Origin of the sequence: Haladaptatus sp. AB643 (assembly GCF_024136975.1) — an archaeon.
Classification (GTDB): domain Archaea; phylum Halobacteriota; class Halobacteria; order Halobacteriales; family Haladaptataceae; genus Haladaptatus.
In genome coordinates, this window is record NZ_JAMYJW010000014.1 from 56,832 (window position 1) to 113,183 (window position 56,352).

Annotated in this window: 56 protein-coding genes (2 of these 56 running past the window's edge); 29 read left to right on the forward strand and 27 right to left on the reverse strand. The window is 60.2% G+C overall.

Going from position 1 to position 56,352, the window contains the following annotated elements:
• The 4 genes in view from NKF25_RS21305 to NKF25_RS21320 are tightly spaced (at most 52 nt apart) and all read right to left on the reverse strand, a layout consistent with a single transcriptional unit that may run on beyond the window.
• Positions 1 to 410, reverse strand: partial view of a DUF4149 domain-containing protein gene (locus NKF25_RS21305; protein WP_253228650.1) — the 5' portion only. 19 nt of this gene lie to the left of the window's left edge; only the first 410 of its 429 coding nucleotides appear in the window; the start codon lies at positions 408 to 410; its stop codon lies beyond the left edge, outside the window.
• A 44-nt stretch (positions 411 to 454) separates the two neighbouring features.
• Positions 455 to 931: a YbaK/EbsC family protein gene (locus NKF25_RS21310; protein WP_253228651.1), complete on the reverse strand. Its 477-nt coding sequence runs from the start codon at positions 929 to 931 to the stop codon at positions 455 to 457.
• A gap of 52 nt (positions 932 to 983) precedes the next feature.
• Positions 984 to 3,437 (reverse strand): methyl-accepting chemotaxis protein, encoded by a 2,454-nt coding sequence (locus NKF25_RS21315; protein ID WP_253228652.1) that lies wholly within the window; start codon positions 3,435 to 3,437, stop codon positions 984 to 986.
• The gene (locus tag NKF25_RS21320) at positions 3,434 to 4,666 is read right to left on the reverse strand and encodes an ABC transporter substrate-binding protein (RefSeq protein WP_253228653.1); all 1,233 of its coding nucleotides are present in this window, start codon (positions 4,664 to 4,666) and stop codon (positions 3,434 to 3,436) included. The genes NKF25_RS21315 and NKF25_RS21320 overlap by 4 nt, the downstream gene beginning before the upstream one ends.
• A 184-nt stretch (positions 4,667 to 4,850) precedes the next feature.
• Here NKF25_RS21320 and NKF25_RS21325 point away from each other — a divergent pair, with 184 nt between their 5' ends.
• Positions 4,851 to 5,225, forward strand: a complete 375-nt coding sequence (locus tag NKF25_RS21325) for a secondary thiamine-phosphate synthase enzyme YjbQ (protein WP_253228654.1) — start codon at positions 4,851 to 4,853, stop codon at positions 5,223 to 5,225.
• Here the strand turns inward: NKF25_RS21325 and NKF25_RS21330 are convergent.
• From NKF25_RS21330 to NKF25_RS21345, 4 genes are all read right to left on the reverse strand, one after another.
• Positions 5,218 to 5,508, reverse strand: coding sequence for a hypothetical protein (locus NKF25_RS21330; RefSeq protein WP_253228655.1), 291 nt, complete (start codon positions 5,506 to 5,508; stop codon positions 5,218 to 5,220). The two genes, NKF25_RS21325 and NKF25_RS21330, sit on opposite strands and share 8 nt — an antisense overlap.
• A 118-nt stretch (positions 5,509 to 5,626) precedes the next feature.
• Positions 5,627 to 7,165, reverse strand: a complete 1,539-nt coding sequence (locus tag NKF25_RS21335) for a solute carrier family 23 protein (RefSeq protein WP_253228656.1) — start codon at positions 7,163 to 7,165, stop codon at positions 5,627 to 5,629.
• Positions 7,166 to 7,241: 76 nt separating this feature from the next.
• Positions 7,242 to 8,231, reverse strand: coding sequence for a carbohydrate kinase (locus NKF25_RS21340; protein WP_253228657.1), 990 nt, complete (start codon positions 8,229 to 8,231; stop codon positions 7,242 to 7,244).
• Positions 8,232 to 8,631: 400 nt separating this feature from the next.
• Positions 8,632 to 9,333: a hypothetical protein gene (locus tag NKF25_RS21345; protein WP_253228658.1), complete on the reverse strand. Its 702-nt coding sequence runs from the start codon at positions 9,331 to 9,333 to the stop codon at positions 8,632 to 8,634.
• 335 nt (positions 9,334 to 9,668) lie between these two features.
• Between NKF25_RS21345 and NKF25_RS21350 the strand changes: the two genes are divergently transcribed.
• On the forward strand, positions 9,669 to 10,994 hold the full coding sequence (locus NKF25_RS21350; RefSeq protein ID WP_253228659.1) for an APC family permease: 1,326 nt from the start codon (positions 9,669 to 9,671) through the stop codon (positions 10,992 to 10,994).
• Positions 10,995 to 11,012: 18 nt separating this feature from the next.
• On the opposite strand, the gene NKF25_RS21355 is transcribed toward NKF25_RS21350, so the two are convergent.
• From NKF25_RS21355 to NKF25_RS21365, 3 genes are all read right to left on the reverse strand, one after another.
• A complete protein-coding gene (locus NKF25_RS21355) occupies positions 11,013 to 12,227 on the reverse strand; it encodes an orc1/cdc6 family replication initiation protein (RefSeq protein ID WP_253228660.1) in 1,215 nt (404 codons plus the stop codon).
• Positions 12,228 to 13,939: 1,712 nt separating this feature from the next.
• Entirely contained in the window at positions 13,940 to 15,370 is a 1,431-nt protein-coding gene (locus NKF25_RS21360) for an aldehyde dehydrogenase family protein (protein WP_253228661.1), read from the reverse strand.
• Positions 15,371 to 16,010: 640 nt separating this feature from the next.
• Positions 16,011 to 16,733 (reverse strand): hypothetical protein, encoded by a 723-nt coding sequence (locus NKF25_RS21365; RefSeq protein ID WP_253228662.1) that lies wholly within the window; start codon positions 16,731 to 16,733, stop codon positions 16,011 to 16,013.
• A gap of 116 nt (positions 16,734 to 16,849) precedes the next feature.
• Here NKF25_RS21365 and NKF25_RS21370 point away from each other — a divergent pair, with 116 nt between their 5' ends.
• Both NKF25_RS21370 and NKF25_RS21375 read left to right on the forward strand, forming a co-directional pair.
• A complete protein-coding gene (locus NKF25_RS21370; RefSeq protein WP_253228663.1) occupies positions 16,850 to 17,938 on the forward strand; it encodes an NADH:flavin oxidoreductase/NADH oxidase in 1,089 nt (362 codons plus the stop codon).
• A 111-nt stretch (positions 17,939 to 18,049) separates the two neighbouring features.
• Positions 18,050 to 18,646 carry a hypothetical protein gene (locus tag NKF25_RS21375; protein ID WP_253228664.1) on the forward strand — a complete coding sequence of 199 codons (597 nt, stop codon included), beginning with the start codon at positions 18,050 to 18,052 and terminating at the stop codon, positions 18,644 to 18,646.
• Here NKF25_RS21375 and NKF25_RS21380 read toward each other — a convergent pair.
• The 6 genes from NKF25_RS21380 to NKF25_RS21405 form a co-directional block, all read right to left on the reverse strand.
• The gene (locus NKF25_RS21380) at positions 18,643 to 19,152 is read right to left on the reverse strand and encodes a hypothetical protein (protein ID WP_253228665.1); all 510 of its coding nucleotides are present in this window, start codon (positions 19,150 to 19,152) and stop codon (positions 18,643 to 18,645) included. The genes NKF25_RS21375 and NKF25_RS21380 overlap by 4 nt on opposite strands.
• A gap of 225 nt (positions 19,153 to 19,377) precedes the next feature.
• Positions 19,378 to 20,085 (reverse strand): helix-turn-helix domain-containing protein, encoded by a 708-nt coding sequence (locus tag NKF25_RS21385; protein ID WP_253228666.1) that lies wholly within the window; start codon positions 20,083 to 20,085, stop codon positions 19,378 to 19,380.
• Positions 20,082 to 20,405 carry a hypothetical protein gene (locus NKF25_RS21390; protein ID WP_253228667.1) on the reverse strand — a complete coding sequence of 108 codons (324 nt, stop codon included), beginning with the start codon at positions 20,403 to 20,405 and terminating at the stop codon, positions 20,082 to 20,084. The genes NKF25_RS21385 and NKF25_RS21390 overlap by 4 nt, the downstream gene beginning before the upstream one ends.
• A 60-nt stretch (positions 20,406 to 20,465) precedes the next feature.
• Positions 20,466 to 21,137, reverse strand: coding sequence for a bacterio-opsin activator domain-containing protein (locus tag NKF25_RS21395; RefSeq protein WP_253228668.1), 672 nt, complete (start codon positions 21,135 to 21,137; stop codon positions 20,466 to 20,468).
• Between the two features lie 211 nt (positions 21,138 to 21,348).
• Complete coding sequence (locus NKF25_RS21400; RefSeq protein ID WP_253228669.1) at positions 21,349 to 22,575, reverse strand: cytochrome P450; 1,227 nt, start codon at positions 22,573 to 22,575, stop codon at positions 21,349 to 21,351.
• 159 nt (positions 22,576 to 22,734) lie between these two features.
• A complete protein-coding gene (locus NKF25_RS21405) occupies positions 22,735 to 23,925 on the reverse strand; it encodes a cytochrome P450 (RefSeq protein ID WP_253228670.1) in 1,191 nt (396 codons plus the stop codon).
• A 227-nt stretch (positions 23,926 to 24,152) separates the two neighbouring features.
• On the opposite strand from NKF25_RS21405, the gene NKF25_RS21410 reads away from it, so the two are divergent.
• Positions 24,153 to 24,596, forward strand: a complete 444-nt coding sequence (locus tag NKF25_RS21410; RefSeq protein WP_253228671.1) for a zinc ribbon domain-containing protein — start codon at positions 24,153 to 24,155, stop codon at positions 24,594 to 24,596.
• 10 nt (positions 24,597 to 24,606) lie between these two features.
• Here NKF25_RS21410 and NKF25_RS21415 read toward each other — a convergent pair whose 3' ends face one another.
• The 3 genes from NKF25_RS21415 to NKF25_RS21425 form a co-directional block, all read right to left on the reverse strand.
• Positions 24,607 to 25,215 carry a TetR/AcrR family transcriptional regulator gene (locus NKF25_RS21415; protein WP_253228672.1) on the reverse strand — a complete coding sequence of 203 codons (609 nt, stop codon included), beginning with the start codon at positions 25,213 to 25,215 and terminating at the stop codon, positions 24,607 to 24,609.
• A 740-nt stretch (positions 25,216 to 25,955) separates the two neighbouring features.
• Entirely contained in the window at positions 25,956 to 26,378 is a 423-nt protein-coding gene (locus NKF25_RS21420; protein ID WP_082837656.1) for a hypothetical protein, read from the reverse strand.
• Complete coding sequence (locus tag NKF25_RS21425; RefSeq protein WP_253228673.1) at positions 26,371 to 26,754, reverse strand: winged helix-turn-helix domain-containing protein; 384 nt, start codon at positions 26,752 to 26,754, stop codon at positions 26,371 to 26,373. The genes NKF25_RS21420 and NKF25_RS21425 overlap by 8 nt, the downstream gene beginning before the upstream one ends.
• A gap of 468 nt (positions 26,755 to 27,222) precedes the next feature.
• On the opposite strand from NKF25_RS21425, the gene NKF25_RS21430 reads away from it, so the two are divergent.
• The 6 genes from NKF25_RS21430 (at position 27,223) to NKF25_RS21455 (ending at position 33,861) form a co-directional block, all read left to right on the forward strand.
• Complete coding sequence (locus NKF25_RS21430) at positions 27,223 to 29,424, forward strand: glycosyltransferase family 39 protein (protein WP_253228674.1); 2,202 nt, start codon at positions 27,223 to 27,225, stop codon at positions 29,422 to 29,424.
• Positions 29,424 to 30,470, forward strand: a complete 1,047-nt coding sequence (locus NKF25_RS21435) for a lysylphosphatidylglycerol synthase transmembrane domain-containing protein (protein WP_253228675.1) — start codon at positions 29,424 to 29,426, stop codon at positions 30,468 to 30,470. The genes NKF25_RS21430 and NKF25_RS21435 overlap by 1 nt, the downstream gene beginning before the upstream one ends.
• A gap of 32 nt (positions 30,471 to 30,502) precedes the next feature.
• The gene (locus tag NKF25_RS21440) at positions 30,503 to 31,297 is read left to right on the forward strand and encodes a dolichyl-phosphate beta-glucosyltransferase (RefSeq protein ID WP_342766347.1); all 795 of its coding nucleotides are present in this window, start codon (positions 30,503 to 30,505) and stop codon (positions 31,295 to 31,297) included.
• A gap of 153 nt (positions 31,298 to 31,450) precedes the next feature.
• On the forward strand, positions 31,451 to 32,263 hold the full coding sequence (locus NKF25_RS21445; protein ID WP_253228676.1) for a basic amino acid ABC transporter substrate-binding protein: 813 nt from the start codon (positions 31,451 to 31,453) through the stop codon (positions 32,261 to 32,263).
• A gap of 216 nt (positions 32,264 to 32,479) precedes the next feature.
• The gene (locus NKF25_RS21450; RefSeq protein ID WP_253228677.1) at positions 32,480 to 33,130 is read left to right on the forward strand and encodes an amino acid ABC transporter permease; all 651 of its coding nucleotides are present in this window, start codon (positions 32,480 to 32,482) and stop codon (positions 33,128 to 33,130) included.
• Positions 33,127 to 33,861, forward strand: a complete 735-nt coding sequence (locus NKF25_RS21455) for an amino acid ABC transporter ATP-binding protein (RefSeq protein WP_253228678.1) — start codon at positions 33,127 to 33,129, stop codon at positions 33,859 to 33,861. Before NKF25_RS21450 ends, NKF25_RS21455 begins: the two co-directional genes overlap by 4 nt.
• 189 nt (positions 33,862 to 34,050) lie before the next feature.
• On the opposite strand, the gene NKF25_RS21460 is transcribed toward NKF25_RS21455, so the two are convergent.
• The gene (locus NKF25_RS21460; protein WP_253228679.1) at positions 34,051 to 35,478 is read right to left on the reverse strand and encodes a gluconate:H+ symporter; all 1,428 of its coding nucleotides are present in this window, start codon (positions 35,476 to 35,478) and stop codon (positions 34,051 to 34,053) included.
• A 138-nt stretch (positions 35,479 to 35,616) separates the two neighbouring features.
• On the opposite strand from NKF25_RS21460, the gene NKF25_RS21465 reads away from it, so the two are divergent.
• Positions 35,617 to 36,063 carry a universal stress protein gene (locus NKF25_RS21465; RefSeq protein ID WP_253228680.1) on the forward strand — a complete coding sequence of 149 codons (447 nt, stop codon included), beginning with the start codon at positions 35,617 to 35,619 and terminating at the stop codon, positions 36,061 to 36,063.
• Positions 36,064 to 36,181: 118 nt separating this feature from the next.
• Complete coding sequence (locus NKF25_RS21470; protein ID WP_253228681.1) at positions 36,182 to 36,970, forward strand: SDR family oxidoreductase; 789 nt, start codon at positions 36,182 to 36,184, stop codon at positions 36,968 to 36,970.
• Between the two features lie 25 nt (positions 36,971 to 36,995).
• On the opposite strand, the gene NKF25_RS21475 is transcribed toward NKF25_RS21470, so the two are convergent.
• Positions 36,996 to 38,201 (reverse strand): cytochrome P450, encoded by a 1,206-nt coding sequence (locus tag NKF25_RS21475; RefSeq protein WP_253228682.1) that lies wholly within the window; start codon positions 38,199 to 38,201, stop codon positions 36,996 to 36,998.
• A gap of 176 nt (positions 38,202 to 38,377) precedes the next feature.
• Here NKF25_RS21475 and NKF25_RS21480 point away from each other — a divergent pair, with 176 nt between their 5' ends.
• A complete protein-coding gene (locus tag NKF25_RS21480) occupies positions 38,378 to 39,553 on the forward strand; it encodes a GNAT family N-acetyltransferase (RefSeq protein ID WP_253228683.1) in 1,176 nt (391 codons plus the stop codon).
• Between the two features lie 49 nt (positions 39,554 to 39,602).
• A complete protein-coding gene (locus NKF25_RS21485; RefSeq protein ID WP_253228684.1) occupies positions 39,603 to 40,325 on the forward strand; it encodes a hypothetical protein in 723 nt (240 codons plus the stop codon).
• Between the two features lie 149 nt (positions 40,326 to 40,474).
• Here NKF25_RS21485 and NKF25_RS21490 read toward each other — a convergent pair whose 3' ends face one another.
• Both NKF25_RS21490 and NKF25_RS21495 read right to left on the reverse strand, forming a co-directional pair.
• Positions 40,475 to 40,852: an OB-fold domain-containing protein gene (locus NKF25_RS21490; RefSeq protein WP_253228685.1), complete on the reverse strand. Its 378-nt coding sequence runs from the start codon at positions 40,850 to 40,852 to the stop codon at positions 40,475 to 40,477.
• Positions 40,849 to 42,000 carry a thiolase family protein gene (locus tag NKF25_RS21495; protein ID WP_253228686.1) on the reverse strand — a complete coding sequence of 384 codons (1,152 nt, stop codon included), beginning with the start codon at positions 41,998 to 42,000 and terminating at the stop codon, positions 40,849 to 40,851. The genes NKF25_RS21490 and NKF25_RS21495 overlap by 4 nt, the downstream gene beginning before the upstream one ends.
• Positions 42,001 to 42,082: 82 nt before the next feature.
• On the opposite strand from NKF25_RS21495, the gene NKF25_RS21500 reads away from it, so the two are divergent.
• Together NKF25_RS21500 and NKF25_RS21505 are read left to right on the forward strand one after the other, a co-directional pair.
• Complete coding sequence (locus NKF25_RS21500) at positions 42,083 to 42,511, forward strand: hypothetical protein (protein WP_253228687.1); 429 nt, start codon at positions 42,083 to 42,085, stop codon at positions 42,509 to 42,511.
• A 58-nt stretch (positions 42,512 to 42,569) separates the two neighbouring features.
• Positions 42,570 to 42,875, forward strand: a complete 306-nt coding sequence (locus tag NKF25_RS21505) for a stress response translation initiation inhibitor YciH (RefSeq protein WP_253228688.1) — start codon at positions 42,570 to 42,572, stop codon at positions 42,873 to 42,875.
• A gap of 10 nt (positions 42,876 to 42,885) precedes the next feature.
• On the opposite strand, the gene NKF25_RS21510 is transcribed toward NKF25_RS21505, so the two are convergent.
• On the reverse strand, positions 42,886 to 44,514 hold the full coding sequence (locus tag NKF25_RS21510) for an AMP-binding protein (RefSeq protein ID WP_253228689.1): 1,629 nt from the start codon (positions 44,512 to 44,514) through the stop codon (positions 42,886 to 42,888).
• A gap of 209 nt (positions 44,515 to 44,723) precedes the next feature.
• Between NKF25_RS21510 and NKF25_RS21515 the strand changes: the two genes are divergently transcribed.
• The 3 genes from NKF25_RS21515 (at position 44,724) to NKF25_RS21525 (ending at position 46,209) form a co-directional block, all read left to right on the forward strand.
• Positions 44,724 to 44,891: a hypothetical protein gene (locus NKF25_RS21515; protein ID WP_190303655.1), complete on the forward strand. Its 168-nt coding sequence runs from the start codon at positions 44,724 to 44,726 to the stop codon at positions 44,889 to 44,891.
• Positions 44,892 to 45,006: 115 nt separating this feature from the next.
• On the forward strand, positions 45,007 to 45,567 hold the full coding sequence (locus tag NKF25_RS21520; protein ID WP_253228690.1) for a metal-dependent hydrolase: 561 nt from the start codon (positions 45,007 to 45,009) through the stop codon (positions 45,565 to 45,567).
• 48 nt (positions 45,568 to 45,615) lie between these two features.
• Positions 45,616 to 46,209, forward strand: a complete 594-nt coding sequence (locus NKF25_RS21525; RefSeq protein ID WP_253228691.1) for a DJ-1/PfpI family protein — start codon at positions 45,616 to 45,618, stop codon at positions 46,207 to 46,209.
• Between the two features lie 89 nt (positions 46,210 to 46,298).
• Here the strand turns inward: NKF25_RS21525 and NKF25_RS21530 are convergent, their stop codons facing one another.
• Complete coding sequence (locus NKF25_RS21530) at positions 46,299 to 46,796, reverse strand: twin-arginine translocation signal domain-containing protein (protein ID WP_253228692.1); 498 nt, start codon at positions 46,794 to 46,796, stop codon at positions 46,299 to 46,301.
• A gap of 302 nt (positions 46,797 to 47,098) precedes the next feature.
• Positions 47,099 to 47,431 (reverse strand): hypothetical protein, encoded by a 333-nt coding sequence (locus tag NKF25_RS21535; RefSeq protein ID WP_253228693.1) that lies wholly within the window; start codon positions 47,429 to 47,431, stop codon positions 47,099 to 47,101.
• Positions 47,432 to 47,779: 348 nt separating this feature from the next.
• On the opposite strand from NKF25_RS21535, the gene NKF25_RS21540 reads away from it, so the two are divergent.
• The 9 genes from NKF25_RS21540 to NKF25_RS21575 all read left to right on the forward strand — a co-directional run.
• Positions 47,780 to 48,700 carry a 2Fe-2S iron-sulfur cluster-binding protein gene (locus NKF25_RS21540; RefSeq protein ID WP_253228694.1) on the forward strand — a complete coding sequence of 307 codons (921 nt, stop codon included), beginning with the start codon at positions 47,780 to 47,782 and terminating at the stop codon, positions 48,698 to 48,700.
• Positions 48,693 to 51,017: a formate dehydrogenase subunit alpha gene (gene fdhF, locus NKF25_RS21545; RefSeq protein WP_253228695.1), complete on the forward strand. Its 2,325-nt coding sequence runs from the start codon at positions 48,693 to 48,695 to the stop codon at positions 51,015 to 51,017. The genes NKF25_RS21540 and fdhF overlap by 8 nt, the downstream gene beginning before the upstream one ends.
• 152 nt (positions 51,018 to 51,169) lie before the next feature.
• On the forward strand, positions 51,170 to 51,439 hold the full coding sequence (locus tag NKF25_RS21550) for a hypothetical protein (protein WP_253228696.1): 270 nt from the start codon (positions 51,170 to 51,172) through the stop codon (positions 51,437 to 51,439).
• The gene (locus tag NKF25_RS21555; RefSeq protein ID WP_253228697.1) at positions 51,423 to 53,138 is read left to right on the forward strand and encodes a molybdopterin-dependent oxidoreductase; all 1,716 of its coding nucleotides are present in this window, start codon (positions 51,423 to 51,425) and stop codon (positions 53,136 to 53,138) included. The genes NKF25_RS21550 and NKF25_RS21555 overlap by 17 nt, the downstream gene beginning before the upstream one ends.
• 221 nt (positions 53,139 to 53,359) lie before the next feature.
• A complete protein-coding gene (locus NKF25_RS21560; protein WP_066138540.1) occupies positions 53,360 to 53,611 on the forward strand; it encodes a hypothetical protein in 252 nt (83 codons plus the stop codon).
• Between the two features lie 147 nt (positions 53,612 to 53,758).
• Positions 53,759 to 53,884 (forward strand): hypothetical protein, encoded by a 126-nt coding sequence (locus tag NKF25_RS24305; protein ID WP_256487780.1) that lies wholly within the window; start codon positions 53,759 to 53,761, stop codon positions 53,882 to 53,884.
• 3 nt (positions 53,885 to 53,887) lie between these two features.
• Complete coding sequence (locus NKF25_RS21565) at positions 53,888 to 54,895, forward strand: putative sulfate exporter family transporter (protein ID WP_253228698.1); 1,008 nt, start codon at positions 53,888 to 53,890, stop codon at positions 54,893 to 54,895.
• 49 nt (positions 54,896 to 54,944) lie between these two features.
• Positions 54,945 to 55,679 (forward strand): helix-turn-helix domain-containing protein, encoded by a 735-nt coding sequence (locus NKF25_RS21570; protein WP_253228699.1) that lies wholly within the window; start codon positions 54,945 to 54,947, stop codon positions 55,677 to 55,679.
• A gap of 55 nt (positions 55,680 to 55,734) precedes the next feature.
• Positions 55,735 to 56,352: the 5' portion of a sulfurtransferase gene (locus tag NKF25_RS21575; RefSeq protein ID WP_253228700.1), read on the forward strand. It continues 258 nt past the right edge of the window; only the first 618 of its 876 coding nucleotides appear in the window; the start codon lies at positions 55,735 to 55,737; its stop codon lies beyond the right edge, outside the window.

Consider the following 56,352-nt stretch of genomic DNA (forward strand, 5'->3'; position numbering starts at 1 on the left):
ATTGCGACGATGCCGCCCGCCACGGCGAGCATCGTGACGCCGTTCAGGACGATGGACTGCTTGTGGTACTGTGCGAAGGCGTCGTCGCCCGCCGCTTCCATTTTCGGGATGAGCACCCAGCGGGCGTAGCCGTTCAGAACGACACCGACGATGGCGAGGACGGCGGCGACGAGGCCGTCGAACGCGCCCGTCGCGTTCCCGATGACGGCCGCGCCAAACGCGACGAATCCCAGTCCAAGCCCGAAGGCGTAGTATTTCGGGAAGATGGCGTTGACGACCTTCCCGGCGTCGTCGTCGAGCACGTCGAACGTCGTCGGCGCGCCGATGAACGAGAAAAAGACCGTCCCTCCGAGCCAGACCCCGAGGGTGACGTCCACGACCAACACCACCACCGTTTCGAGAAGTGTCATGGCAGAAAGTAAGAGTTCAAGGGAATTTGTACTTTCGCCCGACCCTACTCGCTCACGTCGGCGACCGTCGCCTCAGCATACGTTTTCAGTTCCTCGGGCGTGATCGGAAAGACGGCTTTCGGCGTCCCCGCAGCGGCCCAAACGGTTTCGAAGTCGGTCAGGGTCTCGTCCAGATAGACGGGGACACCGGCGTCGTGGCAGAACGGCGGAACGCCGCCGATGGACCAGCCAACCGCCTCCCGTATCGCGTCGGCGTCGGCCATCCCGACCGCCGACGCGGGGACGTCGAGCAACGCGGCCAACTTCTCCTCGCTCACGCGGTTCGCACCGCTGGTCACGGCGACGATGAGGTCGCCATCGGCACGAAAGACGAGGCTGCTGGCGATCTGTGCGACGTCACAACCGATCGCGTCGGCGGCGTCTTCCGCGGTTTTCGTCCCCTCGGGAAACTCGTGGACGTCCACGTCGAACCCGTAGCGCTCCTCGGCGCGCGTTTCGAACTCCTTCGCTCGCTGGTGCATGCGCGGTAGGTCTTTTCGACGGGATAAATCGGTGATGGTGGCGGAAACGTTCTCAGTTCGTCGAGTCGCCGCCGTAACTCACGGTGAAGTCATCGACCGTCGCGGCGAGTGCTTCGGCCTGTTCGGCGAGCGCTTCGGCGCTCCTCGCCACTTCGCTGACGGAGGCGGTCTGTTCCTCGGCGGCGGCCGCCACGTCCTCGGCTTCGGCGGCGGTCTCGTCGCTGATTCGCGTCACGTCGTCGACGGCGGCGACGACCTCCTCCGTCGTCGTCGCCTGCTCGTCCGTAACGTGGTTTATCTCGGCGATGCCGCCGGTCGTCTCCTCCACCTTGGAGACGATGGACTGCAACGACTCCTGTGCCTCGCGAACGGTATCGGACCCGTCGACCACCGCCTCACGGGTTTCCTGTACGTTTTCGACGGTCACGTTCGCCTGCTCGCTCACCGTGTTGATTCGCCGTTCGATATCGACGACCGCCTCCTTCGTCTCGTTCGCCAATTCCTTGACCTCGTTTGCGACGACTTCGAACCCTTCCGTATCGCCGTCGGCGTTCGCCGCTTCTATGTTGGCGTTCAGCGCGAGCATGTTCGTCTGGTCGGCGATGGAACGGATGAGGTCCACGATGTCGCTGATACGGTCGATTTCGACCGCCAGTTCTTCCATCCCATCGACCACTTCGTTCGTTCCGGATTCGATAACGGACATCTTTCCGATGGCGTCGGATGCCGCCTCGCGACCGTCCTGCCCGAGCGCCTCGGTCCGCCGGGCCGACTGTGCCACCTGTTCGGCGGACGCGGCGACCTCCTCGATTGTCGCCGACAGTTCGGCCATCTCCCCGGACGTCCGTTCGAGGCGGTCGGACTGTTCGACTGCCCCGTCCGACATCATCTGCGTCGATTCCGTCACCTGCTCGCTCGCCCGCTCGATTTCGTTGGTGCTCGCGGTCACCTCCTGACTCGCGGCCGCGACGTCCTCGGCGAACTCGTTGACGCTACGAATCGTCGCTTCGAGTTCGTCGATCATCTCGTTGAATCCCTCCGCGATGTCGGTCATCGACTGGGTGGGACTCTCGGTCGACATCCGCCGGGTGAGGTCGCCGTCGGCGGCCGCTTCCATCACGTCGCTGAACTCGACGGCTTTCCGGTCGAGCGCCGCGTTGAGCCGTTCCGCATCCGCCTGTGCGGCTTCCGCCTCGGTCTGCGCTTTTTCGGCATCCGCTTGGGCCGCCTCGGCGTCCGCTTTCGCCTCCTCCGCTTCGGCGCGGGAGCGTTCGAGGTCGGTGACCATCGTCCGCAAGTCGTCGCGCATCCGTTCGAGCGTCTCGCCGAACGCGCCGGGAACCGATTCGTCCAACACCGGCGCGTCGAACTCCTGTCGTGCGAGCGCGTCGGCTTGATCCGCGACCGTGTTCAGATAGCCGTGCATCGACTCGAACGATCCGTACAACTGCCCCATCTCGTCCTCCCGGTTCGTCTCTGGCGGGTCGGCGTCGAGTTCGCCCGCCGCGATTTTGTCGGCCGTTTCGGAGACGGATTCGAGGGATTTCGCCGTCCCGCGACCGATAGTGAGACCGACCGCCAACAGCGAGAGGATCGCCATCAACACCAGAATCCCGATATTCTTCGTGACGTGGGTCTGGAGTGCGAACGCGGTTCTCTTGGGTACGTGATACAGCAACACCCAATCCGTGCCGATAACCGGCGTGTAGGCCATCACCGACGATGATCCGTTGGTGGACACATGTTGAATGTCGCTGTGACCGGCCAACCCGTTCTCGATGGCCGAATCGAACACGCCCGGGGACGAGTTCATCAGCCCGACGTTTCGGTTGTCGAGGAGGACCGTCCCCTGCCCGTTGACGATGGTCACGTCACCGGTCGTCGTGGGCGACGAGAGAAGGTGAGAGCGTTCCGACAGGGACACCGTGAGGATAACCAGACGGGACGAATCCGTAGTCGGTGTCACGAACGAGGTCACCGGTTCGCCGTTCGCCTCGTACGGCGACGTGATGCGGACCGTGTCCCGCGTCGGAAACATGAGCGACTGGTTCGCCCACACCGCGTCCGAGACGCCGACTCGCGTCCCGACCAACTGCTCGTCGGTGCTCGCCAGTACGGTGCCGTTCCGATCGAAGTAATGGATCGCTTGGACATCGGACGGCATGTCCACCAACTGCTTTTCGATGAACGTCTGTCGGTCGGTGTTCGACGTCTCCTTGCCGATCACCGAGGCGAGGAAACGGTCGGTCGAGCGTTTCTTCGAAACCCACGCGTCGAGCGAGTCGGCTTCGATTTGCGCGGCGTTTCGTATATCCTTGTCCGTTTGGCCCGCCACGAGGCTTTTCGTATCGAAGTGGATGTAGGCCCCGCTGGCGGCGATGAGGACGAGGATGGCGAACAACACCGCACCGAACCGCGCCGCGTAGCTTCGACGGATTCTGAACGGCACGACCCGTCGTAGGCGCGCCGAAACCCGTTTTCGGCGCGAGGGGTCGGAGTCGGTCATTCCGTCGACTCCTCCTCGAAAACCCACGCACGCAGTAGTTCCAGTTCATCGAGTTCGAAATCGGTCACGCGTTCGATCACGTACGAGTCCAGCGGTTCGAGGTCGTCGTTCAGATCGACCGGTCCCGACGCGCCCCGATAGTTCACCGCTCGGCCCGCGGAGATGATCGTCTTCGCCCGCTCGAACTCGCCGACGGTGACGGTCTGCCCGACCCCGCCGGAAACGGAAACGAGGGAGTCGCTAATGGCGGTCGCATCCGCCTCTCCCGCTTGTTCTATCGCGAGGCCGAGAAGGAACGCGGCGTCGTAGGCGTGTTGCGTGTAGGGTGCGAGCGGTGTGATATCGTCGAGTTTTTGTGACAGTTCGATGGAACTCGACGTCCGCTCGGTTGCGACCGACGCGCTGTACATGTTGTTCATGTACAGCGGAACGTTCTCCGGGATGAGTCCCTCGCTGAGGACGGACTCGCCGTAATACGGGTAGCTGATTAGCTGTTCGAGCATCGCCGTATTACCGGGTTCGCTGACGAACGCGACGGCGTCGGCCTCGGACTGGACGACCGTCTCGACCCGCTTCGAGTAGTCGTCCTTTCCGGGTGTGAACGGAACGGTCGCGACCGTCTCGCCGGAGATGCGCTCGTCGATGGCCGTCGCAAGCCCCGTCCCGAAATCGTTGTCGGCGTGCGCGATGGCGACGGTATCGGCGGCCACGTAGTGGTCGTCGTCGAGTATCTTCGCCATCACGCGCGCCTGTTGGACGTCGTTGGCGGCGGTCCGAGCGAAGTACTTCGTTCCGTCCCGTACGGCCGCAGTCGCGAGGTCCGGATACGTGCTCGACGGACTGATGGCGATAATCCGCTCCCGGGTGAGGTCGTCGGCGAGGGACATCGAGATATCCGTGGTGACGGGGCCGACGAATCCGACGACGTCGTCGTCCACGAACGAGTCGAACGCCGTCTTTGCGGCCGACTGGTCGAGTTCGCTGTCACCGACCGTGAGATCGAGTTTCCGGTCGAGCGGCCCGCCAGCATCGTTGATATCCGCGACCGCCGCCTCGATGGCGCGACGGTGGTGTTTCGCCACCGTACCGAAAGCGCCCGAGGCCGAAAGCGGAAGGAGTGCACCGACGCGGATCGGTTGCTGGTTCAGTTCCCCACCGAGACAACCAGCGAGACCGCTGATTGCGGGAAGGGAACCTCCCGCGAGACGAATATATTGTCTTCTAGACACATCATCCAACATATATTGCCACGAATAACAAACCAGCCAAAGTACCTTTCGATCAAGATATGTTTTGTTTGTGACCAGTGAACACACCGACAGCGTTCGAAGCGCCCGTTCGACGGCCGCAGCGCCCCCTCTTTTTTACCGTCGTTCAGCGAAGCGTTTTATGATCGAACGTCGAAACCGAGCCATGGAATTCGAGGTTACCACTTCGAAGCACGTGGACATCATCGACATCACGGATCGAGTGGCCGAACACGCCGAGAACACCGAAACGACGTGTACCGTCTTCGTCCCCCATACGACCGCTGGCGTGGTCGTCAACGAAAACGAGCGCCGACTCCGCTCGGACTTCAAAACCCTCCTGTCACGCCTCGTCCCTCGGGGTGACGACTATAGTCACGACCAGTTGGACGGGAACGCCGACGCCCATCTCCGCTCGATGTTGCTCGGAGAACACGTCACCGTGCCCGTCGAAGACGGCGAGTTGCTGCTCGGGACGTGGCAGTCCATCCTCTTTGTGGATTGCGACGGACCGCGGACGCGTCGTATCGTCGTCAGATGAGCCGATCACCACAGTTGCGACACGAGACCGTTTTCTTGCCTGTCGCGGTTCGTTCGACTCGCAGCGACCCGTTCGAATTACAGGACGGACAGACGCTCTTTCCGGTTTCGACGGCTTGGTGTTGAGCCATCCACTTGACGTTCTGTTCGACGATACGCAGGCGGTCCTTCGTCGCTTCGAGTTCTTCACGGAGCGTTTCGACTTCCGACTTCGGGGTTGATTCTGCGGTGGACGATCCGCGTGGGGACGATTCCGTCGTGGACTCCGATTCGTTCGTCGTCATGGGTTTCACCCGTGATGGGTGCTACCCCTACTCACGATTCGTCAGAATAAAAGGTTGTGGGCCGGATCGATCGTTTCCGTCGTTCAATCGGTCGCGTCGAGCGTGTTGATTCGACGGTTCAGTCGGCCCGTGTCGAGTCGGAACCTGATTTCGATTCGAACCGCTCCAACGCGCTCTTGAAGTCGCCCTCGTCCTCCGTGATGGACTCCCACGCTTCGAGGCCGCGTTCCTCGCGGGTTCCCTCGACCGTGTTGTCGAGCACGAACGCGACGAGACCGCCGACGGCCATCCCCGTTCCGAGGACAACGTATAGCGTGTTCGAGACGATGTCGGTCCCGAGAGCGGGGCCGAGCACTGACACGCCCTGCATTCCCTGCTGGAATGCCGCAGCGTCGATGTTCCCGATGTACGCCGGGATGGCGAGCCCCGAGAACGTAGCGAGACCGACGATGAAGAGATTACGCGAGGAATCGAGATCGACGTACTTCAGGTTCGAGAGCCCGACGGCCGAAATCTGGCCGAACATGGCGATGAACAGGCCGCCGACGATGGGGCTCGGAATCGTCGCCACGAGTTGGCCGAAGTAGCCGACGAACCCGACGATGAGCATGACGACGGCACCGATCTGGACGACGTAGCGCGAGGCGACGCCAGTCAGGCCGATCGCGCCGATGTTCTCGGAGTAGGAGGTCGAACCGTTGCCGGTACCCATGAGTCCGGCGAAGACGCTGGCGAGACCTTCCATTCCGATACCGTGGTCGATGCGCTTCTTGCTCGGCGCGCCGACGCCCGACAGGCGGGCCACGGCGTGATAGTCGCCGAAGCTCTCGATCATGGAGGCGACGACACCCGCGAACATGCCGACGATGTACGGAAGCGTGAAGCGCGGCATCCCCCACTGGAGGGGCATAACCGGCTGGAAGAGGTTGGCGTGAACGACGCTCATGTAGTCCACGTAGCCGGGATTCGACGGCGTGTAGACGCCCGTGTACGAGAGCACGAACGCGATTGCCCACGCCGTGATGACGCCGAGGAGGACGGGAAACAGGCGGAACGCGCGATGGTTGTCGAGATACTGCGAGAAGAGGACGATGAGGCCGAGCGTGAGACCGACGAGCAACCAGTTCTGGTTGGAAGCGGTGATCTGTGGAACGCTGAACAGCGACAGACCGATGAGCGCGATGGTCGGCGCGATGACGACCGGCGAGAGGTGCTTTTTCAGTCGACCCATCAAGCCGAGATAGCCGACCAACACCTCGACCGCACTGGCCGCGATGACTGCGCCCTGCAGTTCGAGCAGGGTTACGCGCCACCCCGCGCCGATGACGCCGATGATGGCGAGCGCGGGTGCGAGCATCGAGAACGTCGCTCCCTGCACGATGGGGTAGCGATTGCCGAACGTCGTCTGGGCCAACGTCGCGATTCCGGAGACGACGAAGAACGTCCCGATGAACTGGGCCGTCTGTGCTGGCGGCATCTTCATCGCGCCAGCCAGCGCCAGCGGCACCGCGATGTTCGCCCCGATCATCGTCAGATAGTGCTGGAATCCCAGCAGGACCGATTCCCCCAGCGGCGGTTTCTCTTCGATACCATACTCCACGAACGACGCCTCTTCGAGCGCCGAATCCCCGGTCGTCTCGCCTGTGCTGTCACTCATAGCTCGTTGAACGTACTCTACTCTCCGATTTTCCGAAGGATGCTTAAAAGTGACGTTACGAATCCCGCCGTTTTGATTACGATTCTCGTAATTCGGCGACTGCGGCGCGATCGGGCAGCGCCGTCATCGCGCCGGGTTCGGTGGTCGTCAGGGCGGCCACGGCGTTGGCGAATTCGAGGACCGCGTCGAGCGAACCGCCCGATTCGTCGTCGGCCAGCGCCGCGAGCGCCCCGGCGGTAAAGGCGTCCCCAGCGCCGGTCGTGTCGACGACTGACACGTCGTAGCCCCCGTGAGTCGCGGACCCCGCCTCCCACGGTGCATCGTCGCTCGCGTGCGCGTGGGCACCGTCCCCACCGAGCGTGAGGAGGCACGTGTGTGGCCCCGCCTCGCAGACGCTCGCCGCGAGCGAGGCCGCATCCTCGCCGTCGAATCCAGCCATTTCGAGGTCCTCAGGCGTCGCCTTCACGACGTCCACGAGGGACAGCATTTCGTCCACGGCCTCAGCAAATTCGACCCCTTCGTCCGCGCCGCCGCCCTCGGACCAGAGTTCCGGACGCGCGTTCGGGTCGAAGATCACCGAACAGTCCGCCTCGTTGGCGCGTTCGGCGAGGTCGAACGTCGCGGTTCGCGCCGGATCGCTCGCCAGCATCACGCCGCCGACGTACACCCAATCGACCTCGGCGAGCGCCTCGTCCGACACCCCACCGGGTTGCAGTCGCGTGTCAGCCGTCTCGTCGCGGTAGAAGGTGAACGCCCGGTCGTTCGTCTCGTCGTGGGTAACGAACGCCAGCGTCGTCTTCGCGTCCGCGTCGCGCTCCACGAACCGATCCGGAAGGTCCACATCGAGCACCTTCGAGAGGTAGTCGCCGAACGGGTCGCAGGCGATTCGCGTCCAGAACCACGGCGTCTCGTTCAGTCGGGAGAGTGCCACCGCGACGTTCGCGGGCGCACCACCCGGACGGCGCTCGAACGTCGGTACCTCCGAGAGCGGGCCGGGTCGTTCGGGGAGGAAATCGATAAGCGTCTCGCCGGAGACGAGAATCCGTGGCGTCGATGAGTTCGACATGGTTTTTCGTGGACGGGCTAGTAGGAAAGGATTTACTTCCGACGTCGGACACTACATGAAAGAATACCAGAACGTCACGTCCGTCGAAACGGCGATTTCGGTCCTTCCGATGGAAAGCAACTGTTCGGTGCGACACAGCGCCTACAGCAGTTCGTCCAGATACGTCTTGCTCGTCCCCATGTAGCCGTAGTCGAGGGTGAACATTTCGACCGAGAGCGTGCCGTCCATCATTAACTACACGTAGTCGAAATCGAGGTCACTTGCGATGTCGAACGCCTCCTCGTACTCCATGCCGGTTTGGGTAACGTACCCGGTCTTCGCGTTCATGCACATCGTTCGAGGGGATGTCCGATAGTTCTGGTTGCCAGTACGACGAGTCGAAAAAAATCGAGGGACGTCGTTAGTTTCCGTCGCCGTCGTGGTCGGTGTTGCTCCCACCGTTGTGACCGTCTCCCATGTGACCTCCATCGTTCCCGCTATGGTCACCGTTTCCACCCATGTGGTCTCCGTTGTGACCGCTTCCGCCACTGTGGTCGCCATCGTGACCGTTTCCACCCATGTGGTCCCCGTTGTGACCGCTATGGTCGCCGCTTCCACCCGAACCACCTTTGCCGCTCGTCCGTACCTTCCCGACCATCGTCGTCGGGTGGACGGTGCAGTAGTACTTCTCTATCTCGCTCGTGGCGACGAACCGGAGAGTCTGCGTCGCGCCCTTCTTCTGAACGATTTTCGTCTTGCTGATGGCGTTTTTCGGCGGTTTTGTGCTGCCGCTACCCATGTTTCCGCCGCCGTTCCCCATACTGTCGCCCCCACCGCCGTTCTCGTTCGTCCGTACGTTCGGATAGATGACTTTGAGGTTGTTCCCGTTGGAATCCTGGAGGGCGAAATCGTGCGGTTGGCCGTCCATGTTCGTCCACGTCACCTGATACACCTGTCCGGTCTGGAGCTTCAGCGTCGGGTTCTTCTGCCCTTTGATGGAGTTCGGGGCTCTCCCCTGCCACCCTTGAACGCGCCCACCCAGTTGGAACGATTCGTCCATTCGATGTCCGTTCTGCTGAGCGGCCCCCACGGCCGTCATACCGACGAGCGTACCGCCTGTCATCGTCAAGAACTGTCGTCGTGTCTGGCTGATCGATCTGTCGCGAGACATGCCCACAAACGATTGGCGAGAGCCAATAAACGACGACTATCGTTCGTATCGTGAAACGGCGGCACGCGAACGACGGGCCATCGTTTCGTGACGGTAATCACGACAACCGAATATCGACCGGATAAGGGTGCGATTACCCCACGGTTCCCATCCAGCGAAAATCGGTCGGTGTGGGTATCCGCCCCGTTCGGACGACCGGGAGTCATCGACTATTTGTCCGCCCCCTCTGGTGATTTAATCGACAGGTTTTCGGTACTATTGATATGCTGGAACGCCGGTGGTGATATATGGCGTCCGAAAAGATCGGGTTGACCGAATCGATTTCGATGGCGGTGGGTGGGATGGTTGGTGGCGGTATTTTCGCCGTTCTCGGCGTCGTAGCGGCCGCTGCGGACACACTGGCATGGCTCGCGTTTATCGTCGCGGGGATCATCGCGATGGCCGCGGGCTACTCGTTCGTTCGTTTGGGCAAACTCTCGAACGACGGTGGTGGGCCGCTCACCTACATCGAGCGGTTCACCGGAAGTACGAAACTGGCGGGGATGACGGGATGGACCTTTATCGTCGGCTACATCGGCACGATGGCGATGTACTCCTACGCGTTCGGCGGCTACTTCACCGAACTCGTCGGCCTCACGAGGATCGCGGGTATTCCGGCACGGCCGTTCGTCTCCGGACTCGTCATCGTCCTGTTCGTCGGTCTGAACGTGCTCGGCGCACACGCGTCCGGCCGAACGGAAGACGTGCTCGTCGGGTTGAAAGTACTCATACTGCTGTTGTTCGGCTTCGGTGGTCTCTATTACGGATACAAAAATGGAAAGCTCCACACCGGGTTCGCGAAACTCGGCGTCGGTCCGGTCATCGCGGCGGCGCTCTCGTTCGTCGCGTTCGAAGGCTGGGAACTGCTGTTGTTCGACCGTGACAGCATCAAGGATCCGGCCGAGACGATACGAAAGGCGATCTACATCTCCATCGTCGGCGTAACGGCGATTTACATCATCGTCGCCATCGTCACGACGAACCTCGTGCCCCCACACGTCATCAAGCAAAACGCGGAAACAGCGCTGGCAGTGGCTGCGAGGCCGTTCCTCGGGCAGATCGGATTCGTTCTCATCTCGATCGCCGCGCTGTTCTCGACCGGGAGCGCCATCAACGCGACGCTGTTCAGTTCCTCGCGCCTCCTCAGCGAGATGGTAACCGAGGACTATCTTCCCGCACAGATCGGTGCCAACGGCGGCGGCGAACCGGTTCGAGCGTTGGTCATTCTCGGGACGCTGACGGCGGCGTTCACCGTCGTCGGGAGTCTCAACGGGATATCGTCGTTCGCATCCCTCGCATTCATCACCATCTTCGGGGCCGCGAGCTATCTGGCGCTGAAAAATCGGAGCAGCGACGACCTGAAGACGGCAATCGTTCCCGCCATCGGGACCGTCGGCGCGATAGCGACCATCGTCGCACTGGTCTGGCACCTCTACACGGCGGAGAACTCGGTGTTCTGGACGGTCGCCATCATTACGATCGTCGTCGTCGTCGTCGAGGTGGCGTACTTCGAGCGGAAATCGATAGAAGAAAAAGCTGCGTCGGTAGAGGCCGAAATTGAAGAGTACGTCTGAAGGCTCGGGTATCGTCCGTTATACGTAGCCCTTGACGCTCGTGTGAACCCCCATCGCTTCGAGGGTTTCTTCCAGCGCGTCCAACACGACCGCGAGGTCCTGCTGAAGCGCGTATTCGCGATACTTTCCACCCGCGGAACCTTCGTTGATCTCCGAAACCGAGAGGATTCCGAGCATCGCGAGGTCGTCCAGGTGCTCGCGAAGCCAGCGAGCGGTCAGGGCTTCGCGCTGGGCGGTCACCGAGAGCGCCTTGTATCGGGAGTAAATCTCCCGGGAACGGGCGGGCGTCTCACCTTCCGCTTCGAGCGTCGCGAGCGCGTAGACGACCAGTCGCTCGTGATCGTTCAAATCGGCGATACCACGAGCGACCTGCTCGCGTTCGAGCAGGTCGCGACCGCGTCGAACGTGTTCTTCCGACACGCGAGCGGCGTTTTCCTCGCGAGCGAGGTCGCCTGCCTTCAGAAGCAAGTCGAGTGCCTTTCGCGCGTCGCCGGATTCCTGTGCGCCGAACGCCGCACAGAGGGGGATCACGTCGTCGGTCAGCACGTCGTCCTTGAACGCGACTTCCCGGCGCTGGTCGAGGACCGCGCGGAGCTCGTTCGCGTCGTAGGTCGAAAAGGAGATGGACCGCTCACAGAGCGAGGAACGGACTTTCGGTGAGAGTCCGTCACGGAACGTGAGGTCGTTGCTGATTCCGATGAGGCCGATCCGGGCTTCGGTAAGGTTGCCGTTTTCGCGTGCACGCGAGAGTTGATAGAGGATGCTGTCGTCCTTCAAGTGGTCGATTTCGTCCAGTACGAGGAGGATGATTCCGCCGTGGCTGTCGAGTTCGTCCCACATGAGTTCGTACACCTGCGAGCGCGAATAGCCGGTCTCGCTGATTCGGTTCGCGGGGTCCCGAAGAGTATTCACGAGGTGGCTCGCCACGCGATAACTGGAGTTGAGACCGTCGCAGTTGACCAGTTCGGTGAAGATGTCGAGGTCGTCGTACTCGTCGGCGTTGTTCTCCAGTTTGTTCAGCAAGAATCGCGTTGCGGCGGTTTTCCCCACACCGGCTTTCCCGTAGAGGAAGATGTTGTCCGGTTGTTCCCCGTAAATCGCGGGTTGGAGCGCACCGTGATATTCTTCCAACTCGGAATCCCGTCCCACCAGCGTGTCGGGCGTGTAATCGTCCAACAGTGCTTCACGATTTTTGTACGGAGAATGTTCGCGAACAAATTCGAATGAACCCATTATTCCATCGCAAACGGAGGAGTGGCATAACCCTTCCGAACCACCCGTTCCTTTGATTCCTGAGTTTCATCTGAATGGTGGAAAACGGACATAGCCTACCCGAGCCACCCGTTCTCGTGTGATACGTCGGGAACGGTGTCGAGGAAAAGACACGGTAAACCAGCCGTTCCTCTGATTCCGGTGTTTCTTCTGTTCCGATTGCTTAAATAACACCCCCACCCCTCGATTCCGCTGAGTGAGGAACGAACGGTGGGGTGGGGGAAGATGGGGTTTCTAGAATGGGAAGATTCAAGTCGATATCATCACAACAACATCCGTAAACTAGACTAAATCGACTATTTCACCGATATAGTCGATGAATGATATTCGGCTCCCGGTCGTTCGTCGACGTCGTATTTTCGTCGACCCACCTTCGACGTGGAGTTCAGCGGAATCGAGGGGTGGGGGTGTTTATAAATCTACGTTGACAAAGGAAACATCGGAAATGTCCCTTTGCTTCGTCACTCCCCATGACTATGAAGAACAACGGAACGGTGGGGTGGGGAAGAACTACCGTTCAAGTCGGTAAAACCCGGGACGAGCGAATAACCTTTTGAGAAAGACAGCGGAACGACGGTGTATGTTCCATGCCACTCAATGTCCTGGGTGTGGCATATTCCGCGACGAGCGACCACCTCCCTCGGAGACAAACTTAGTACAGTCGCCACCGAGTCGGTATCCTGTACTGACGTTGGTGCCGTTTCACACTAATGTTGGAACCGGTCTCCTTCCATTGGTGTTGGAACTTCTCTTTCACCTGCATCCTCACTTTTCGACAATCGTCTCTTTTCAACGGCTAGCGGATCGGTGTCCCACCGCTCTCGTAGCACGACGAACAGCGGAACGACGGGGTCCAATCAAACGGATAGGGACGACGAATCCGAACTATTTCCTGCAATTCGGTATCAAAAAACAGCGGAACGATGGGGTGGGAGAACAAAATCCTGACACGAGCCCCACTAAATCGTCAATTTCGGAACTGAGGGTGACAAAAGACAACGGAACGACGGGGTAGCTGTACAGCAACGTTCGGTGGAGAACTGACCACGACCGAACGGTCAATCGGAGCATCGGTGTGGAATGAACAGCGGAACGATGGGGTTTGGTGAGATGAGAATCCGCATTGATCACGTCCAAGATAGACGTTCCGTCCAACGACAATACCACATCTCCGCCAACGACAATACCACATCTCCGCTAACAGGTGAGCCGAACCGATCGAACCGATCAGTTTCGGCACCGGACCCTTCGGTGCCGAACTTGACTGGTTTCTCTTTTCACATTGTTCTACTAATATGGCTCATTTTTGGAACACGGGAACAAACAGCGGAACGACGGTGGGGGTCAAAACACCGATTTGGCCCACCAAAAGACAGCGGAACGACGGGGTTGCCCGTCTCTTCGATTCGGAGGGGTGTCCTCCCTATAATCACAGAAAAAAGCGGAACGACGCGTAAAAAACCAGTTTTGAATTTCGGCCTGTTCCGCGGAACGGAGGGAATATCCCGATTTTCGTGCCCGTCAGACACAGCGGAACGACGGGGTTCCCTGATGGCGTTCCTGTGTCAAAACAGCCATGGCTACGCTCCGATGAGACGTTACTACCGCCCGGAACGACGACCGTTGGAAAATCAACGAAATCAGATTTAGCGGCAGATTCTCTTCCGTCGAATTTAGAGGATGATGCTCTTGTGTCGGACCATCTCTTTGATCGTCAGGTTGAGACCCTGCCGACCGATTCCCGAACCCTTGTTCCCGCCGAACGGGATGTCACCGAGTCCGTGGCTAGGCGCGCCATTGATCCGGACTGCCCCGGCGTCGAGTTTGTCGGCCATCCGTCGTGCACGGTCGTAGTCGTCCGTGAACACGGCCGCGTCCAACGCGAGGTCACCGCCGTTCGAGATTTCGATGGCGTCCTCCTCGGTCTCGAACGTCGTGACCGCAGCGACGGGACCGAACTGTTCCTCGTGGATGATTCGAGCGTCGTGTGGGACGTTCGCCAACAGCGTCGGTTCGAAGAATTGACCATCTCGGTCGCCACCGCGAACGAGGTCGGCACCCTTCTCGACGGCATCTTCGACGAGTTCTTCCACCCATTCGGCTTGACTCTCGCTGATAAGCGGTCCCATCTGGGTGTCCTCGTCGAAGAGGTCGCCGACGGTCCACTCGTCCATCGCGGCGTCGATTCGGTCGACGACGTCGTCGTGGATGCTCTCGTGCGCGAGCACTCGGCTGACGGCCGAACAGCGCTGTCCGGCGTACTTCAGCGACCCTTTCGCACAGGCACCGGCGACTTCCGAGAGGTCCGCGTCCGGGAAGATGACGGCAGGCGCGTTGCCGCCGAGTTCCATGTGCAGGTTGACCATCCCGCTCTTGCGTGCGACGTGTTTTCCGGCCGCGCTGCTGCCGGTCATCGTGATCATGTTGATACGGTTGTCGCCGACGAGAAGGTCGCCGATTTCGCTCCCGCGTCCAGGCGTGAAGTTGAACGCCCCCTTGGGAAGGTCGAGGTCGGAGATCACGTCGGCCAGAATCGCCGCACTGACCGGCGTCTTGCTGGCCGGTTTGAGGATGACGCAGTTACCCGCCGCGAGCGCTGGTGCGACTTCCAGCGCGGTCGTCGCAAGGGGGTAGTTGTACGGCGTAATCGCCAGAATCGTTCCGACCGGTTCCGGCTTGAGGATCGCTTCCCAACCTTCGTGGCCGCCGGTCGTCCCTTTGCGGAACTCACCCTGCAGGTCGTGGGCCTCTTCCGCCGCACGGCGGAAGCGCTCGGCCGCGCTCTCGACTTCGCCGCGAGCGCTCGAAATCGGCTTACCGGCTTCGCGCACGATCACTTCGGCCAGTTCCTCCTTTCGTTCGAGGAGTCCGTCCGCGATTTCCTCCATCCACTCGGCGCGCTGTGGAATGGTGGTTTCGCGCATTTCGGCCTCTGCCCGTTCCGTGGCGGCGAGCGCTTTATCAGCCTGCTCGGCGTCCGCTGCGGCGACTTCCGCGAAGACGCCACCGTCCGCGAGGTCGGTAACGTCGAGGGTGCCGTCGGCGTCTAGCCACTCACCATCGATGTAGAGTTGCTCCCGTCGATGAATCGGTTTCTGTGACATGGTTACACCTTGGGACTCAGTAGGTAAATTATTTACTCACAACCGGATTAACACCGGAAGTTTGCTTTTATCGATTCGACAACGGAACGCTACCCCAGAAATACGACAAACGACTCGTTTTGGATCGATTCGGAGCTGTTTTCAGAACACCGACCACTTGTTCGAAACCCGCTCTCGAACCGAGTGGACGATGTATTCGGCCGAAATCAGATTCATCTCGATAGTGACGAAAACTGAACAGATGTCAACCTCGGTCGCGTGTCAAAATCGATACCCAACCCAAGGATCAACATGATAATTCCGTTGTTATCCACACGATGATTCCAGTGTTATATTGTTGATTAGTCACGCGAATCAACCACCAACTATCGTCCGAGTTGGCACGGGTTTGGAGAGGGATGAAAACGGTGAGCGAGGAGGGGATAGAAGCGGTAAGGAGTGGATGGAAACGGTGAGGAGAAGGGGATAGAAGCGGTGAGGAGTGGATGAAAACGGTGAGGAGAAGGGGATAGAAGCGGTGAGGAGTGGATGAAAACGGTGAGGGTAGTACGTACTGTTGGGAGCGTCGGTCATCTGCCGCCGGAATTCTGAATCGAAACCGAATCAAAAGCGAATCGAAACCGAACGAGAAACGGCCGCTTCAGAGCGATAGCCACTCGGTCGTCACGTTCCGTTGGACCAAATGCCATCGTTGTTCCACGTCGCTGCCGATCATTCGAAGTTCGATGGCGGCGTCGAAAACGGGAAGCAGGGTGCGGACGACCCTCGAATCCATCTCCGCCGGGAGGTGGAAGTGACCCATTCCGTTGACGGTTTTGATGCGGCCGGTCAACACGTGGAGAAACCGAAAGAGGGACTCGTGGTCGTGCGTCTCGACCAACGGCGTGAGCGAGTCGAGACAGACGCGGAGTTCCCCCGACGAGAGTGCCCCGCTCTCGCGTTCGAACTCGTCTATCGCGTTCGAAATTTCGATGCCGAGTTCGGCGAGGCCATCGGTTTCGAGCACGGTTCTGTCGGGGAGGTTCTCCGTGCTCGATGTCGTCGAGGTGCTTCGAACGGCGGTCGGTTGTTCGATAATCTTCACGTCGCTGGCGTTCGCGTTCGCGTTGGTGTCTGCCTTCGGCCCCGTGGCGTCGTCGCTCGGCGTGTGTATCTGGGAGGGTTTTCCGGCCGTTCGAACGAACACCCGTCGCCGTGGCTCGGCCGTGGCATCTCCGAGAAGACGGTCGCACGCCCGGTGCATGGCGGGTTTCGGACCAACGAGCAAGAGACCACATCCCCTGCGCTTGAGCCGCTCCAGCTCCCGAGTAAAGGTTACAGCAGTTTCCCCTGTCTCGGCACTGTTTTCGCCACGCTCGTCCATTGTTCCGGACACAATACCTAAAGTATGATAAGTTTTCGGATTACGTCGGGAGGAAGAGTCGGCAAATCCGGCGGCGTTTGTAGCTGTTTAAAGCATCCAACCCCTATCGAAAACCGATGACCGACGACCTGTTCAGTAGCGTCACGTTTCGAGAATCGACGGCGCGAAACCGTGTGATGGTGTCGCCGATGTGTCAGTACTCCTGTGCCGGTGACGGGCTGGCTACCGACTGGCATCACGTGCACCTCGGAAGCCGCGCCACGGGTGGTGCTGGCATCGTGATGACCGAAGCGACCGCCGTCGAACCGCGCGGTCGAATCTCGCCGGACGACCTCGGCATCTGGAGCGACGAGCACGCCGACGCGCTCGCTCCGACCGCCGAATTCATCCGCGACCGTGGTGCGCTTCCGGCGATTCAACTCGCCCACGCGGGCCGCAAAGCGAGCAAGACCAGCCCATGGGATGGTAACCAACCCCTCCAACCCGACGACGATGGGTGGGAAACCATCGCGCCGAGTCCCGAACCGTGGCCGTACGACGACACGCCGCCGGAACTGCGCGAGATGACGACCGACGACATCGCAACCGTCGTCGATTCGTTCGCGTCGGCGGCCGAGCGAGCGCTCGACGCCGGATTCGAGATCGCGGAAGTTCACGCCGCGCACGGCTACCTCCTCCACGAGTTCCTCTCGCCGGTCACGAACCGCCGCGAGGACGAGTACGGCGGCAGTCTGGAGAACCGAACCCGAATCGTTCGGGAAGTCACGGAAGCGGTCCGCGAGGTGTGGCCCGACGACAAACCCGTCTTCGTTCGCATCTCCGCGACCGACTGGCTGCCGGACCGGGAATCGTGGACCATCGAGGACTCGGTTCACCTCTCCGAGGAACTCCACGACCTGGGTGCCGATCTCATCGACGTGAGCGCGGGTGGACTGCACCCCGACCAGCAGATACCGAATCCCGGCCCGAACTACCAGGTCCCGTTTGCCGAGCGAATCCGCGAGGATACCGACATCCCCGTCGGCGCTGTCGGCGGCATCACCGAACCAGCACAGGCGGACGCGCTCATCCGAAACGGTCGGGGCGACCTCGCGATCATCGGCCGCGAGCATCTCCGTGACCCGTACTTCACGCTCCACGCCGCGGCGGAACTCGACGCCGAAGACCGCGTCGAATGGCCCCGACAGTATCGCCGCGCTGTGTGAATTCCGGAACCACGCCGTTCGTCCGACGGACGATTTAAGCCGCCACTCGTCCATCGATTTGTATGGCATTCAGTCGCAGGAATTACGTCCCGTGGGGACGGAGGAACGTTCATGCCGACTGACGACACGACTGGTCCGGACGAGTCGGAGCCGTCGGTCGAACTTCGGGCCCCGCCAACCCCGTTTTTTCTCGCCGAAAAGTACGTCGCCAACCCCGTCCTGCGGCGGTTGCTCCGTTCGAAGCTTCACTGGCTGGTGAGCGACCGACTCATGCTCCTCTCCTACGTCGGTCGATATTCGGGGACCCGCTACACCACGCCCGTCGCCTACGACCGTCGCGGTGACACCCTCATCGCGACCACGCTTCGTCAGCAGAGCAACTGGTGGAAGAACTTTCGCGAGGAACATCCCGCGACCATCTGGCTTCGTGGGTATCGCCGAAAGGCGACCGGACTCGCCATCACCGACGCGCGTGATATCGCCGAATTCGTCCGGAGCGCCCTCGTCCGCTACGGTATCGAGCGAGCGAAGTGGCTCGGATTGAAAATCACGGGCGACGAAACGCCGACCGTCGACGACCTCGCAACGGTCGCGGACGACCTCGTCGTCGTCCGCTTCTCGCTCGACGACTATCCGCCCGTCCGCACGACGCTTCACATCCGAGAAGAGGAGTCCTCGTCACGCTTCGGAATCGATTCCCCGTCTTAATCCTCCTCGTAGCGACTGTCCTCGCGGATGTTCTCCGGCATCGCATCGTCCCGACCGTTGTACTGGTCGCCGAACGTCTCCACGATGTCGCGTTCGCTCCCCCATTCGACGTAGTAGTCGGTGAGGAGTCCCGCGACCGTCTCCCCGAGTTCGTCCAACTCCTCGTTGATGGCCGAGACGGTCGACCACGAATCCACCTCCTCGTATCGCTCCTTGTCTTCCCAGTCGTCCGGGATTTCGGGCGTCTCGTACTCGACTTCCTCCCGTTCTGGACTCCAGTAGAAGTCGAACTCCTCGATGAACCCGAGGTCGAGCGCGACCCGGTAGTCGTCGGCCGAGAGCGCGGTCTCGTCCGCCCAGTCGCTGAACCCCTCCTCCCACGCGTTCTCCTCGTCGTCCAGATACGACTGCAAGTCGGCCCGTTTGTCCACGTCGGACTCGTACTGTTCGTCCCGTGCTTCCCGGTAGATGGTCGGTGCGGTGGGCGTCGCTACATCGAGGCTCATGATAGTAGAGAGGCTTCCCACGAGGATAAACTCTCACTCGACCGATTCTATCCTCACTCCTGCTCGAACGAATCGGAAGAATGAACGAGAAGTGCAACGACACAAACTTGCCAACCCTACTCTACCAACAGCGATAGTTCGGAACCGATCGGTAGGAGTGACGAACTCACAATCGATATGTTCACTGTCACTGATGAGGATCTATGATAGGATCACAGGTGGCTGTTAGTCCACGCTCGTCTCCGAGTGAGTCTCTGGTGGTGATTCTGCTGGGTCCGGTTTTTCATTTCTGATCCCGAGGACATGTTGAATCAAACTTCCATGGGCACGACGGAGTCGTTCGGAGAGCGCTTGATGGCTGATCCCGAATTCCTCAGCGAGATCGTCCGCTGTGGCCTCGCGTGGTACCTCATAATAGCCCCGATCAGCGGCAAGCTGAATCGCGGTGCGTTGACAGTCAGTGAGTCCGAATCGATTACTACCACGGTCGCCGAACTCCTGGATGTTCCTGACTTCGAAGTCGATACCCTGCTCTTTGCAGTACTCGTTGGTACTGGCGGCCGCTTCACGATCAGCGAAGATGAGTCGAAAGTTCCAGTGATCGGTTTGCCCCACCGCGGTCTGAATCGTCGCATTTTGATCGACCAGCACGCGAATCAGGTGGTCGATTCGGTCGGCCCAGTCGAATTTATACAGACAATCCGTCTCGAAGGTGGCGATTAGCTCGAAGCCATCGACACTGTCGTCGATGGCGAACGCCTCTTCGAGTCGTACACGATCGGTCGTTTCAACCCGCATGAACGGCATCAGACTGTCTTGATTGGTGGCGGCCACCTGTTCGACTTCAAATGTCACGTGCTCAAATTCACTGAGCGTGTATTCGAGGGCAAACTGTGCGGCTGGAACCGTTATTTCGACGATCGTTCCAGTCATCGTTCGAGGAGCACCTCCTGAATTGCGACCTCGTCACTTTCACGAAAGGCAACACGATTTTCCGACACATCGAACGAGACGAGGTTCGCATCGATTGACTTCGGCACGTGATGGTGGGACAGCGAGACATAAATCCGTTCGCGTTCGGCTTGTACCTCCGTCGGTTCTGTTTCCGTTTTACATCGAACGATTGCGTCGGCTACATCGCCTAGACACGCAGATTCAGGTTGTCTCTCTGCGAGCGTTTTCGATAACCGTTTTTCTGACTGGCCACCAACGTCACCAAGAATTCTGTAGAGGGCTTCCGGTTCATCGGGCATGAGAGAACAAAGATCAGAGAACGGGAAATGTTCGCGGTGCGTATTTACGCCCGATATATATTACGATCTGCTTTCATCCTCCGGATGGCTTACTGTTAATACGTTCGTGATTATATTTCTATGGGCACGGCGTAACAACTTCGAACATGATTGTTGTGAAATGCCCATCTCATCAGCTATCACGCCCATCGATACGGATCGTGGAATCTCGAAATATCCACGGTCTAATGCCGTAACTAAGGCATTACGTTGTTTCGGAGAAAGGCCGTACTGGCCGCCACCCCTCGGCTCTGAGGGATGGTACAGTCGGCGTAATTTGAAGGGAACGTTCTTCTCTCGGCAGAAGTCCTGGAACTCGGCAACGAGGTCTTCGTTATCGAATCGCATTCGAAGTTCCCAATTATCCGCGCGGCCAGTCGCTTCCAGGATGGTCGCTCCGATTTCGACGTACGCATAGACGATACTTTCGATATTTTGTGTCCATTCGGCCCGATAGAGCGTTCCATCCTCGTATTCATCGAGTTTCGTGATACACTGGGTAGTGGGGTCGTCGTCGACTACCGCTTCGAACTCGGTGTAATCGCCGCCTCGGATCCAGAAATACGGCATCACTCGGTCCGTGTCATGGGCTACGACGCGTTCGATTTCGACGGTCATCTCCGGCACTTGTTCGAGGGTCTCTGAGAGCGCAAGAGCATCGGCTGGGACCGTAAATTCAGCGATAACACTCATAGCGAATACACGGTTTGGGAATGAATAAGCGCAGTGGCGGTCCAGTACTTTAGAGACGATTCGGTGGCCTGGATGGTGACGGCTTAAATACCGTCTTTTCACTCGACTCAGTCGCCCCGAGTTCCGATCGACGATTCCCACTGTCGATAGCTAACCCATAACAGCCGACGCTCCGCACGTGGAACAAAATTGGAAGACCGCTGGAGACGGACTACTTCTGCTCGAACCGAATCGGGAGCGAATCGACGCCGTAGATGAACGAACTCCGCGTCGGTTCGAGCGTCGTCTCGGGAATCGTGATGTTCGATACGCGCGAGAACAGTTCCGAGAGGGCGACTTTGGCTTCGAGTCGGGCGAGCGGCGCGCCGAGGCAGTAGTGCGTGCTGTAGCCGAATCCGAGGTGCTGGTTCGGAACGCGGTCGGCGCGGAACTCGTCGGCGTCGTCGAACTTCCGTTCGTCGCGGTTGGCGGAACCCATCCAGACGGAGATTCGGTCGCCCTCCTCGATGGTTTCGCCCCCTATCGTCACGTCCTCCATCGCCACGCGGGTCATGGCCTGGACGGGCGACCGGTAGCGAAGCACCTCCTCGATGGCGGTGGTGAGCGCCTTGTCGTCGCCCGTCAACGAATCGAACGTGTCGTCCTCGTCGAAACACCGCATCGCGTTCGTTATGAGGTTCGTCGTCGTGATGTTCCCGGCGACGAGCAATAGGATACACGTCCCGAGGATTTCGCGGTGCGAGAGCGGTTCCCCGTCGATTTCGGCGTTGACGAGCGTCGAAATGAGGTCGTCCTGTGGGTTCTCCCGTCGGTCCTCCATGAGTTGGACGAAGTAGAACGCCATCTCTTGGCGCATCTCGCCTTGGCGTTCGTAGAACTCCTCCGTGTTCTCGTCCTCGCTCGCGGCGGAGACGATGGCGTCGGACCACGTTTTGAACTGGTCGCGGTCCTCGGCCGGAACGCCGAGAAGTTCGGCGATGACGATGACCGGAAGCGGGTAGGCGAACTCCTCCACGAGGTCGATCTCGTCTCCGTTGTCGAGGATGTCGTCCAACAGTTCTGTCGTCAATTCGCGGATGCGCGGTTCTAGCTCCCGAATCGAACGGGGGCTGAACTCGTCGTCCACGACGCCGCGGAGTTCGTCGTGTCGCGGCGGGTCCTGCAGGAGCATCGTGTCGAGCATGACACCTGCCTCCTCGCCCTCCGGTTCCTGAAAGCCGTCCGCGTTCCGCGGACTCACGGAAAAGCGCTCGTCGTCGGCGAGGATGGTCTTCACGTCGTCGTACCGGAACACGTCCCACACGTGCCGAACCGGGTCGTACCGAACCGGTTCCTGCTCGCGCATTTCCCGATACCAGTCGAACGGTTCGAGCCACGCTTTCCGTTCGGATAGTTCGTCGGGAAATGCCTGCAAACCCTGCGGGTTGGAGGAACTCATCCCTAGTAATTGATGTACGTATCCGTATCAGCTTTTTCCAAACTGTCTATCTATCGAACATGAATTCGGCCGCTCGTTTGGGAACCGCGACACCCGCATCCTCGACGGACCGAGCGACGAGAGTTGTGTGATGCTCGTCGCCGATACGGATACGGTTCGCTATTCGCTGACGTAACAGGGGAGCGAATCGACGCCGTAAACGAGCGACTGCGGGGAGAGATCCGAGAGGTCCGGTTCGATCACTCCGAACCGGTCCAGGAGTCGCTCCAAAGCGATGTCCGCTTCCAATCGGGCCAACTGCGCCCCCAGACAGAAGTGAATTCCGCCGCCGAACGTCAGATGTGGATTGGGATTCCGCTCGGGTCGGAACTCGTTCGGCGCGTCGAACTTGGACGGATCACGGTTTGCCGACCCGATCCGTGCGACGACCAACTCGTTTTCGTCGATTTGGCGTCCGCCGATCTCGACCGGTTCGGTCGTCACACGTCGGACCGCTTGGGCCGGTGAACGATAGCGGAGAACTTCCTCGATCAGCTTCGTGCGGTCGATTTCGCCCGCCCGGACCGCGTCGAACAGGTCGTGTTCTTCCAGACACCAGAGCGTGCTCGTGATGAGGTTGACCGTCGTGACGTTACCGGCGACGAGGACCGTTATGCAAAACCTGACGACCTCCTCGTGATTCAACTCGTCGTTCGAAGCGGCGAGGGTGATCAGATCGTCTCCGTCCCCGTCGACGCGGTCCGGGATGAGTTCCGAGAAATAGTCGCTCATCTCGCGTTGGGCCTTCTTTGCCTCTTCCTCGTCCGTCATCGCCAGTTCGGTGGTCGCTATCGACCATTCGCGGAACTGTTCGCGGTCCACTGCTGGAAGGCCCAGCAGGTCGGCGATGACGGTCACCGGGAACGGATGGGAAAACTCCTCGATGATATCGACCGTCGTCCCGGTTTCGGCGGTATCCAGAATATCGTCGGCGATTCGCTCGAAGCGTTCCCGACTCTCCGCCAACGTCCCGGGGAGGAATCGGTGGTTGGAGAAATTACGGAGGCGTTCGTGTTCCGGCGGATCGGTCCGGATCATCGACGGTGTCTCGGCTGTCGTGCCGAGCGGACTTCCATCCGTGAACCGAATGTCCGCACTGGCGATATCCGCGGTGAATCGCTCGTGGTCGCCGAGAACTTCGCTCACGTCGTCGTAACCGAACACGTCCCATCTTCGTCGTTGCTCGTCGTACCGCACGGGTTGGGTGCTGCGCATTTCAGCGTACCAGTCGAACGGTTCCAGTCGGGCTTGTTCGTCGGACAATGCTTCGGGTGGCGTACGGAAGGCCGTACCTCGATTGGAGGACCCCATGTACTGAACATTCAGTCAATTAGTTGTATATCTTTCGAACTTGAAAAAGAGAAATTAATGATTTCCGTTATGATTTGAGATTGGAACGATATCGCTAATACAGCGGTCATATCCGTCTATATGTCGATTCATTGCTGTCGTCCATCGACAGTTGCTGGTGGTGAACGTCGGTAGTACGGGTCTTCCCCTGAGAAAGGCTTATGTTGTACTGAACGTTCATTCAGTATATGGAGCGAATGACGACACGGAAACGGCCGTGGCTCGCGGCGATGTTGTCCGTCCTCGCAACCGGCCTTGGGCATCTCTATCTCCGTCGTTGGAAGCGTGCGCTCGGATGGCTTGCAACGCTCTACGTCGTTGCTGTGCTGTTCGTCCCTTCCAGCGTGCTCGACGCCCTCTTCACGGGTGGACCGGTCGACCTCCTCGCCGCCGCACCCGTTCTCCTTGTCAGCGGCCTTTGCGTCCTCGATGCCTACCTCCTCGCACACGTCCAGAACACGTTCGAGCGACTCGTGACGATAGAGGTCAGCCAACCGACCGAGAGCGACGCGGAAGCCGTTCGTTGCCCGAGTTGTGGTCGCGCCCTCGACGCCGACCTCGACTTCTGCCACTGGTGTACGACGCAACTCGACGGCGATGGCTCGGCAACCGACGGGTCGCACGAAAACTAGTTGACACCGTTTATTCGTCCGCCAGAACGCACCGTTGAAGATAGCGGTCCGTCTCGTCCCGTATCGCTTCGAAGCGGTCGTCGTCGGTCGTCATCTGCTCGGTCATCGTGCCGACGATGATCGTCTGCAGCAGCGTCGCCGTCCGTCGGGAGTCCACGTCCCGAAAGACACCCTCATCGATACCCTTGCGGATGATCCGTGCGATCTGCTTCCGAATGAACTCGTCGCTGCGCGTGAAGTGCTCGCGGAACTCGGCGTCGTGTGTCCCTTGTGCGCGGAGTTCGACCATCGCTTGGGCGAACCCGTGGAAGTCGCTCGAACGGGGGTCGAAGAGCACTTGATCGAGGAGTTCGTCGAGATGGTCCGCGGCGCTCCCTCCTTCGGGGTACGGTATCTGGTCCTCGAACCGTTCCAGCATGAAATCGAGGAAATCCAATAGCAGGTCGTCTTTGCCGTCGTAGTGGTAGTAGAGAAGGGATTTCGATTTTCCGAACTCGTCGCTGATGTGCTGAATCGTGAGATCCTTGTACCCGTATTCACAGAGCGCATAGAAGGTCGCTTTCATGATCTCCTCCCGCGTGCCGTCCGCCTCATCGAGAAACGAAGGGGTATCAGTCATTGATACTGTGTATTAGGGTACCAACAAACAGTTTTGTCGGTCCACCCCGCGCCGGCCGTCACCAGCGCTTCCCGCCATCGCGCGATCCTCCTTCGAATATTCGCCCACGATTTCTAGAGCGGGGTACGGGTCCCCCGCGCCGTCGTAATCGTTTCCAACTACCGGTCCAAAATGACACAGTAATCGACTTGAAACCGAATTTGGGTCCGATCTGTATCCATTTATGCCCGATTTTCCGCACAGTCGTGTGCGATCTCGGACAATCGCTTTAGGGTACCCGGCCATCGATGAAATCGGAGGCACACCCGAAACGATGGTCGAAAACGTGCGCCGACGTGGCCCACACGCTACCCACGCGATGAACGTCGTTTCGGGCAGAATCCACAGTAGAACACAGCAGTATCGAATCACCCCGACGCGTGCGACGGATGTCACCCCTGTCACCCCTGACAGAACGCATCACTCACCTTCATGGTTTCGTCCGCGCACCGTCGAACCCGTTCATCACTACCCACGCGTTATCACTGTCTGACGCTGGACGCGAGCCGTCATCCGCCTCCATTCGGTTCGCCGATGCGTCGTTCGGATGAGCTCCGACACTGACGACGGCGTGGCTGCGAACACCTCTCGAATCGATTTTTTCGGAAAAATACCGCCGCTAATACTCACAAATCCCCCATCCCCGACACTCACAGTTTTCTTGTTCTGTTTCCTGCTATCTCATCCGCCGCTCGTCCCCGTCACTTGTAGCTCTGATAGAGCAGGATGATGACCGAGACGCTGGCGAACATGTCCGGCAGGAACGTGAACGGTCCGAGCCCGCCGGGCGGTCTGAAGCCGAACAGGGTGGTGACCAACGGGTTCGCGGTGAGGGCGTACAGCGTCAGTGATATGGTGAACAACAGCAGGCTCATCGTGAACCGGTTCGGTAGATTACGGTAAATCCGAGCGTACGTCGTGAGGAGGACGAGTAGCAGGACGCTCGTGAACGTGGAGAAGAACGTTTTTACCTGAATGATCTCGGCCAACGGCTCCATCCCGCCTTGTGGCGGCCCGGGATGCCGGAAGATATACTGCGGCAGCAGGAACGAAATGAGCGCCGCGGCTACGAGCGAGCCGACGACATAGACGAGCGTCCGAACGAGCGCGCGGTCTTCAGTCATCGTCGAGGGATGCTTGTTCGGCGATTTCATCGAGCAGGTCGAGGTTCGATTCCATCCGGTCGGTCAGGAAGTACATCTTCCCGTACTCGTCACCCGTCGTGGTGAGCACGTCGTTTTCTTCGAGCATTTCGAGGTGGTGTTGGACGGTTTTGTAGTTCAGGTCCAGTTCGTTGGAGAGTTGGTTCGTGTTCATCGGGCGTCGGTTCAGCGACCGGACGATACGCAATCGGTTTTTGCCGCCCTGCGTCCCGCCGATGAGCCACCACAGTAGCTGTCTCATCGATTCGCTTGCCTGTCGACCCCTGTGGTACTCGTGCGTTGCATCGGTAGCGGGTTCCGGAATCGTGTATCTATTCGCGCTCTCGTTAACTTCCATCTTTCTACTCGACGAGGTGTTGCCCGAAAATCCGCCGCACCGACCGCCGTCGCAAGTGGTGTCGGCCACAGTTTTCCACTCTCGTTCTCCACCGCTCACGAACCCCCGTATAGTGTTTCATCCGTTTGTGGCTACTGTGTAGATCATCCATAAACGTTCACCGAACTGATGGATGGATCGGTCACTGATGAGGGGAAATTCAGGCCCAAATTCACACGAATTGTTTCTCTGCGCGCACCGCCATCGCCGGTTGTTCTCGAACTAAATCGAACTGAATAATTGGGGTATCTGTGCCGAATTTGTGCCTCTTTTCCGACGAATCCATCCGCAACTTCGGCAATCGAATATAATCCATCGGGGAGCAGGCCTTCCCGAAAACGATGATTCGACTATCCGTTCGAGAACGACCAGTAAACCATGGATGGGGCTTCCACCGCGACGCCCGCTCCGCCGACGTGGGTGGTTTCGATGAGTAACGAAACGACGGACACCTCGCTCTCCGACCGGCTCTCGTCGTTCGCCGACGAGACGCCGATGGAGAAAGTCGCGCTGCTCGGCATCCTCTGTCTGTCGGCGTTTTTGAACCTGTATCGCGTTTCGGACGAAGGATACGCCAACCTCTACTACGCGGCAGCCGTGAAAAACATGCTCACGAGTTGGCACAACTTCTTCTTCGTCTCGTTCGACGCCGGGTTCGTCACCGTCGATAAACCGCCGCTCGGCCTGTGGATTCAGACGGCAAGCGCGTGGCTGTTCGGGTTCCACGGCTGGAGTCTGATACTTCCGCAAGCGATCGCGTGCGTGCTGTCGATCGCGCTGCTGTATCGCATCGTCGGCCGGACGTTCGGTTCGCGTGCGGGACTTGCCGCCGCGCTGACGATGGCGCTGACGGCGGTCGTCATCCCGACCAGCCGAAACAACACTGCGGACATGCTCGTCGTCCTCGCCGTGCTCGGCGGGGCCTACTTCGTACTCCGTGCGGCCGAAACCGGTCGCCGACGGTGGCTCTTCGCCTCCGCGGCCGCGGTCGGTCTCGGCTTCAACATCAAGATGATGGAGGCCTACCTCGTGCTCCCGGCGTTCTACCTCGTCTACCTGCTGGGCGCGGAGGTGTCCATACGGCGACGCATCACCGACCTCGTGCTCTCGACGGGCGTCCTGTTCGTCGTCTCGTTCGCGTGGGCAACCGTCGTTGCGCTGACCCCGGCCAGTCAGCGTCCCTACATCGGGTCGACCGACAACAACTCCATCTTCAGCTTAATTTTCGGCTACAACGGTATCGAACGCCTCACCGGAATGGGTGGTGGCGGCATCGGTGGCAGCAGTAGCAGTGGTGGGTTCGGCGGCGGTGGCGGCGGTTTCAGTCACGGAGCCATCGGACCGCTTCGGCTGTTCAACGGGGAACTCGCCGGGCAAATCGGCTGGTTGCTGCCGGTGGCAGTCGTCGCGCTGGTACTGCTCGTTTACCGACAGCGCGGTCAGTGGCCGTTCGACGGTCGGAGTCGGTCGGTCGTACTGTGGGGAATGTGGTTCCTCACGGCCGCGACGTTCTTCAGCGTCGCCGGATTCTTCCACCTCTACTACCTCGTCATGTTGGCTCCGCCCGTCGCCGCGTTGGTCGGCATCGGGTTGGTGGAGTTATGGGACGAGTACTGGAACACCGATTCGAGCACCCTCCTCGGATGGCTACTGCCAGCGACGCTGCTCGGGACCGCGGCCGTTCAGGCGTACATCCTGTCGCGATATCCTTCCTACAGCCAAACGCTCACTCCTGTCATCGTGGGTGGTGTCGTCATCGTCGCGGCGGCGCTCGTGATCGGACGGGTTCGCCGACGGACCGACCGTCGTTGGCGGTCCGCGATGGGAACCGCGACGGCGCTCGGTCTCGTCGTCCTTCTCGTCGCGCCGACGGTTTGGGGTTCGATGTCCATCGCGTCGGGGACGAACGTCTCCATCCCCTCGGCGGGTCCGTCGTCCAGCGCGTTCGGTGGCGGCGGCGGGCCGAGTGGAACGGGCAACGGCTCACCCCCGTCCGGATTCGGTGGGAACGCCTCGTTCGACAACAGTACCGCCGGAAACGGCAGTCAGTTCGCGGGACCGTCGAACGCCTCCGGATTCACCGGCGGAGGCGGTGCATTCGGTTCGGGATCCGGCGGTGCAAGCAGCGAGGCGAACACTGCGCTGCTGTCGTATTTGGAAGCTCACCAGGGTAACGCAACGTATCTGGTGGCCGCGGATTCGGGAGCGAACAGTATCACCCCGCTGATGCTGAACAGCGACGAACCCATCATCTCGCTCGGCGGGTTCGGCGGGAGCGACCCCGTCATGACCAAGAGCGAACTCGCCTCGCTCGTCCGGAGCGGCGAACTCAAATACGTTCTCGTCGGCGGTCGAATGGGCGGCGGTGCAGGGGGTAACGCTCCATCGGAAACGAACGGCTCGTACGGGTCCCAATCCGCAGCCAACGGCCAGTATTCGTCGAACGGTCCGAACGGCGGGAACGCGAGCTCCGGAGCGATGAATTTCGGCGATAGCCAGCAAAACGGGGTGTCCCAGTGGGTCGAAAACAGCTGTACCGTCGTTTCCAGCGACGAGTACCAGTCGTCCGATAGCAACCAGTCTGGATCCGCGGGCACCCTCTACAACTGCACCAGTGCGGTGAGCAACTGATGGGCGAACGGCTATCCATCGTACGGCGGTTCGGGACCCCGAAGAACCTGCTGTCTATCCTCTTTGCGGGCGTACTGCTGGTGCTCACCGCATGGAGTATGGCCGATATCGACTGGAATTCGGTCATCGGCTACCTCGGCGAGACCGACCTGCTCTGGTTTCTACTCGCGCTGGTGGTGTTCCACGCGCTGTCGCTCGTCCGTTCGCTCCGATGGCGGACGCTGTTGCGGAACGCCGGGTACGAACTGACCGCGACCGGAGCGCTCGGGACCGTCGCCGAACTGACGCGCATCATCTACCTCGGATGGTTCGTCAACTGCATCACGGTGGCGAGACTCGGCGACGTGTATCGCTGCTCGCTGCTCCGACGTTCGGCGGACGTCGAATTCGGCGTCACGGCCGGGACGGTGCTGACCGAGCGAGTCGTCGACTTCTCCGTTCTGGTCGTCGTTCTGGGAATTTCGACCCTGTTCGCCTTCTGGGGTGATTTCCCGACGTTCGTCGTGAACGCACTCCTCGTCGGCGCGGCTCTCTCGGGATTCGGACTCACAGGCGTGTTGGCGTTGCGACACTCCAACAGGACTGTCGAACGACTGATCCCGACCCGATTTCGGCGCTACTACGTCCATCTCCGGCGGGGAACGGTCGGGTCACTCGATCGGATTCCGACCCTCGTCGGCTACACCGCCGTCGGGTGGATCATCGAGGGGGTAACCATGTATCTCGTCGCGGTCGCCATCGGCGTGTCGCTCCCCATCGCAGGCGCGTTCGTCACCGCGCTCGTCGCCGTCCTGCTCTCGACCGTTCCGGTGACGCCCGGCGGGCTTGGCGTCACGGAGGTCGGTATCGCGTTCGTCCTCGGCTGGGTTGGCGTGGATTCGACGGCCGTCGCGGCGGTCACCATCCTCAATCGGCTGATCAGCTACTGGAGCGTCGTCGGCGTCGGGGTCCTGCTCTCGCTCCTCGGACTCCGCGTTCCCATCGAACTGACGACGACACCCGCGACGAGCGGTGCTCCGACCTTCGGGGGTAAATCGCGCACATGAGTGAGTCGAGTGAGACCAGGGAGACTGGTACGATGAGCGGGTCGAATGGGACCAATGAGACGGACGAGACGAGTGTACCCAGTGAGATGAGCGAGATGACCGGTGACGTTCCCGAGGTGAGCATCGTCCTGCCCGCCTACAACGAGGCGTCGACAATCGCCAGTGCGACCGAGATGACGATCAAGACGCTGGCGGGGTTCCTCCCCTCCGATTCGTTCGAAGTGGTGATCGCGGAGGACGGCTGTACCGACGAGACGCCCGAGATAGCCGCGCTGCTCGCGCGCGACCACGACCGAATCCGGCACTTCCACGGCGAGAACCGCGCCGGGCGCGGTGCGGCGCTCTCGCGCGTGTTCGGGGCAGTCGAAAGCGACGTCGTCGGGTACATCGACACCGACCTCGCCACGGACATGAAACACCTCGAAGAACTGGTCGAGAGCGTCCGCGTCGGACCGTACGACGTTGCGACAGGGTCGCGCCTCCTTCCGGGCAGCCAAGCGAACCGCTCGCTGAAACGCGGCACCGCCAGTCGCGTTTACAATGGCCTCGTCAGGACGTGTCTCTCCTCGTCGGTACACGACCACCAGTGCGGGTTCAAGGCGTTCGACCGAACGGCGCTCGACGACCTCCTCCCGGCCGTCGAGGACCGCCATTGGTTCTGGGACACCGAACTCCTGATACGCGCCCAGCGGATGGGCTACCGGATTCACGAGTTCCCCGTCGTCTGGAACCCCGGCCGGGACACGACGGTCGATGTCCTCCGGGACGGGGGTTTCATGGGCTATCGCGTTCTCAGGTTGTGGTGGCAACTCGGCAGGACGGAATAATTACCACAATCGTTTCATTTTGTGGCAAAATTTGGTAACAAACTCGTTCACCACCACAATTCTCAGGAGATGCCGGGATTGTTTTTCTAATTCAAAGATTCGAGCGGAACTGAGACGCAAAGCTAATATAATTATGCTATATGTTTTCATAGCATGGATAGACGGACCTACCTCAAAGCGAGTGGTGGCGCGTTCTCCGCGTTGGCACTCTCCGGATGCGTAAGTACGATTACCGGCAGTAACGGCGACAAGATCATTATCGGATCGGACATCCCGTACAAACCGTTTGAATACGAGAAAGAGGACGGAACGCTAACTGGATTCGATCCCGCGATCGCGAAGGCCATCTTCAAGGATCAAATGGACCGCGAGTACGAGTTCCAGAAGACTAGCTTCGATAGCATCATGAAGAGCTTGAATAACGGGAATTTCCGTATCATCATGAGCGCGATGACGATAAACGACAAACGAAAGAAGAACATCGCATTCTCTGATCCGTACTTCACGGCCTACCAGACCGTTGCGATCAAAAAGGATGGCAGTATAAAAAAGCTCGAAGACCTGAAGGGTAAAACAGTCGCGGTTCAGAAGGGTACCACTGGGGAGGACACGACAGTTGATCTCAAGAAGAAGTGGAACGGAAACCTCAAAATCGACAAGTACGATCAAATTACGGGCGCGTTCAATGCGCTGCAAAACGATCAGGCAGTTGCAGTCATCAACGACAACACCGTCAATGCGCAGTTCGTGAACGATAACGACAATGTCATTTTCCTTGAAGGGGATGGGGAAGCTGCGAAAAAGGGGAAGAACGCCCCATCGTATCTGACCCTGTCCGTCGAGGAGTACGGTATCGGCTTCCGCAAGGACGACGACGAATTCCGGAAAAAGGTAAACAAAGCTCTCTCCACGATCAAAGACAACGGTACGTACGACGACATCTACAGTCAGTACTTCAACGGATAACCCCGGACACGAACTTTGTTATCAAACACAGTGAAACAACGATAAACTATGGCAGAGACATACCTTGAAGAGTCGAACGTTGAACAACAAACAGATGACGGTCTATTAACTGATACGCGACTCAAGTGGATCGGTATCATCATTGCAGGGTCGTTCTCCGCTGGTGTTATCCTCCTCATATCTCAAATACTTATTAGGTTTGTCGATTATGACCTGATGCGAGCAATCCTTCCTCGGTTTATCGACGCGTACATCCTCGTGCTCGAAATTGTGGTCGTATCAAGTGTTCTGTCGCTCATCGCGGGTGTATTTGTTGGATTGGGCCGTGTTTCGAAGACGAGATTTACTCGTACCGTGGCGTCGGTTTATGTGGAGTTTTTCCGTGGAACACCGCTCCTGTTTCAGCTGTTGGTCATCTACGTTGGTATTCCAGCATTCGGTATCGGGCGCTTCCCGAACTGGAAGTACTTCGCGGCGGTTATCGGACTTACGTTGAACCACGCCGCATATTCCGGCGAAGCGATAAAAGGCGGTATCAACTCAATTCCGGATGGACAGATGGAGGCCGCTCGGTCACTCGGCATGTCGTACATCAGCGCGATGCGAAAAGTCGTCTTGCCGCAGGCGTGGCGAAACGCGCTTGCCGCGATCGGCAACGACCAGATAATTCTCGTCAAGGACACCTCACTACTGACCGTCATTGCAGTCCCCGAAATCATCAGTGTCTTTCGGAACGTCAACAGTAACCAACTCGAAACGTGGACTCCGATAATTCTGGTTTGTATCGCATACCTCGCCATTACGATTCCACTGAGCAGGCTCGTTCGCATGCTCGAAAGCCGCGCCGAATGGGGTGAGGAGCAATGAGGACCCCGAAGATCGAGTTCGACGGCGTTGACAAATATTTCGGCGAGGCGCACGTCCTGAAGGACGTGGACCTCGACATCGACGACGGCGAAGTGGTCGTCGTCGTCGGGCCGAGCGGAAGCGGGAAATCGACGTTGCTCCGCTGCACGAACCGCCTCGAAGAGATTCAGGGCGGCGACATCCGCATCGAGGGCGAGTCGATTACGGACCCGACCGTCGATATCAACTTCCTGCGCCAGCGCATCGGCATGGTGTTCCAGAGCTTCAACCTCTTCCCGCACAAAACCGCGTTGGAAAACATCGCCCTCGCGCCGATGGACGTGAAGGGGCTGTCCCAGATGGACGCCGAAGAGCGGAGTCAACAACTCCTCGCCGACGTCGGCCTCGCCGATCAGGCGGACTCCTACCCGAACCAGCTTTCGGGCGGGCAACAGCAGCGCGTGGCCATCGCCCGAGCGCTGGCGATGGACCCGCACGTCATGCTGTTCGACGAGGTGACGAGCGCGCTCGACCCCGAACTCGTCGGCGAGGTGCTCGGCGTCATGCGCGAACTCGCCCACGAGGGCATGACGATGATGGTCGTCACCCACGAGATGGGCTTCGCCCGCGAAGTGGGCGACCGAATCGTCCTCATGGCCGACGGGCGCGTCATCGAAACGGCTCCACCGGAGGAGTTCTTCGAAAACCCGCGCACCGACCGCGCGCGACAGTTCCTCTCGATGGTGTTGTAGTTCTCGATAGTGCTGTAGTCGCCGCTATTTTTTAGTCGTCCGTTCCCGAAAAGGGGCCGCAGTACTCCGTTTCAAAGACGATTTCTGGGACCATGTAACCGCAGTCTATCATTTGAGCCGAGCGCATGTGAGACTGTCTTGCTACCGGCACGACTCCGAAAAATCCGTGATAGTTGCCGAAACCGCTGCTTACGCCAGCGGGATGATCGTCGAGAGTACGAGCACCGTTACGAGACCGGTGATGGAGATGATGGTCGTCACCATCGTCCACGTCTGTAGGGTTTCACGCTGCGTGAGGCCGCCGATTTCTTTGACGAGCCAGAATCCCGAGTCGTTGTACCACGAGCAGATGTTTCCGCCAGCGCCGATGGCCATTACCATGTACACCGGGCTAACCGAAAGCTGTCCGGTCAGCGGTGCCATGATTCCCGCGGCGGTGAGCATCGCGGCGGTCGCCGAACCCTGTGCGATGCGAACGATGGCCGCTACGAGCCATGCGGTCACCAACAGGCCGATGCCGAGTCCCTGCAAGTGGTCCGCGATGTACGGGCCGATTCCGGACGCGGCCAGGAGCGCACCGAACGCGCCACCCATCGCCGTGATGGCGGCGATGTTTCCGCCGCTTTTCAATGCCTCCGTGAGTTCCTCCTCCCAGAGCGAGCGCGAGAGGTCGGACCAACGGAGGTAGGTGTACGCCGCCGCGATGGCGGCGATGGTCAGCGCGACGTTCTTGTCACCGACGAAGGCGACGACGGGTTGGAGCGGTTCGAGAATCGGATACGGTTTCTTGAACGTATCCACGATGGTGTACGAAGCGACGAGCCCGATGGCGAGGATGATGGGGAGCGCCGATTCGAGGAAGTTCGGAAGCGTGTCCGAACTCCGATTCGCACGCTCCTGGAGTTCCTCCGTCGTCGTCCCCATCGCGTCCCGAAGGGGGATGTCGATTCGCTTGTTAAGCCAGCGGCCGTACACCAGACCGGCTATGATTGCCGATGGGATGGCTACCAGCAGACCGATCAGGATGGTTAGTCCGAGGTTTTGAATGCCGAGCTGGTCGGAGACGGCCAGCGGGCCCGGTGTCGGCGGAACGAACACGTGGGCCACGGATGCACCTGCACCGACGACGATGAGGTACAGCGCGTAATTATCCCCCACTCGCGCACGCATCGAGCGTGCGAGTGGTGCCAGTAAGTAAAACACGCTGTCGAAGAACACCGGGATGGCGAGTACAGTACTGCTACCCCACAGCGCGATGTCCGAATTCTCTTTTCCGACAGCTGACTGGAATCCCCGGACGATACGTTGGGCGGAACCGCTTTCGAGCATCGATTTGCCGATGACCGATGCCATCAGAATCGGGATACCGATACCTGCCATACCGTTCCCGAACTCGGTCGCCGTCTTCGCCGCCGCATCGGCGAACGTGAAGTCGGCGACGAATACTGCGTTGAGGAGTCCAACACCGAACGCGGCGATTGCCAATCCGACGAACGCCGGGAGGTCCCAGACGACGAGTAAGAGGACGACCAAAATAAGCCCGACTGCGAACGTGAGCAGCGGACTCTGTGCCAATTCAATTGCCATAGATTGCGACTCCATGTCATTGATGTTCATTGAAAACATTTTCCTTTAAATGTGCCATTTTAATAAACATCGTTAATAAAAGATAAAAGTGTTTAATTTAGATTGTACTATTCTTTTACTATGTAAATGAACGCTGGTTTTATTGTTGGCCGTTTATTGGTGTCCGATATGGAACGTGCACTCGTGGTCGTCGAACCGACGGAAACGGCAAAAGAACTCGCGTACGAAGCGGGAACCATTGCCGAAGGAGTGGGGGCCGACATGATTTTGACGCATATCACAACGGAACAGGAGTACGGCGCTCGTCGGGACGCTATGGAATCGTTGATGAGTAGCTCGGCGAGTTACACGGTCGGTGAAGCCGAGGAAGGGGCGACCCAGTTCGCCCGCGACATCGGCGACGAAGTGCTCTCGGAACTCGACGTCGAGTACGAGGTGACGGGATTCCTCGGCAACAAAGCCGAAAAGATACTCGATGCGGCCGACGAGTACGACTGTGACCACGTCTTCCTGACGGGCCGCCAGCGGTCACCGACCGGCAAAGCCCTCTTCGGCGACGCGACACAGGGAGTCATTCTCGACTTCGAGGGCCCGGTTACCGTTCTCACGGATTGAGATTTTCTCCCCTTCTTCAGAAATCTTCACAATCTTTCACACCAATTTATGCGGCAAACGTGGAAATCGCAATGAGATTTCCGGAAAAATAAAAAGCGAGGGGGGCGAGCACCCAACCATGGTGAACACACTCGACGGCAAGACTGCCGTCGTGACTGGTTCGAGTAGTGGTATCGGGAACGCTATCGCACGGGAGTTCGCGTCCCGCGGCGCAAACGTCGTCGTCAACTCCCGTTCGGAAGAGCGTGCGGCGGAGGCCGCCGAGGAAATCGCCGACGAAACCGATGCGGAGGCCGAATCCCTCCTCGCGATCGAAGCCGACGTGACGGATGGCGATTCGCTCGAATCCCTCGTCGAGCGAACCGTCGAGGAGTTCGGCTCGCTGGACGTGTGGGTGAACAACGCCGGTATCAACATCCGTGGTCCGGCCGAGGAGATGGCGATGGAGGACTGGCAGAAGGTCATCGACGTGAACCTCACCGCCCCGTTCCGCGGGGCACAGTTGGCCGGTCGGCAGATGATCGAACAGGGAACGGGCGGGGCCATCATCAACATCTCCAGCATGATGGGCGAACAGGGACAGACGGGTCGCACACCGTACAACACGTCCAAGGGTGGCGTGAACAACCTTACCCGTTGTCTGGCCGTCGAGTGGGCCGAACACGACATTCTCGTCAACGCCATCTCGCCCGGCTACATCCGGACCGAAATGGTGGGCGACGCCCAGGACCAGATCGGCTTCGACGAGGACGACGTCATCGATCGTACGCCTGTGGGCCGGTTCGGAACGCCCGAGGAAGTCGCCAACTGCGCGGCGTTCCTCGCGGAGGGCGAGCACTTCATGACCGGCGAGATTCTGCACCCTGACGGCGGATGGCTTTCGTTCGGTTGGGGAAGCAAAACGTAAAACGGCGGCTTCGAATTACCCAAACTCAGGTATCGATACGAAGCGACTGAAGACCGTAGACGATACGACTCTCGACCGGTCGGAAGTCGTCCTCGACGACTTCGAGGTCGGGATATTTTTCGAGGAGCAGTTCGAGGGCGACGTCGGCTTCGAGGCGTGCGAGCGATGCGCCGAGACAGTGGTGGATTCCTTTTCCGAAGCCCATGTGGCGGTTCGGCGAGCGTTCCGGGCGGAACTCGGAGGGTGCGTCGAACATTGCCGGGTCACGGTTTGCCGACCCCGTCCACGACACGACGAAATCACCGGCCTCCACCGTTTCCCCGGCGATTTCGGTGTCTTCCGCAGCAACGCGGGTGATCGCCTGTACGGGCGAGCGACAGCGTAGCGTTTCCTCGATCGCGGCCTTTCGGTCGACTTCGCCCGAACGCACGTCCTCCAAGCGGTCGTGTTCGTCGAGCGCCCAGACGGTGTTCGTGATGAGGTTCGTCGTCGTGATGTTCCCGGCGACGAGCAACAGGATACAGAAACCGACCTTCTCGGATTCGGTGAGCGAGTCGTCCTCTGCCGCGACCGTCAACAGGTCGTCACGCGGGTTTGCTTCCCGCTCTTCGAGAAGGCCGCGGAAGAATTCGCTCATCTCGTCCATCGCCCGTTGTCGTTCGCGTCTAAACGCCTGTAGCCCTTCTTTCGACGTATCTTCCGGCGACCCGACGACGGTGTCCGACCACTCCTTGAACTGATCGCGGCGCTCGCCGGGGACACCGAGCAACTCCGCGATGACGAGTACCGGGAATGGGTATGCGAAGTTCGAAACGAGGTCGAAGGTTCCGTCATCGGGGCAGTCATCGAGTACGTCGCGGGCGACGCGCTCGACATCCGATCGTCGGTCTCGTATCGCACCGGGGAGGAACCAATCGTCCGCAACGCTACGGAGGCGCTCGTGTTCGGGAGGGTCCGTTGCGATCATCGTCCGTGCGACCGGACGGTCGTCGGATACACTCCCGGGTCCGACGGCCTCGGTTCGATTCGACGTGAACGTGTCCGGGTCCATGAGGACTCGCTCGACGTCCTCGTACCGGAAGACGTCCCACGTTTCGCGGTCGTCGTCGTATCGGATGGGGACTTCTTCACGCATCTCCCGATACCAATCGAACGGTTCGAGGTGCGCGTCAGGATTCGCTATCTCCGCTGGAGGTCGCGCGATTCGCGCGGCCGGATTCGATTCCGACATCGAATCGACGGACGGTATGCAGGCGCAAAATCGTTCCCAAATCGTAAACAACAACGTGGTTGTTCATGTGTCCGTTCGGACCGGTCCCTCTTCGAACACCACCCAATTTTATATAGCAAAATGCGATTCATATGGTCGATACGAACCTATTTCTCATTGCCAATCAATTGTCAACTATGTCCGATTATCGCCCGCTGCCGGTCGAATACGAGGACGAGTATCGACGGTTTCTCCGCTACGCCTTCGAACCGGAGACGGATCCGAGCGACGAGGAGGATGAGGAGACATCGAATCTCGGCGACCGCCGTGGGATGTTCGACGGCGACGACCTGCTCTGTGTCTGCAAGCAGTACTGGTTCACGACGAACGTCCGCGGCGACTGGCACCAGATGGCTGGCCTGTCCGCCGTCGCGTCGCCTCCCGAAAGCCGCCACGGGGGATTGGTGCGGGAGATGCTCGCCGAATCGCTCGCCGAGTACCGTGAGAAGGAGGTGTACTTCTCGGCCCTCTGGCCCTTCTCGTACGAGTTCTACGGCAAGTACGGGTGGGCGACGGTGAACAAGTACACGCGATACGAGACCACGCCGGACGCGCTCGATTTGGGTACCGAAGCGGCGGGCGAGTTCCGTCGCCTCGACGCCGACGACTGGGAACTGCTCGTCCCGGTGTTCGACGCCCACGGTGAGAACTACGCTCTCAGCGTCGACCGAACGGAGGACTGGTGGCGCGAGCGGGTGTTCGAGGGCTGGAAGAAGGACCCCTACGTGTACGCGTGGCTACGGGATGGCGAGGCACGAAGCTACATCGTCTACAGCGTGGACGACGAGGACGACGGCAAACGACTCAAGGTGTGGGAGATGGCGTCCGCCGACGACGAGGCCTACCGCCACCTCCTTCGGTTCATCCAATACCACGATTCACAGGTCGAGACGGTCGAATTCTCCTTCGTCCCGGAAAACACCGACCTGCTCGACATCGTCGCCAACCCGCGCAACGTGGAGTGTGAGATTCGAACCGGGCCGATGTTCCGCCTCGTGGACGTCCCCCGAGCGCTCGAAGCCATTTCGTACGACGCGGAAACCGGCGTCGTCCTCCGCGTCACCGACCCGCTGGTCGGGTGGAACGACGGGACGTTCGAACTCGACACGAACGGGGTCGTTCGGTGTAACCGCACCGACGCCGACCCGGACGTGACCATCGACGTGAACACGCTCTCGCAGTTGGTCGCTGGATACCACTCGGTCGAGGACGCCGAGCGATTCGGAGAACTGGACGTTCACGAAGGCGACGCCCGTGACGATTTCGCCGCCCTGTTCCCGGAGGAGGACGTCTACCTGCGGGAGCATTTCTGACTCTTTCCGACCGACCAATACTTTTGTTCTGCGGTGTGTAGGGTCAGCCATGTCGAACGACCCGGACGACCACGACGACCGAAGTGGCCACGATGACCGGGAGGACAGGGAGGACCTCGAAAACCGCATCGAGGAGTTGGAAACCACGCTTCGCGGCCTCCAGACCGAACTCGGCCGACCGCCGCGTGGCCCACTCGGACTCCCGCGCCCGCCGACTCCGCGGGAAGTACTCTCTTTTACCGGCGAGTACGCCATCCCGACGCTCATCACCATGCTGGAGGCCAACGTCCGCGCCCTCAAAGCCCTCCAACAGATCATCCGCCTCGTTGATCCCGAGTACGACCCGACCGAGCAGGCCCGCTCGGATTTGAGCGCCCGCGCCGGTCGCGCTAGCCGTGCCACCCTCGACCGCCTCCAAGATACCCTGGACGACGTGGAAGGTGCTCTTACGGAAGGCGGCCTTCCGGAGGAACCCCGCGCGCGTAGAATCCTCGAAGACGCCCGCCGACTCAGCGACGACATCCGCGAGGAGGTTACCGTTGGCTCCGAGCAGGCCGACGAAGGCCGCGAAATCGCGAACGCCGCGGAGGAGGAGATGGAAGAAGACGAAGAGGAATCACCGCAAGTAGACGTGGACGCCGAACTCAAATCGATTCGGAGCGAACTGGGCGTCCCCGAGAACGGGGATGGAGATATGGGAGATGGCGATGCGTCGGGTGACGAATCCGACGATAGCGATGATGCCGACGAAAGCGGCGATTCTGCGGCATAATCGGTTTTTGATCTCTCTTCGGTACTTGATGCGGGGCGGTCGTGTTCTCTCGGTAAAATCAGAGCTCTCTCATCGGGACCGAACGAGGACGATGTACCCAAATCCCCGGATTTTCGACCACGAGAAAACTAAACACGTCACTCGCTATCTCACTCGACCGGTTCGAACCGATAGCCGTCCCACTCCTGACTCGCTTGCTCCCGGATTCCGGCGTCGGGGTCGCGCAGTTCCTCGGCGTACACCGGTCGCACCTCGTCGCCGATTTCGACACCGTCGCTCGTCAGTTGTCCGACCGCGCGCACCGACTCGCCGTCCACGTCGAACTCCACGATGGCGATGTGGTTGGGTTGGCGGACGCCGGGCGGGGTCGCGGTGCTGGTCGTCCACGTGATGACGGTCGCCGTTCTCTCGCTCAGATCGACCGTCTCCTCCTGCGGTTCGGCACATTCCGGGCAGCGCGGGTGACCGGGGTACGAGAGATGGCCGTTGGGACAGCGGTGCGCTTCGAATTTGGAATTTCCGCTCATGCTTGCTCCATGATGGTGGTGATGACACAATTACCGAACCCGCCGACGTTACACGCGAGGCCGACCTCGGCATCGACCTGCCGTTCCCCGGCGTTGCCGAGCAACTGTTGGTGGAGTTCGTAGGCCTGTGCGACGCCGCTCGCGCCGAGCGGGTGGCCCTTCGACTTCAGGCCGCCGGACGTGTTGATCGGTAACTCCCCATCGCGGTCCGTGACGCCTTCCTCGACTGCCTTCCAGCCCTCGCCCTGCTCGAAGAAGCCGACGGCCTCACTCTGGAGGAATTCGAGGATCGTGAACATGTCGTGGAGTTCGGCCACGTCGATGTCCTCGGGTCCTCGCTCTGCCATGTTGTAGGCGAGTTCGCTGCTCTCGACGGCCGCGCCCATCACCGTCGGGTCGTCGCGCTCGTGGACGACGTGGGTGTCCGTCGCGCCGCCGATTCCCGAGATGACGGTGTACTCGTCGGTGTACTCCTTGGCCTTCGATTCGGGGCAGAACAGTAGCGCCGCGCTCCCGTCCGTGATGGGACAGAAGTCATACAAGCGAAGCGGGTCGGCCACGATGGGCGACTCCATCACCGTCTCCAGGTCGACTTCCTTGCGGAACTGCGCGTGCGGGTTGTCCACGCCGTTTTTGTGGTTCTTTACTGCGACCTTCGCCAGACTCTCGCGCGGCGCGTCGTACTCGTGTAGGTAGCGCCGGGCGGTCAACCCCGCGAAACTCGGGAGCGTGAGGCCGTGTTTGTACTCGACCGGATGAGTCAGCGAGGCGATGACGTCCGTCGATTCGGCGGTCGTTTTGTGGGTCATCTTCTCGCCGCCGACGAGCAGCGTCAGGTCGCTCGCGCCGGAGGCGACCGACTGCCACGCGGCGTAGATTCCGGCCCCGCCGCTGGAACTCGTCTGGTCGATTCGTTGCGTGTACGCCGGGAGCGCGCCGAGGTCGTGTGCCAGTGCGTTCGGTACGCCGGTCTGTCCTTCGAACTCGCCGCTCGCCATGTTCGAGACGTAGAGGTGTTCCACGTCCAGCGGCGAGACTTCGGCATCGTTGAGACAGGCCTGCCCGGCCTCCGCCAGTAGTTCGCGTATCCACGCGTCTCGTTTCCCGAACTGGGTCATCGACGCGCTGATGACTGCGACTCTATCCATACCTGCCACGAGGAGGGGACGGGTTTAGAAGTTTGAGATTCAGGGAAGAAACACCTATTATGTCGGATTTTCTATGATCTCCATGAAACGACGGACACTCCTCGCTAGCTCTGCAGGCTTTGTCGTGGGGTCGACCGCAGGGTGCCTTCACGTTCTCGACTCCGCCGCCGCGAGAATCGGGAACCTCGAACTCATCAACGAGGACACGAAACCGCACGACTTCCACGTCGAACTCAAGCGATACGAAACGACCGTCGCACAAGTCACGCGGCGAGTTGGCCCATCGGACGGCAAAAACAAGTCCGGCCACTCGACCGTTTCCGGTCACTGGCTGAAACCGGCGCGATACACTGCCACGGTCCGAGTCGAGGATTCACGGGCCGACGTGACGGTGACGAAAGACGATTGTAACGACCTGATAATCGAATACAACTCGGGACGAATCGGGTTCTTCACGGACCTCACGAGTAATGGCTGTCCGAGTGCTCGAACTGACGATAATCGGGACTGATATCCACGAACTGACTTGAGACAGAGCCAAGATACTGGATAGCCTACTTCTTTCTGCCGTGGCAAACGACAAAGACGACCTGAGTTCCATAACGGGACTCCCGGAAGAACTCGGCATCGACGAAGACTTAGGGCGAACGGAGCAACGCCTCGTCATCCGAACCGAGAAACGGCGCTACGACAAGCCGGTCACCGTCGTAGAGGGGTTCGACCCGAGCGAAGTAGACGTGAAGGAACTCGCGTCCGAACTCAAACGCAAGATGGCGACCGGAGGGACGGTGCACGAGGGGGCAATCGAACTACAGGGGGACCACCGCGAGCGGGTCATCGACGTACTACAGGACAAGGGATACGCAGTCGATTAAGAATCGGGAATTAGTTGCCGAACTTCGAGACTTCCTGCTGCCGGAGTTCGATACGGCGAATCTTCCCGCTCGACGTTTTCGGCAGTTCGTCCACGAATTCGATCCGTCGCGGGTACTTGTACGGTGCAGTCTCCTCCTTCATGTACGTCTGTAACTCCTCCACGAGCTCGTCGCTTCCTTCGTGGCCCTCCGCGAGGATGACGTAGGCCTTGACGACGTCTCCGCGCTCGTCGTGTGGGCTGCCGACGGCGGCGGCCTCCGCGACGGCGGGGTGGCCAACTAGCGCGTCCTCGACTTCGAACGGGCCGATGCGGTAGCCCGAGGAGATGATGATGTCGTCGGCGCGGCCCTCGAAGAAGAAGTAGCCGTCCTCGTCCTCGCTCGCCAAGTCGCCGGTTCGGTAGTACTCCCCGGCGAAGGTTTTCTCGTCCAGTTCCGGTTTCTCGAAGTAACCGTCGAAGATGGCCGGGCTATCGACGGGCACCGCGACCTCGCCGATTTCACCCCGCTCGACTTCCTCCTCGTCCACCGTGTCGATGATCATCGTCCCGAGGCCGGGCGTCGGTTTGCCCATGCTACCCGGTTTCACGTCGATTCCGGGGTAGTTCGTCACCAGCGCGACGGTTTCCGTCTGGCCGTAGCCGTCGCGCGGCGTCACGCCGAACGCCTCCTCGAACGCCTGAATCGGTTCGCGGTTCAGCGGTTCGCCCGCCGACAGCGTCTCCTTCAGCGAGAGGTCGTAGTCGGCCATGTCCTCCTCCTGTGTGAACATCCGGTACTGGGTCGGCACCGCACAAAGTCGCGTGACGCCTTCCTCCTCCAGTAGCGAGAGGAACGTCGCGGGGTCGAAGTCCCCCCGGTAGATGAACTGCGGTGCGCCGGTCGTCAGCGCCGCGCCGAGCGGACTCCAGAACCACTTGGCCCACCCGGTCCCGGTCGTCGCCCAGAGCAGTTCGTCCGAGAAGTCCATGCCCTCCTCGACGCCCCACCAGTAGCGTCCGTTGACGCGCTCGAAGCAGTGCATCCAGCGATGGCGGTGAAGGACGGGCTTCGGTTGCCCCGTCGTCCCGCTCGTGTAGTTGATCGACATCGGCGAGTCCGCCCCGATATCCGGTCCGTCGTGCTCGGTCGATTCGCCGTCGATGAGCGCCGCAAAGGACTCCCACTCCTCCGATCCTTCGCCGTCGAGGACGACAAACGTCTCCAGCGGCGTCTCGTCCATCACTGGTTCGACCATGTCGGTCAACTCGTCGTGACAGACGGCCGCCGTCGCTTCGCAGTCGTCAGCCCGGAATCCGATGTCCTTGGGCTTCAGCATGGCCGAACACGGTACCAGAATCGCCCCGCGCTTCAGCGCACCGAGCTGAATCGCGAACACGTCGGGATGGCGGGGCAGCAGGTGGATCACCCGGTCGCCCTCGCCCACGCCCAGCGATTCGAGCGCGTTGGCGAACCGGTTCATGTCGTCCCGGATATCGGCGTAGGTTCGCTCCTCCTCGTTCCCCTCGTCGTCGCGGAACTTCACCGCCCGCCGCTCGCCGAATTCCGCCGCGTGTGACTCGATAACCGCCGGAAGGTTGTACCCCTCCGGAATTTCCCACTCGAACTCCGAAAGTTCGCGCTCGTAGTCGATTTGCATTCCCTTCGAAATGGGATGGTCGATTATTTGGTTTTGTCGTCTGGTATCACACGGCGAATAGGATTACGTGGACCACGTAATGTATCAGAATGATCACATATACCGTTACGATCGTGGTCGGCCGGGTACCGGTTTCGAACGAGAATCACTCCGTTCTCGCCTCTCTCTGAAAATTTATATATTGTAGAACTGTGTAGGAACCGCTACTGATGGCCATCCCAACGAAGATCACCGTTCTCGCCGTTATCCTCGCAGTCGTCGTCGCCATCATCACGGACGAATTTTCCCACAGCATGGAACTGACGGCGCTCGTCCTCCTCGTCATCGGCTTTTTTCTTCCGCTGTTCGTCAGCCAACGGTTGAAGCGACGCGGTTGATCCGCTCATCGAGACGCGCTTCACCGATGGAGTTTGCATTTTCGCCCCACCCGAGAGTGGAGCGCGTTTCGCATCGGCGAAAACGTATATACGGCTGACAACCGGTTCCGTCCGTATGGTCGATGTCAGTGGTCACTTCGCGATGGCATTGTTGTTTGCTGCTCCGGCGTGGTTTCTCTGGGGTCAACGCGCAAGCCTCGCGTTCGGGGCATTCACGCTCGTGACCGCGATGCTTCCCGATTCCGACCTGCTGTTACGGCACGTCATTCCGGGCGTCCACCACCACGGTGTGACGCACACGATTCTGTTCGTTACCGTCTTCAGCGTCGTCGCCGGTGCGCTCGCCGCATACCTGCTCACGTCCCATTTCGAGGCCAGTCGGTGGGTTCGAAGCGACGACATCGGTGAGAAGGCGGTGTTCGCCTTCGCCACCGTCGGCTTTCTGACCGGCGGGATGAGCCACCTGTTCGCCGACCTCCTCTCGGCCCCCGACATCGCTCCGCCGCTGAAACCGCTCTGGCCGGTGTACGCCAAACCCATCATCGTCGACGTCATCTACTACGACTCGCCCATCTGGAACTTCGGCCTGTTGGGGGTTGCACTCGCGGCCCACTACGCGCTCTACCGCCACGAACGCTATCCGTTGGAGACGGCGTACATGATCCGTGAGTCCTAACGGACCACCCGCACGATTATGCCTTCTGCAACCGTAGCTCTCTGCGAAATGGACGGCAAAAAACTGCTGATGATCGTCGGCGATTTCGGCGAGGATTACGAGATAATGGTACCGTTCCAGGCGCTCCAAGCCGTCGGCCACGAGGTCGATGCGGTGTGCCCCGAAAAGGACGCGGGCGATACGGTGAAAACCGCGGTTCACGACTTTCGCGGCGACCAGACGTACATGGAGAGCCGTGGCCACAACTTCACGCTCAACGCGTCGTTCGACGACATCGACGTGACGGAGTACGACGGTCTCGTCCTGCCGGGCGGGAGAGCACCGGAGTACCTCCGAACACACGACGAAGTTATCGAGGCGGTTCAGCACTTCGACGACGAGGACAAACCCATCGCCGCCATCTGTCACGCGGCCCAGATTCTCGCGGCGGCGGACGTCATCGAGGGACGGACGTGTTCGGCGTACTCCGCGCTGGAAGCGGACGTGGAGGGTGCGGGCGGCGAGTACTACGACGGCGTGACGACGGACGGAAACCTCGTTTCCGGTCGTGACTGGGGTGATCACGTCGAGTGGATTTCACAGTTCCTCGACGTGCTCGGAACCGATATCGAACACGGTCAGCCAGTCACTGCCGACGACTGATTCGCGTCGCCGATTTTTATCAAAAGGTGTGGTCAGAAGTCGATTCCCGAAACGCTCGTCAGAAAATGGCGAACGTATGGGATGGGGGATTACGACGACGACGAATTACCGCTGCTGGTCGTCGTCATCCCGCCACCGCTGCCTTCGAGGTTCGTGCTGAGCAGGTTGAGCGTGCTGCTGAACACCGACGCGTTGCCGCTGAACTGCCGGGTGTCGCCTTGGTTCAGCGAGACACCTTGTGCGAACATGAACGTGGTTATCTGTCCCTGGCCGCCGCCGCCACCACCGAGCAGGTAGCGGATGATGTAGCCGTTGTAGTTGTCCGGCTGGCTGATCTCGGAGACGTTGCCGCCACCCGGTTTTTCGAGCAACCGAACCGTCGTGGACTTCTCCAACGAGTTTACCACGCGGAACTCGACGTTCGGGTGGTAGTCGTAGGTGTACACCAACACGTTTCGGCCCTGCGCCGAGGCACTTCCTGCACTCCCCAATCCCAATGCGAGCGCACCTGTCGCGAGCGCGCCTTTCTTCATGAACGAGCGTCGGTCTTCCGATTCGACGTGTTCTTTAGTTTCACTTTCGGTCATCTCTACCTCGCCTCCGGTCTATGCCGGACTCGCTGATAAAGGGCACAGACCTTTCAGTTTTCCAAGTATATCCTACCTACCACTGAACGTGAATATTCTACGTTATCGACGTGATATTGTAGATTACGCGGCGTTTCGTACGGCCTGAAGACGAATGACGAACAGTGGTGATGGCCGCCTAAAGGACGGGGACGGCGGGAAAACCCGTCTGTGCGTGGAACGTGAACGTCGTGTCGAGCGAGGACGACCACTGCCGTTTCCCCGTCTCCAAATCGTACGCTTCGATCGTCGCCACAGGACCCTTATCGGTCGATTTCCCCCCGAGTGAGATAGACGCGGTCGTTGACGACGGTCGGCGTCGTCAACGGACCGTCCATCTCGACGTCCCATCGAACGTCCGAACACGTCGATGGAATCGTCGGGTTGTATCCACTGTGATTCGAATTCCGTCCCATCTGTGTCCACGACCCCTCGGCAGCGGGCGTTCCGCGCATTTTCGTTTCGTCTGTTTTCGTCTGTTCCGATTCCGTCCGGTCCGGTTTCGTTCCGGATCGTCTCGAACCGAGACAACCTCCGAGGAGGGCAGTACCGGTCACTGCGAGCACGCGGCGGCGCGGGAGGGACTTACGGGCCATGGTTTCGAGTCATACTATCGCGGCAAATGATTTTCAATCGTGAAATATTTATAGAGAATACAATAAGATATTGGTATAATTATCTTCGCCTGGGAAATGTACGTCTTTGATACACAACTATTCTGCCAAAACTCCACCATCAGTTTCGACCAGCTAATCAGAAGACGAATACCGACCGGATTTACTGGCTTTTCCCGCTCGTTCGCCGTTGTCTGACTCTCGATGTGTGACTGTTTAGCCAGCAGTACTAAGTAAAATCTCGTGATATTTGTATGCGGTGTGTTATTCAATGCGCGGTCACACAATATATCATACAATATCCGACAATATGGGCGGTGAGGCAGGCGTATGAGTACCGATCCCATCTGGGAGAATTCGCGCGATACCGAGGGTCCCGATATTCCGCTGAACGACTACATCGAGACCGGAACGGCGAACGACCCCGACGTGGGCGGAGCCAACCGTGCCACCGTTACCGTGGACGGTGAGTCTATCACGGTCGAGGAAGGCGACACGCTGCTCGACGCGGTCGAGCAGATCGAAACCGATGGCTACGTTCCGGCACTCTGTTCGTACGACGAGGACGACCGGATCGGCCCGCGAAGCGAATGCCGGACCTGTATGGTCGAAACCGAGGAACACGGCGTCGTCCCGTCGTGCAGTTTCCCGGCGGATGACGGCATGGTCGTCCGGACGGACGCCGAGGAGGCGGCGAACGCCCGCGACGTGAATCTGGACCTTCTGCTCTCGAATCACAACCTGCGGTGTACGACCTGCGGGAAAAACGGCCGCTGTGAACTCCAAGACGTCTCCATCGAGAACGACGTCGTGGAACCGCGCTACGGTGTTTTCGACGACCGTGACGAGTACGAACCGATAGACGAATCCTCGCCGTTCATCCAGATCGACCGCAACAAGTGTATCCTCTGTAATCGCTGTGTGGAAGCCTGTAACGACGTGCAGGTCGAGGGTGTCCTGCGGATGGAAGGCCACGGGGATGACACGCGGATCGGATTCCAGAACGGCGCGGAGACGATGATGGAATCGACGTGCGTTTCGTGTGGCCACTGTGCCACCGTCTGTCCGACTGGATCGCTGGTCGAACAGGACATGGCCGACATCGCCACGATTCCCGCACCCGGTTTCAACCAGCACAATAGCATCGGCAAAGCCATCGGCGAGGACTACGAGCATCAGCCTCGGCAGATGACGCCGATGAAAGAGGAGCGAAAGGGACGTAAGGGAGGTGCACAATCCGACGATGACTGACGACGATACCGAAAAGAAAGGCGTTGCGGGATTCATGGCCCGAGCGAAAGAGCAGGCCCAAACTGCGAGTAGAAAACTCGACGGGAGCGAGGCGTTCCAACCCGTCGAGCACGTCGCCGAGAGTTTCGCGGCGAACACGATGTCCGAAGGGCGGCTGTTCGACATGGCCGACGCGCTGAGCGACTACCGACTGGACGACGTCGACGTCACGGACACGACGTGTGGCTACTGTGCCGTCGGCTGTCGCTTCGACGTTTACTCCAAGGACGACGAAGTGCTCGGCGTCCGTCCGAACCCGGAGAAAGCGCCGATCAACGGGATTTCGACCTGTGTCAAGGGGAAGTTTGGATACAAGTACGCGAACAGCGACGACAGGCTTACCGAGCCACTCATCAAGGAGGACGGCGAGTTCCGCGAGGCGTCGTGGGACGAAGCGCTCGACCGTGTCGCCGAAGGACTCTCCGAGATTCAGGACGAACACGGTCGAAACGGATTGAGCTTCGTCTCGTCGTCCAAGACATCGAACGAGGCGAACTACCTGATGCAGAAGCTCGCTCGGCAGGTGTTCGGCACGAACAACATCGACAACTGCAACCGGCTCTGTCACTCGCCGACCGTCGCCGGATTGTCCCAGACGGTCGGTTTCGGTGCCGGGTCGGTCGGCGTTGAGGCGCTCGAAAACACCGACTGCTATCTCATTACGGGGTCGAACACGACGGAAGCCCACCCCGTCATCGCCACGAGAATCAAGCAGAACGTCAAGGACGGGGCGGACATGTTCGTCTTCGACCCGCGAAAAGTCCAGATCGCCCAGTTCGCCACGCAGTACGCGCGCGTTCAACCCGGATACGACACTGTCTGGATCAACGGATTGACCCGCTACATCATCGAAAACGACCTCCACGACGAGGAGTTCATCGAGGAGCGAACCGTCGGCTTCGATGACGTCAAGGAAGGATTGGAGAAGTTCACACCCGAGTTCGTCGAGGAGAAGACCGGCGTACCGCCGGAGAAACTCGAGCGCGCCGCGGAAACCGTCGCGAACGCGGATTCGTGCGTGTTCTGCTGGACGCTCGGATTGACCGAACACAGTCACGGTACCGAGAACATCATCTCGATGGCGAACCTGGCGCTCGTCACCGGCCACGTCGGTACTGAACACTCCGGACTCGCGCCCTTCCGCGGACAGAACAACGTCCAGGGTGGCGGTGGCGACATGGGACCGCTTCCGGGTAACTTCCCCGGCTATCAGAAGGTGACAACTGACGACGCACGCGAGAAGTTCGAGGACGCGTACGGCGTGGAGCTTCCGGACGAGGAAGGCTACACCATCACCGAGCAGTTCCTCGCCGCCGAGCGCGGAGAGATTCGAGGGATGTTCATTCAGGGCGAGAACGTCATATACTCCGAACCGAACGTCGCACACGCCGAGGAGATCGTGGAAGATCTGGAGTTCCTTGCCGTCCAAGACATCTTCCTCACCGACACGGCGAAGTACGCGGACGTCGTCCTGCCCGCGAACTCGCCGTTCGAGACCAACGGGACGTACACGAGTTCGACGCGTCACGTTCAACTCGTCAAGCGGGCCATCGACCCGCCCGGAAACGCGAAACCCGACTGGGTCATCACCCAGGAACTCGCCGAGCGGTTCGGCTACGATTGGGGCTTCCGCAACCCGAGCGAGATAATGGACGAGATCAACGACCTGACGCCGATTTACGGCGGCATCACGCACGAACGCATCGAAACGGAGGGGAGCATCCCGTGGCCGTGTTGGGACGAGGACCACCCCGGAACACCTTACCTCTACGACGAGGAGTTCAACACCGACGACGGGAAGGCCCACATGTTCCCGACCCACGTCTCCGGTCCGGTCGAAGCCGACATGGACGACGAGGATTTCCCGTTGGCGATGACGACTGGTCGCGTCCTCTACCAGTACCACACCGGGACGATGACCAACCGGGACGCCGGTATCCGTTCGTACACCGACGAACTGTTCGTGGAAATCAACCCCGCCACCGCGGAAGAACTCGGGGTTTCCGACGCGCAGTACGTCGATGTGACTTCCCGGAAAGGGTCCATCACGGCCCTCGCTCAGGTCACCGAGCGACCCGGCGAAGGCGTCGTCTTCGTCCCGATGCACTACTTCGGACAGGGCGGTGCCGCGAACGAACTCACCGACGAACAGCACCTCGACGACCAGGCTCACGTGCCCGAGTTCAAGGTCACGGACGTACGGATAACCCCGGCCGAGACGAAACCGGACGTCGACGTGTCCGAACGGGCGGCCACTGACGGCGGTAGAACCGACTGATAACCGACGCCGGACGGCGTTTCACATCACCTCCATACGAATATGCCAGACAACCCAACCGCGACCGATCACGAATGTCAGTTCTGTCACGAGACGTTCGACAGCGAGGACGAACTCCGCGACCACATCTCGGAGGAACACACGGGGAGCGTATGAACCGAAGCTACGTCATCAAACGAGCGCTCGGCATCGACAACGGCGTCGTCGGCGTCGAGAGCGACCGCCAGCACGACGTCCACGAGTGCACCGTTTGCGGCGAGCAGTTCGAGACGACGGGGCTCACCTGTCCGGCGTGCGGGAGCCACCTCTTCCGGACGAAAACGGTGGTCCCGAACGCGCTCTTCACTCTGCTCGTCATCGTGACGTTGGCCGGATTGGGTGCCGCTTACAACGTCATCACGGGAGATGTCCCGAAAGGATAGCATGGGCGAGGAAGCCGACGGCCACCCAACCGCCGAAAGCGTCTGTCCGCGCTGTTCGGTCGGTTGCCGTGTCAGATACAGCGAGCGACGCGGCGGTGCGGTCGGCCGTGAGGGTGCCCCGGTCAACTCGCAGGGACGGCTCTGTGCGAACGGCATCCACGCGTTCGACGTGTTGGACGCCGAGAACAGGCTCACGACGCCGCTGATTCGGAAGGGCGGAGACTTGGTCCCCGCGACGTGGGACGACGCGTTCGCCCGAATCGAGGACGGATTCGAAACGCTTCGCGACCGCCATGGGCCGGACTCGCTCACTTTCTTCGGCGCGCCTCGATGCACGAACGAGGAGAACTATCTGTTTCAGAAACTCGCGCGCGTCCTCGGGACCAACAACGTCGATAACCGCGCTCGAATCTGTCATGGGTCGGTGGTCAGGGCGATGGTCGAGCGACTCGGTTCGCCCGGAATGACGAACACGCTGAACGATCTGACCGAGGCCGACGTGTTCCTCGTCGTCGGCGCGAACCCGGCCGCTCAACAACCCATCGCCTTCAACTCCTACGTTCGGCCGACGGTCAACGACGGCACGACGCTGATTCACGCCGACCCGCAGGCCAACGAAACCACGCGAATCGCGGACGTTCACGTCGCTCCGGACCTCGGAACCGACGCCGTGTTCGTGAACGCAGTGGTCGCCCAGGTGCTCGAAATGGGATTGGAAGACGGGGAGTTCATCGCCGAGCGGACGACTGACTTCGACTCCTTCGCTCGGTCGATGGAACGGTTGGACCTCGACGCCGCCGTCGAACGAACTGGCGTCGATGCCGAAACGGTCCGCCGCGTCGCGCGCGAATTCGCCAGTGCCGACCGCGCGGCCGTCATCGTCGGGACGGGTGCCGAGGCGGACGACCACCGGGGAACCGCGATACCGGACGCACTCATCGATCTGCTCCTCGTGACCGGCAACCTCGGGAAACCGGGAACCGGAATGAACCTTCTCAGGGGACTGACCAACGAACAGGGCGCGAACGACGTCGGCTGTCGCCCGTGGACGCTCCCTGGCTTTCGACCGATTTCCGACGACGACGCACGAGCGAACGTCGAGGCGGTTTGGGGGACCGAACTCCCGACCACGCCCGGACTCTCGGAACTCGACGCGGTTCGTGCCTTCGGCGAATCGATTCACGGCGCGTACGTCATCGGCGAAAATCCCGCCGTCGAGAAGCGGGACACACAGGCCGTTGCCCGGTCGCTCGCCTCGCTCGACTTCCTGCTCGTGCAGGAAGTCTTCCCGACCGAGACGGTGGAACACGCGGACGTCGTGCTTCCGGCGACCCTCTGGGCCGAGAAAGGGGGAACCGTCACCAATCTCGACCGCCAGGTGCAACGACGGCATCCGTTGCGGACGCCGCCCGAAGGCGTGCGGCGCGACCTCGATATCATCGCCGAGATCGGAAACCGACTGACCGACGTCCGATTCGAATACGACTCCCCGGAAGCGGTGTTCGACGAACTCACACGTCTCAACCCCCTCTACGGTGGAATGTCGTACGACGGAATCGGAAACGGCAGTCAGCGGTGGCCGTTCCCGGAGGGTGCGGAGAAGGGAATCGATATCCTCCACGCGGAGCGGTTTCGAACGGGACGGAAGCGGACGGCATTCGAACCGGTCGATGGTTTCCGGCGGGCCGAGCGCCCGTGATCGGTTTCGTCGGCCACTGGACGCCACCGGGCTATCGCCGCGATGGTTGTATTTAATGAGGGGACTGATCAATAATCCCACATGGTCTCGTCGGTCCACTCAGCACTCCTCGGTGCGAGAACGGAGGGCGCATAAATTCGGGCGAATTTGTGCCTGATTTCCGGAGAACTAGTACGGAATCTCGGAAATCCCTGATGACCGCTCGCGTATTTTCCCCTTCCATGGGAGCACGATCCGACACCCAACAAGGTGCCAGTGCGAAGCGCGATATGCTAGAATCATATCTTCGGCGAGAGGTCGCGGACGGTGGCCACTATTTCAAAAGCAGGAAGATCGCGGTTGACATCGATCTGTCCGCGAAGGAGATCGGCGCGATGCTTCGCCAATTCCGAGAGACGGGGTCCGACTTTTCCATTACCAAATGGGGATACAGCGGCGGGACGACGTGGTACATCGAACGGGATCCGGAGTGACCAACGATAGACCACCGCGCTCGTCCCATCGACTCACCGCGTCCCCCCGTCGAATCACTCAGCGGGTGATTCGACAGTTGGCGTGTGCCAACCTTGGCGTGCGCCAACCAAATTCGTATCTCGGTTCCGTGCCGACTATCTTCCACAGTGAGCGATAGTATCTCCGAACGCGTCCGGCGCTGGTGGACCGAACTCGAAAACGACTGGCAGGCGGTCTGTGTCGGTCTTTCAGTCGTCGCCATCGTCTCGTTCGGCATCACCATTCCGTGGTAACCCATGAAACGAACCGTCGTTCCCGGAATCATCGCCCTCCTCACCATCGGACTCCTCGCCCGGGCTCTCACGTCCGTCGTTCCCGGCGTCAACTATCTCATCGTCACGATACTCATCGGTCTCCTCATCGGTAACACGTACGGCGTTCCGGACTGGGCACGTCCCGGCGTCGAGACGCACAAGGTTTGGCTCGAAGCGGGTATCGTCGTCATGGGTGCGAGCGTCGCGCTCGACCGTGTCGTCGCCGCCGGACCCATCATCCTCCTGCTCGTCGTCGCCACCGTCACGACGACGGTTCTCCTCGTCGAACTGCTCGCACGGCTCGTCTTCTCGATTCACGAGGAGACCGGATCGTTGCTGGCCGCTGGCTCCGGTATTTGTGGGGTGTCCGCCGTCGTCGCCATCGCCGAGAGCATCCGCGTCGAGGAAAATCACATCGCCTACGCGGCCGCGACGGTCCTGCTATTCGATTCGACGACGCTCTTCGTCTATCCGGCCGTCGGTCACGCGCTCGGCCTTTCGAGTACCGTCTTCGGCATCTGGGCGGGGCTGACCATGTTCAGTACGGGACCGGTAACCGCCGCCGGATTCTCGTTCTCGCAGACAGCGGGACAGTGGGCACTGCTGGTGAAACTCACCCGCAACTCGATGATCGGACTCGCCGCAATCGCGTACGCTGTTTACTACGCTCGCCGGACGGGCGACGCTTCGGACTCGCACGATGGCGACGTCCCCGGCGGCTGGCGGTTCCTCTGGCGGACGTTCCCGAAATTCGTCTTCGGATTTCTGGGGGTCCTCCTCGTCGCGAACCTTGGTTTCCTCTCCGGCCAGCAGATCACGTCGCTTTCGAACGCGTCCGATTGGGCGTTCCTGCTCGCGTTCGCCGGGCTTGGGCTCGAAACGCGGCTCGACGAACTCCGCTCGACAGGGTACAAACCGATACTCGTCGTTTTCCTCGCCCTGCTCGTCGTCGCCACGGCCATGTTGTTCGTCGTACAGGCGTTGTTCTGAAATCGCCAACGGCAGTCTTTTTGCTCGCGCGGGAGTTCCCTCAACGTAGATGCGGGAGTTCACGTTTGCCATCGAATACGAAGCGGGTGCGGACCCGATCATGGATGTCTTCATCGATCATCCGACCGTCGTCGCACACTCGCTCGATGGATTCGTGACCGAAGACCGGTTTTGGCGAATCGAACGCATCTCCGGGCCACAGTCCGCGCTCGACCGGATCGAAACGGTTCGATTCGACGACGCGTGCTGTGGCGAGTCGATTACCGAGCAACGGTGTGACGCGACGCGCTATCACGACGTGCTCGAACGCTCCTCGAACGAACTCGTCCTCTACACATATCTGACGGACATTCGAGGCTGTGAGTCCGTTCACACCCTTGCGGGGAAACACCTCCCGGCGGGGTTGATATTCGAAACCCGCCGCCGCGAATCGACCCACTGGTGGCGGATTTTGATGCGCTCGGACCGGAACGTCGGCGTCTTCTACGACGACCTCGGGGCGCGACTCGGTCCCGGTCTCTCGTTTCGAATGGGGCACCTCCGCGATGCGAGTGGCTGGCGGCAGGATTCGTTCACCGTCTCGCTCCCCGAGGAACAGGAAGTCGCACTCCGCGCCTCGCTCGAAGCGGGCTACTACGAGCGGCCGCGCGCGGCGACGCTCAACGAAATCGCCGATGACCTCGAAATCCCCCGTTCGACGCTCTCCTATCGCCTTCGGCAGGCCGAAGCCCAACTCGTTCGTCGCTATGCCGGTGGGGACGAAGCCGATAGGTGGCTCGAATGAATCCCCATCTATCGGCAACATGGGATTAATGCGGCTCCCGGTGTAACGTTCCACAATGACAAACGATGCCACCAACGCGCTGGTCTCCGTCGGGTGGGTGATCGACCGACTCGACGACTTCCAGCGCGACGATCCCTCCTTTCGGTTGGTGGAAGTCGATATCGACCCGAGCAACTACGACGAGGGGCATATCCCCGGGGCGCTGAAGATCGATTGGAAAACCCAACTTCAGGACTCGACCAGGTTCGACGTGCCGACGAAAGCGGCCTTCGAGGAACTACTCGGGAGTCTCGGTATCTCCGAGGAATCGACCGTCGTCCTGTACGGGGACATGATGAACTGGTTCGCTGCCCACGCCTACTGGCTTCTCACTTACTACGGGCACGAGGACGTGCGGTTGCTGAACGGCGGACGTGACCGGTGGGTGGACCAGGATGCACCCCTCGCCGACGAGATACCCCAGTTCACGGAACGGTCGTATCACGTCACCGCGCCGAACCGATCCATTCGCGCCGACCAACCCGACGTCATGGACGCAATCGAACGCGAAGCGTCGCTCGTTGACGTTCGAACGCCGGAGGAATACCGCGGCGAAATCCTCGCGCCGCCCGGTTGGAACGAGGGCGTCCAGCGCGGCGGTCACATCCCCGGCGCGGTCAACGTCCCGTGGAGC

Coding starts and splice junctions, on each gene's coding strand:
- NKF25_RS21310 (WP_253228651.1), bottom strand. CDS start 931: ATGCACCAGCGAGCGAAGGAGTTCGAAACGCGCGCCGAGGAGCGCTAC.
- NKF25_RS21315 (WP_253228652.1), bottom strand. CDS start 3,437: ATGACCGACTCCGACCCCTCGCGCCGAAAACGGGTTTCGGCGCGCCTA.
- NKF25_RS21325 (WP_253228654.1), top strand. CDS start 4,851: ATGGAATTCGAGGTTACCACTTCGAAGCACGTGGACATCATCGACATC.
- NKF25_RS21330 (WP_253228655.1), bottom strand. CDS start 5,508: ATGACGACGAACGAATCGGAGTCCACGACGGAATCGTCCCCACGCGGA.
- NKF25_RS21335 (WP_253228656.1), bottom strand. CDS start 7,165: ATGAGTGACAGCACAGGCGAGACGACCGGGGATTCGGCGCTCGAAGAG.
- NKF25_RS21340 (WP_253228657.1), bottom strand. CDS start 8,231: ATGTCGAACTCATCGACGCCACGGATTCTCGTCTCCGGCGAGACGCTT.
- NKF25_RS21345 (WP_253228658.1), bottom strand. CDS start 9,333: ATGACAGGCGGTACGCTCGTCGGTATGACGGCCGTGGGGGCCGCTCAG.
- NKF25_RS21350 (WP_253228659.1), top strand. CDS start 9,669: ATGGCGTCCGAAAAGATCGGGTTGACCGAATCGATTTCGATGGCGGTG.
- NKF25_RS21355 (WP_253228660.1), bottom strand. CDS start 12,227: ATGGGTTCATTCGAATTTGTTCGCGAACATTCTCCGTACAAAAATCGT.
- NKF25_RS21360 (WP_253228661.1), bottom strand. CDS start 15,370: ATGTCACAGAAACCGATTCATCGACGGGAGCAACTCTACATCGATGGT.
- NKF25_RS21365 (WP_253228662.1), bottom strand. CDS start 16,733: ATGGACGAGCGTGGCGAAAACAGTGCCGAGACAGGGGAAACTGCTGTA.
- NKF25_RS21370 (WP_253228663.1), top strand. CDS start 16,850: ATGACCGACGACCTGTTCAGTAGCGTCACGTTTCGAGAATCGACGGCG.
- NKF25_RS21375 (WP_253228664.1), top strand. CDS start 18,050: ATGCCGACTGACGACACGACTGGTCCGGACGAGTCGGAGCCGTCGGTC.
- NKF25_RS21380 (WP_253228665.1), bottom strand. CDS start 19,152: ATGAGCCTCGATGTAGCGACGCCCACCGCACCGACCATCTACCGGGAA.
- NKF25_RS21385 (WP_253228666.1), bottom strand. CDS start 20,085: ATGACTGGAACGATCGTCGAAATAACGGTTCCAGCCGCACAGTTTGCC.
- NKF25_RS21390 (WP_253228667.1), bottom strand. CDS start 20,405: ATGCCCGATGAACCGGAAGCCCTCTACAGAATTCTTGGTGACGTTGGT.
- NKF25_RS21395 (WP_253228668.1), bottom strand. CDS start 21,137: ATGAGTGTTATCGCTGAATTTACGGTCCCAGCCGATGCTCTTGCGCTC.
- NKF25_RS21400 (WP_253228669.1), bottom strand. CDS start 22,575: ATGAGTTCCTCCAACCCGCAGGGTTTGCAGGCATTTCCCGACGAACTA.
- NKF25_RS21405 (WP_253228670.1), bottom strand. CDS start 23,925: ATGGGGTCCTCCAATCGAGGTACGGCCTTCCGTACGCCACCCGAAGCA.
- NKF25_RS21410 (WP_253228671.1), top strand. CDS start 24,153: ATGGAGCGAATGACGACACGGAAACGGCCGTGGCTCGCGGCGATGTTG.
- NKF25_RS21415 (WP_253228672.1), bottom strand. CDS start 25,215: ATGACTGATACCCCTTCGTTTCTCGATGAGGCGGACGGCACGCGGGAG.
- NKF25_RS21420 (WP_082837656.1), bottom strand. CDS start 26,378: ATGACTGAAGACCGCGCGCTCGTTCGGACGCTCGTCTATGTCGTCGGC.
- NKF25_RS21425 (WP_253228673.1), bottom strand. CDS start 26,754: ATGGAAGTTAACGAGAGCGCGAATAGATACACGATTCCGGAACCCGCT.
- NKF25_RS21430 (WP_253228674.1), top strand. CDS start 27,223: ATGAGTAACGAAACGACGGACACCTCGCTCTCCGACCGGCTCTCGTCG.
- NKF25_RS21435 (WP_253228675.1), top strand. CDS start 29,424: ATGGGCGAACGGCTATCCATCGTACGGCGGTTCGGGACCCCGAAGAAC.
- NKF25_RS21440 (WP_342766347.1), top strand. CDS start 30,503: ATGAGCGGGTCGAATGGGACCAATGAGACGGACGAGACGAGTGTACCC.
- NKF25_RS21445 (WP_253228676.1), top strand. CDS start 31,451: ATGGATAGACGGACCTACCTCAAAGCGAGTGGTGGCGCGTTCTCCGCG.
- NKF25_RS21450 (WP_253228677.1), top strand. CDS start 32,480: ATGCGAGCAATCCTTCCTCGGTTTATCGACGCGTACATCCTCGTGCTC.
- NKF25_RS21455 (WP_253228678.1), top strand. CDS start 33,127: ATGAGGACCCCGAAGATCGAGTTCGACGGCGTTGACAAATATTTCGGC.
- NKF25_RS21460 (WP_253228679.1), bottom strand. CDS start 35,478: ATGAACATCAATGACATGGAGTCGCAATCTATGGCAATTGAATTGGCA.
- NKF25_RS21465 (WP_253228680.1), top strand. CDS start 35,617: ATGGAACGTGCACTCGTGGTCGTCGAACCGACGGAAACGGCAAAAGAA.
- NKF25_RS21470 (WP_253228681.1), top strand. CDS start 36,182: ATGGTGAACACACTCGACGGCAAGACTGCCGTCGTGACTGGTTCGAGT.
- NKF25_RS21475 (WP_253228682.1), bottom strand. CDS start 38,201: ATGTCGGAATCGAATCCGGCCGCGCGAATCGCGCGACCTCCAGCGGAG.
- NKF25_RS21480 (WP_253228683.1), top strand. CDS start 38,378: ATGTCCGATTATCGCCCGCTGCCGGTCGAATACGAGGACGAGTATCGA.
- NKF25_RS21485 (WP_253228684.1), top strand. CDS start 39,603: ATGTCGAACGACCCGGACGACCACGACGACCGAAGTGGCCACGATGAC.
- NKF25_RS21490 (WP_253228685.1), bottom strand. CDS start 40,852: ATGAGCGGAAATTCCAAATTCGAAGCGCACCGCTGTCCCAACGGCCAT.
- NKF25_RS21495 (WP_253228686.1), bottom strand. CDS start 42,000: ATGGATAGAGTCGCAGTCATCAGCGCGTCGATGACCCAGTTCGGGAAA.
- NKF25_RS21500 (WP_253228687.1), top strand. CDS start 42,083: ATGAAACGACGGACACTCCTCGCTAGCTCTGCAGGCTTTGTCGTGGGG.
- NKF25_RS21510 (WP_253228689.1), bottom strand. CDS start 44,514: ATGCAAATCGACTACGAGCGCGAACTTTCGGAGTTCGAGTGGGAAATT.
- NKF25_RS21515 (WP_190303655.1), top strand. CDS start 44,724: ATGGCCATCCCAACGAAGATCACCGTTCTCGCCGTTATCCTCGCAGTC.
- NKF25_RS21520 (WP_253228690.1), top strand. CDS start 45,007: ATGGTCGATGTCAGTGGTCACTTCGCGATGGCATTGTTGTTTGCTGCT.
- NKF25_RS21525 (WP_253228691.1), top strand. CDS start 45,616: ATGGACGGCAAAAAACTGCTGATGATCGTCGGCGATTTCGGCGAGGAT.
- NKF25_RS21530 (WP_253228692.1), bottom strand. CDS start 46,796: ATGACCGAAAGTGAAACTAAAGAACACGTCGAATCGGAAGACCGACGC.
- NKF25_RS21535 (WP_253228693.1), bottom strand. CDS start 47,431: ATGGCCCGTAAGTCCCTCCCGCGCCGCCGCGTGCTCGCAGTGACCGGT.
- NKF25_RS21540 (WP_253228694.1), top strand. CDS start 47,780: ATGAGTACCGATCCCATCTGGGAGAATTCGCGCGATACCGAGGGTCCC.
- fdhF (WP_253228695.1), top strand. CDS start 48,693: ATGACTGACGACGATACCGAAAAGAAAGGCGTTGCGGGATTCATGGCC.
- NKF25_RS21550 (WP_253228696.1), top strand. CDS start 51,170: ATGAACCGAAGCTACGTCATCAAACGAGCGCTCGGCATCGACAACGGC.
- NKF25_RS21555 (WP_253228697.1), top strand. CDS start 51,423: ATGTCCCGAAAGGATAGCATGGGCGAGGAAGCCGACGGCCACCCAACC.
- NKF25_RS21560 (WP_066138540.1), top strand. CDS start 53,360: ATGGGAGCACGATCCGACACCCAACAAGGTGCCAGTGCGAAGCGCGAT.
- NKF25_RS21565 (WP_253228698.1), top strand. CDS start 53,888: ATGAAACGAACCGTCGTTCCCGGAATCATCGCCCTCCTCACCATCGGA.
- NKF25_RS21570 (WP_253228699.1), top strand. CDS start 54,945: ATGCGGGAGTTCACGTTTGCCATCGAATACGAAGCGGGTGCGGACCCG.